General features: G+C 42.9%; 37 protein-coding genes and 1 tRNA gene (1 of these 38 running past the window's edge). 19 read left to right on the top strand and 19 right to left on the bottom strand.

The annotated features are described in order from the left end of the window. Positions 1–130: 130 nt before the first annotated feature. Positions 131–2,548 carry an alpha-ketoacid dehydrogenase subunit alpha/beta gene (locus NZ848_RS14435; RefSeq protein WP_259016073.1) on the bottom strand — a complete coding sequence of 806 codons (2,418 nt, stop codon included), beginning with the start codon at positions 2,546–2,548 and terminating at the stop codon, positions 131–133. A gap of 269 nt (positions 2,549–2,817) precedes the next feature. Between NZ848_RS14435 and NZ848_RS14430 the strand changes: the two genes are divergently transcribed. From NZ848_RS14430 to NZ848_RS14410, 5 genes are all read left to right on the top strand, one after another. Continuing rightward, the gene (locus NZ848_RS14430) at positions 2,818–3,243 is read left to right on the top strand and encodes a DUF1573 domain-containing protein (RefSeq protein WP_101728129.1); all 426 of its coding nucleotides are present in this window, start codon (positions 2,818–2,820) and stop codon (positions 3,241–3,243) included. A 180-nt stretch (positions 3,244–3,423) separates the two neighbouring features. Continuing rightward, entirely contained in the window at positions 3,424–4,629 is a 1,206-nt protein-coding gene (locus NZ848_RS14425) for an ATP-grasp domain-containing protein (RefSeq protein ID WP_259016072.1), read from the top strand. A 1-nt stretch (position 4,630) separates the two neighbouring features. Further along, the gene (locus NZ848_RS14420) at positions 4,631–5,980 is read left to right on the top strand and encodes a glutamine synthetase family protein (RefSeq protein ID WP_259016071.1); all 1,350 of its coding nucleotides are present in this window, start codon (positions 4,631–4,633) and stop codon (positions 5,978–5,980) included. 11 nt (positions 5,981–5,991) lie between these two features. Further along, a complete protein-coding gene (locus NZ848_RS14415; RefSeq protein ID WP_259016070.1) occupies positions 5,992–7,329 on the top strand; it encodes a GntP family permease in 1,338 nt (445 codons plus the stop codon). A 65-nt stretch (positions 7,330–7,394) separates the two neighbouring features. Further along, positions 7,395–8,087, top strand: a complete 693-nt coding sequence (locus tag NZ848_RS14410) for a sulfite oxidase-like oxidoreductase (protein WP_259016068.1) — start codon at positions 7,395–7,397, stop codon at positions 8,085–8,087. A gap of 52 nt (positions 8,088–8,139) precedes the next feature. Here the strand turns inward: NZ848_RS14410 and NZ848_RS14405 are convergent, their stop codons facing one another. Next, entirely contained in the window at positions 8,140–9,021 is an 882-nt protein-coding gene (locus tag NZ848_RS14405; protein WP_259016066.1) for a T9SS type A sorting domain-containing protein, read from the bottom strand. Positions 9,022–9,148: 127 nt separating this feature from the next. Beyond that, the gene (locus tag NZ848_RS14400; protein WP_259016065.1) at positions 9,149–9,865 is read right to left on the bottom strand and encodes a pyridoxine 5'-phosphate synthase; all 717 of its coding nucleotides are present in this window, start codon (positions 9,863–9,865) and stop codon (positions 9,149–9,151) included. Between the two features lie 213 nt (positions 9,866–10,078). Here NZ848_RS14400 and NZ848_RS14395 point away from each other — a divergent pair, with 213 nt between their 5' ends. Then, complete coding sequence (locus NZ848_RS14395) at positions 10,079–10,528, top strand: GatB/YqeY domain-containing protein (protein ID WP_259016064.1); 450 nt, start codon at positions 10,079–10,081, stop codon at positions 10,526–10,528. 130 nt (positions 10,529–10,658) lie between these two features. On the opposite strand, the gene NZ848_RS14390 is transcribed toward NZ848_RS14395, so the two are convergent. The 5 genes from NZ848_RS14390 to NZ848_RS14370 all read right to left on the bottom strand — a co-directional run bounded on the left by NZ848_RS14390 (position 10,659) and on the right by NZ848_RS14370 (position 19,548). Then, positions 10,659–12,317, bottom strand: a complete 1,659-nt coding sequence (locus tag NZ848_RS14390) for a serine hydrolase domain-containing protein (protein WP_259016063.1) — start codon at positions 12,315–12,317, stop codon at positions 10,659–10,661. Between the two features lie 50 nt (positions 12,318–12,367). After that, positions 12,368–13,576 carry a helix-turn-helix domain-containing protein gene (locus NZ848_RS14385; RefSeq protein ID WP_259016062.1) on the bottom strand — a complete coding sequence of 403 codons (1,209 nt, stop codon included), beginning with the start codon at positions 13,574–13,576 and terminating at the stop codon, positions 12,368–12,370. A gap of 194 nt (positions 13,577–13,770) precedes the next feature. Continuing rightward, positions 13,771–17,454, bottom strand: coding sequence for a PVC-type heme-binding CxxCH protein (locus NZ848_RS14380; RefSeq protein WP_259016061.1), 3,684 nt, complete (start codon positions 17,452–17,454; stop codon positions 13,771–13,773). Positions 17,455–17,538: 84 nt separating this feature from the next. Then, positions 17,539–18,663 (bottom strand): Gfo/Idh/MocA family protein, encoded by a 1,125-nt coding sequence (locus NZ848_RS14375; RefSeq protein WP_253529535.1) that lies wholly within the window; start codon positions 18,661–18,663, stop codon positions 17,539–17,541. 69 nt (positions 18,664–18,732) lie between these two features. After that, the gene (locus NZ848_RS14370; protein WP_259016060.1) at positions 18,733–19,548 is read right to left on the bottom strand and encodes a sugar phosphate isomerase/epimerase family protein; all 816 of its coding nucleotides are present in this window, start codon (positions 19,546–19,548) and stop codon (positions 18,733–18,735) included. 153 nt (positions 19,549–19,701) lie between these two features. Here NZ848_RS14370 and NZ848_RS14365 point away from each other — a divergent pair, with 153 nt between their 5' ends. Beyond that, positions 19,702–20,577, top strand: coding sequence for an AraC family transcriptional regulator (locus NZ848_RS14365; RefSeq protein WP_259016059.1), 876 nt, complete (start codon positions 19,702–19,704; stop codon positions 20,575–20,577). A 42-nt stretch (positions 20,578–20,619) separates the two neighbouring features. Here the strand turns inward: NZ848_RS14365 and NZ848_RS14360 are convergent, their stop codons facing one another. Further along, positions 20,620–21,018: a hypothetical protein gene (locus NZ848_RS14360; RefSeq protein WP_259016058.1), complete on the bottom strand. Its 399-nt coding sequence runs from the start codon at positions 21,016–21,018 to the stop codon at positions 20,620–20,622. Positions 21,019–21,157: 139 nt separating this feature from the next. Between NZ848_RS14360 and NZ848_RS14355 the strand changes: the two genes are divergently transcribed. From NZ848_RS14355 to gmk, 4 genes are all read left to right on the top strand, one after another. Continuing rightward, positions 21,158–22,033: a winged helix-turn-helix domain-containing protein gene (locus NZ848_RS14355; RefSeq protein ID WP_259016057.1), complete on the top strand. Its 876-nt coding sequence runs from the start codon at positions 21,158–21,160 to the stop codon at positions 22,031–22,033. A 233-nt stretch (positions 22,034–22,266) separates the two neighbouring features. Next, positions 22,267–22,878, top strand: coding sequence for a sigma-70 family RNA polymerase sigma factor (locus tag NZ848_RS14350; RefSeq protein WP_101728108.1), 612 nt, complete (start codon positions 22,267–22,269; stop codon positions 22,876–22,878). A gap of 135 nt (positions 22,879–23,013) precedes the next feature. Then, positions 23,014–23,310, top strand: coding sequence for a hypothetical protein (locus NZ848_RS14345; RefSeq protein WP_253529520.1), 297 nt, complete (start codon positions 23,014–23,016; stop codon positions 23,308–23,310). A 113-nt stretch (positions 23,311–23,423) separates the two neighbouring features. After that, positions 23,424–24,026, top strand: a complete 603-nt coding sequence (gene gmk, locus NZ848_RS14340) for a guanylate kinase (RefSeq protein WP_253529516.1) — start codon at positions 23,424–23,426, stop codon at positions 24,024–24,026. Positions 24,027–24,094: 68 nt separating this feature from the next. Here gmk and purH read toward each other — a convergent pair whose 3' ends face one another. From purH to NZ848_RS14320, 4 genes are all read right to left on the bottom strand, one after another. After that, positions 24,095–25,615, bottom strand: coding sequence for a bifunctional phosphoribosylaminoimidazolecarboxamide formyltransferase/IMP cyclohydrolase (purH, locus tag NZ848_RS14335; protein WP_259016056.1), 1,521 nt, complete (start codon positions 25,613–25,615; stop codon positions 24,095–24,097). Between the two features lie 253 nt (positions 25,616–25,868). Then, positions 25,869–26,420: a cob(I)yrinic acid a,c-diamide adenosyltransferase gene (locus NZ848_RS14330; RefSeq protein ID WP_259016054.1), complete on the bottom strand. Its 552-nt coding sequence runs from the start codon at positions 26,418–26,420 to the stop codon at positions 25,869–25,871. After that, positions 26,417–28,876 carry a hypothetical protein gene (locus NZ848_RS14325; protein WP_259016053.1) on the bottom strand — a complete coding sequence of 820 codons (2,460 nt, stop codon included), beginning with the start codon at positions 28,874–28,876 and terminating at the stop codon, positions 26,417–26,419. Before NZ848_RS14325 ends, NZ848_RS14330 begins: the two co-directional genes overlap by 4 nt. Then, the gene (locus NZ848_RS14320; RefSeq protein ID WP_259016052.1) at positions 28,830–29,852 is read right to left on the bottom strand and encodes a hypothetical protein; all 1,023 of its coding nucleotides are present in this window, start codon (positions 29,850–29,852) and stop codon (positions 28,830–28,832) included. The genes NZ848_RS14325 and NZ848_RS14320 overlap by 47 nt, the downstream gene beginning before the upstream one ends. 178 nt (positions 29,853–30,030) lie before the next feature. Here NZ848_RS14320 and NZ848_RS14315 point away from each other — a divergent pair, with 178 nt between their 5' ends. From NZ848_RS14315 to nusG, 7 genes are all read left to right on the top strand, one after another. Further along, a complete protein-coding gene (locus NZ848_RS14315; protein ID WP_253529496.1) occupies positions 30,031–30,537 on the top strand; it encodes a hypothetical protein in 507 nt (168 codons plus the stop codon). A 24-nt stretch (positions 30,538–30,561) separates the two neighbouring features. After that, entirely contained in the window at positions 30,562–31,755 is a 1,194-nt protein-coding gene (locus tag NZ848_RS14310; RefSeq protein ID WP_259016051.1) for an S-adenosylmethionine:tRNA ribosyltransferase-isomerase, read from the top strand. Positions 31,756–31,820: 65 nt separating this feature from the next. Beyond that, positions 31,821–32,522: a porin family protein gene (locus NZ848_RS14305; protein ID WP_101728100.1), complete on the top strand. Its 702-nt coding sequence runs from the start codon at positions 31,821–31,823 to the stop codon at positions 32,520–32,522. Between the two features lie 140 nt (positions 32,523–32,662). Further along, entirely contained in the window at positions 32,663–33,982 is a 1,320-nt protein-coding gene (gene tyrS / locus NZ848_RS14300) for a tyrosine--tRNA ligase (RefSeq protein ID WP_259016050.1), read from the top strand. Positions 33,983–34,112: 130 nt separating this feature from the next. Beyond that, positions 34,113–34,183: transfer RNA gene (locus NZ848_RS14295), tRNA-Trp, on the top strand. A gap of 25 nt (positions 34,184–34,208) precedes the next feature. Further along, positions 34,209–34,391, top strand: coding sequence for a preprotein translocase subunit SecE (gene secE, locus NZ848_RS14290; protein ID WP_101728098.1), 183 nt, complete (start codon positions 34,209–34,211; stop codon positions 34,389–34,391). Between the two features lie 21 nt (positions 34,392–34,412). Then, positions 34,413–34,964, top strand: a complete 552-nt coding sequence (gene nusG, locus NZ848_RS14285) for a transcription termination/antitermination protein NusG (protein ID WP_101728097.1) — start codon at positions 34,413–34,415, stop codon at positions 34,962–34,964. Positions 34,965–35,037: 73 nt separating this feature from the next. On the opposite strand, the gene NZ848_RS14280 is transcribed toward nusG, so the two are convergent. From NZ848_RS14280 to NZ848_RS14255, 6 genes are all read right to left on the bottom strand, one after another. Next, positions 35,038–36,264 carry an RNA polymerase sigma factor gene (locus tag NZ848_RS14280; RefSeq protein ID WP_259016049.1) on the bottom strand — a complete coding sequence of 409 codons (1,227 nt, stop codon included), beginning with the start codon at positions 36,262–36,264 and terminating at the stop codon, positions 35,038–35,040. Positions 36,265–36,311: 47 nt separating this feature from the next. After that, on the bottom strand, positions 36,312–36,665 hold the full coding sequence (locus NZ848_RS14275; RefSeq protein ID WP_259016048.1) for a YciI family protein: 354 nt from the start codon (positions 36,663–36,665) through the stop codon (positions 36,312–36,314). Between the two features lie 118 nt (positions 36,666–36,783). Next, positions 36,784–37,482: a hypothetical protein gene (locus NZ848_RS14270; RefSeq protein WP_259016047.1), complete on the bottom strand. Its 699-nt coding sequence runs from the start codon at positions 37,480–37,482 to the stop codon at positions 36,784–36,786. Positions 37,483–37,564: 82 nt separating this feature from the next. Further along, complete coding sequence (locus NZ848_RS14265) at positions 37,565–38,473, bottom strand: alpha/beta hydrolase (RefSeq protein ID WP_259016045.1); 909 nt, start codon at positions 38,471–38,473, stop codon at positions 37,565–37,567. Positions 38,474–38,531: 58 nt separating this feature from the next. Beyond that, positions 38,532–39,701 (bottom strand): glutathionylspermidine synthase family protein, encoded by a 1,170-nt coding sequence (locus NZ848_RS14260; protein WP_259016043.1) that lies wholly within the window; start codon positions 39,699–39,701, stop codon positions 38,532–38,534. A gap of 13 nt (positions 39,702–39,714) precedes the next feature. Then, positions 39,715–40,395: a hypothetical protein gene (locus tag NZ848_RS14255; RefSeq protein WP_259016042.1), complete on the bottom strand. Its 681-nt coding sequence runs from the start codon at positions 40,393–40,395 to the stop codon at positions 39,715–39,717. 190 nt (positions 40,396–40,585) lie between these two features. Here NZ848_RS14255 and NZ848_RS14250 point away from each other — a divergent pair, with 190 nt between their 5' ends. Then, positions 40,586–41,646, top strand: partial view of an ABC transporter ATP-binding protein gene (locus NZ848_RS14250; RefSeq protein WP_253529460.1) — the 5' portion only. It continues 700 nt past the right edge of the window; 1,061 of the gene's 1,761 nt are visible here — the first part of the coding sequence; it begins with the start codon at positions 40,586–40,588; its stop codon lies off the right edge, out of view.

Here is a 41,646-nt window from a genome sequence, read left to right as displayed (position 1 = left end):
ATCAACAATGCCAAGTAAAAATCCGAACTTATAAAAAAAGAATCCAATTGAAAACTCCCAATTGGATTCCGTAAATTAGTTTTTTAAATCTAAATAAGTGTATCGCTTATTTAGGACTAGACAATATCGTTTATTTATATAATTCAGGAAAATCCTTCGGGCGGGCTTCACGCATCAGATCATACACGGCCTCAAATATAGTTTCAGCATTCGGTTTTGAGAAATAATCTCCGTCAGCGGCGTAGGCCGGTCTGTGAGCCTGTGCAGAAATCGCCTTTGGCGCCGAATCCAGGTATTTATAAGCCTGTTGTTCGTCAAGCACCTGTTGCATCATAAACGCCGATGCTCCACCGGGTACGTCTTCATCGGCAAAAATTACACGGTTTGTCTTCTTTATTGAGTCAAGAATTATATGATGCACGTCAAACGGCAATAACGATTGCACATCAATTACTTCTACAAAAATACCTGCCTGTTCTAACTGATAGGCTGCCTCCATTACAATGCGGCACATAGAGCCATAGGTAACAATGGTTAAATCGTGGCCGGCTTTCAGAATTTCAGGCACACCCAGTGGTGTACAGATTTCTGAAAGGTTGGTTGGCATTTTTTCTTTTATACGGTAGCCATTGAGGCATTCAATTATTAAGGCCGGGTCATCACCTTTCAGAATTGTGTTATAGAAACCGGCTGCCTGAACATAATTGCGCGGCACCAGCACATGAACCCCACGTAGGGAGCCCAGCATGGCCGACATAGGAGACCCTGAATGCCAGATGCCCTCCAGACGGTGCCCGCGCGTGCGTACAATTAATGGCGCCAATTGGCCACCGGCTGTGCGGTAACGAAGTGAGGCCAGGTCGTCGGTAAGCGTTGCCAGAGCGTAGTAGATGTAGTCGAAATACTGAATTTCTACGATGGGTCTTAGTCCGCGCATGGCTGCACCAATACCCTGCCCAATAATGGTGGTTTCTCTGATACCCGTATCTGTTATTCTTATTTCACCGTATTTTTCCTGTAAACCGGCAAAGCCCTGGTTTACGTCGCCAATTTTGCCTACGTCTTCTCCAATGGCAAATACGCGGGCATCCCGGCTGAATAACTGGTCAAAATAGGCATTCACTATCTCGCGGCCGTCTACATTAGTACTTCTTTCGTCATACTTCGGAGCTACGCCTTTAACCAGCATTGGCGAAGTAGGAAACTCACTTAGTAAATGGGTGTTGAATCTTTCTTTGTTTTCTGCCATGGCTGTCTTCAGCCAGTCAATCAGGGCTTTTTTAGCAGTATTTTCTTCCGAACGCATCAGAATCACTGCCTTTTTAACCAGACTAATGATTTCTCTGCGCACCGGATTTTCGGTATGCTCCAGTTCTTCTCTCAGTTTGGCTATGGCTGCCGATTGCTTACTTTCTATCATAGCCTTTTTTAGTAAAGCAATTGCTGAATCTAAATCAGGCTTAATAGACTCGCGGTAGGCTGCCCATGCTGCATTGCGCGATTTCTTGGCAACATCTTTCGCTTTTATCTCAATGGCATCAATTTCTTTTTCAGAAGCAAAACCGTTAGACAAAATCCATTCTCTCAGGTGAAAGTTACAATCAAACTCTTTTTCAAAATCGAGCCTGTCTCTTGATTTGTACCTCTCATGCGACCCTGACGTGGAGTGACCCAGTTGCTGCGTTACTTCTATTACATGCACCAGAACGGGTACGTGTTCGTCGCGGGCAAATACGGCTGCCCGCTGGTAGGCCTCAATCAGTTCGGGGTAATTCCAGGCACGGGCAACAATTATTTCAATACCATTGCTGCCGTCTTTGCGTTGAAACCCCGCCAGCGCTTCTGATATACTTGATTTGGTTGTCTGGTATTCTATAGGTACCGAAATGCCGTAGCCATCGTCCCATACCGAAAAAATGATGGGTATCTGCAGTACACCGGCGGCATTAATAGATTCGAAGAACATGCCCTGCGAGGTTGAGGCATCTCCAATGGTGGCAAAGCAAACCTCGTTTCCATTGCGTGAAAACTTGGTAAGATATTTTAAATCAGGATTTTGTCTGTATAATTTTGAGGCATAAGCCAGCCCTACAGCCCGGGGCATTTGCCCGGCAGTAGAAGAAACATCGCTAACAGTATTGTACAACTCTGTCTGGTTAAGCCAGTCGCCGTTTTTATCTATCCAGCGGTTGCCGTAATGGGCGTTCATTGAGCGCCCCGCCGAAAACGGGTCATGGTTGATGTCGGGGTGCGCATATAACTGCGCAAAGAACTGTTGCCAGGTAAGCCCGCCTACAGCAGCCAGAAATGTCTGGTCACGGTAATAACCCGAACGGAAATCTCCTTTTCTGAACACCTTCGCCATGGCTAGCTGCGCAAGTTCTTTCCCATCACCAAACACACCAAAATTGGCCCGGCCCATAAATACATCTTTCCGGCCAATTATACTTACTTCTCGGCTTTCGCAGGCAATGCGGTAATCATTTAATACTTCTTCTTTGGTTAAGAGAACATCTGTTGAGGTTATTAGATCTGATACTTCAGTCATGCTGTGAATTTTGAATGGTTAATATGGGAAACATTCCATACAAAAAAAATTTTATGTCTGACTCAACTGCCAAGGCTGAAATTAGTTGTCATACTAACTAATCATGTTGTAAAGTTAAGATAAAATATTGCATTTTTCAAAAAAAGAGTTTTGTTAATGACTTGTTAAAAATTTGGATTTTCTGATGCGTTTAGTATTTATTTGTAAGACGAAACTAAGCGTTACTAATAACACAAAATTTATTTCTCACTTTTAATCGTTTAAATCGAATGAAAAAATTCTTATCGACAATTGCAGTGGTTATGGCATTTGTAGCTTCTGTGCAGGCACAGGGCGTATTGAAATTCAATAAAGAAGTTCACGACTTCGGTAAAGTTTCAGAGGGCCCACTGGCTACTTACAGCTTTGAAGTAACCAACACAGGTAATGCCCCGGTGGTAATCTCTAACGCGGCGGCGTCTTGCGGTTGTACTACACCTGAGTGGCCAAGAGACCCAATTATGCCAGGTGCAAAAAGCACAATTAAAGTAGGTTATAACACCTCTGGTCGCCCGGGTGCTTTCACAAAAACCATCAATGTTACCAGCAATGCTGAAAACGGAACGGTGATTCTTACCATTAAAGGCGAAGTAACTGCACCGGCATCTCCGGCTGCTGCTCCTGCCTCTTCAGCAAAAGGAAAGAAAAAAGTGTAATTGTTGCGCTTAATACAATTAAAGAAGCCATCTGCCTTTTAAAGCAGATGGCTTCTTTGCATTTACAGGCTCCGGAGTACAAATTTTCAGATTTAGCGTTGCGGGGCTTGTCAAAGTGGAAAAAAATTTCGAATATCGAATTCCATTCAATTACCGAAAATTAAACTGATTGTCTTCCCTATGAATTTTCTTTGCATTTGCACTTACTTTAAGGGTGTAGAGTTTCTGAAGTCATGTAAGGCCGAGGGTAATACCGTTTATCTGCTTACCAACAAAAAGCTGGAAGACAAACCCTGGCCTGGGGAGTCGATAGATGAGGTTTTTTACCTTGATAACATTGACAATACTTTTGATACTTACAGCAAGATTATTCAGGGGCTGGCTTACCTGATGCGAACCAAAAAAATTGACCGCATTGTTGCGCTCGACGACTTTGATGTGGAAAAGGCCGCTCTGGCACGTGAGCATTTCAGGATACCCGGCATGGGGCAAACCACCGCCCGTTACTTCAGAGATAAACTGGCTATGCGCATACAGGCCCTAAATTGTGGTATTAATGTGCCGCCATTCAGTCCGCTTTTTCATGATGTTGATATAACCGAATACCTGCAGGCTACGGCAGCCCCATGGGTTATCAAGCCACGCTCAGAGGCATCGGCCGCCGGTATTAAAAAAGTGCATTCGTTTCAGGAAGCCTGGGACACCATTCATAGCCTGGGTGAAGAAAGACATAATTTTCTGATAGAGCAATTCAAGCCCGGCGACGTATATCATGTAGATGCGCTTTCGGTTGATGGTAAAGTTATTTTCAGCAGGTGCAGCCAGTACCTCAATACTCCCTTTGAGGTAGCACATGGCGGAGGGATTTTTCGCTCGGTAACTGTAACGCATGGTTCTAAAGGCGAGAAGGCCTTAAAGAAAATGAACGAGCAGGTAATGAAAGCCTTTGGTATGAAATTCAGCGCGTCTCATACAGAGGTAATCAAGTGCTTTGAAGATGGCAAATTCTATTTTCTGGAAACGGCCTCAAGGGTAGGAGGCGCCAACCTTGCCGAAATGGTTGAATACTCGTCTGGTATTAACCTGTGGCGCGAGTGGGCCAGAATAGAAACAGCCGTGGCCACCGGAGGTGTTTACGAATTACCGGCCGTTGATGACTATTATTCGGGTATTATTATATCACTTTCGTCGCACCAATGGCCTGATTATTCCCTATTTAATGACCCGGAAGTGGTATGGAAAATGAACGAAGAGTACCATGTAGGATTAATTGTACGCTCTGAAAACCGTGAACGGGTTACAGAACTGATGGATAAATATGCTTTAATGATTCATAACCTGGGCTATCATGCCTCGGCACCCGCACCTGACAAACCTATACACTAATATGACTACACAAGAGATTTTTGATTACGTAAATTCACACCCATCAGGAAAAGTAAAACTGGCTGTTGCCGATATTGATGGCATTTTAAGAGGTAAATACATTAGCAAACAGAAGTTTCTGTCAGTAATTGATGGAGACCTTGGCTTTTGTGATGTAGTGCTGGGCTGGGATATGGCCGATGTTTGTTATGATAATGTTGATTTTACAGGTTGGCATTCAGGCTACCCCGATGCCAAAGTGAAGCTTGATTTATCTACGTTCAGAAAGATTCCCTGGGAAAACGATATTCCGTTTTTTCTTGGAGAGTTTATAGAAGAAGCCGCAGAGATATGTCCGCGGAATTTATTAAAAAAAATAATTTCAGAGACCGAGAAGGAGGGGTTCAAGCCATTTTTTTCTCAGGAGTTTGAATGGTTTAATTTTGAGGAAACACCGGTATCGGCACATGAGAAGGGATTCCAGAATCTGAAGCCTCTCACACCAGGGATGTTCGGATATTCAATTTTAAGAAGCACCCTTAAGAACGATTACATGACGGCTTTGTTTGATAACCTGGCCCGTTTTGATGTGCCTCTTGAGGGGCTGCATACCGAGACCGGCCCAGGGGTTTATGAAGCTGCCATTACTTATTCTGATGTACTGACAGCGGCCGACAGGGCGCTGCTCTTTAAAACGTCTGTAAAAGAAATAGCTTACCAGCAGGGTATTATGGCAACATTCATGGCTAAAATCAATGAAAACCTGCCGGGCTGTAGTGGCCATGTACACCAAAGCCTTTGGGATGCAGAAGCCAAAACCAATCTTTTTTATGATGAGACCTCCCCGAATCGTATCAGCGAATTGATGCAGAGTTATATGGCCGGGCAGTTATATTGCCTGCCACATATATTGCCGATGGTAGCGCCTACCATTAACAGTTATAAGAGGCTGGTAGAGGGCGCATGGGCGCCAACCACCCTTACATGGGCGGTTGATAACCGCACGGTGGCTTTAAGGGCGTTGCCTATCAGTAAGAAATCATGCAGGATAGAAACACGGGTGGTAGGGTCTGATACCAACCCTTATCTGGCGCTGGCGGCTTGTCTGGCTGCCGGGTTGTATGGCATTCGTAACCAAATGAAACTAAACCAGCCCGCTACTTTGGGTAATGGTTATCGCGATACCAGCAACGGTATATTGCCCGGGAATCTGGACGAGGCCACCAAGGCCATGAAGGACTCTGCCATCGCGAAAGAGCTGTTCGGTGAAAAGTTTGTAGCCCATTTTACGCAAACCCGAAACTGGGAGTGGCGGCAATATGCCAAAGTGGTTACAGATTGGGAATTAAAAAGATATTTTGAGATTGTATAACTAGCCACTGCATGATTATACCCGTTGTTTTTCTGGCCATTGTTTTTATTATTCTGTCTTCTACCTGGTTTAAGCTACACCCTCTGGTGGGTCTGTTACTGGCTGCGCTGGGTGTGGGTATATTTGCAGGCTTACCCATTGATAAACTGGCTGATACCATCGGAAAAGGCTTTGGCGAATTGATGTCGAAAATCGGCCTGATGGTTATACTGGGTTGTGTAATAGGTGCCATTCTTGATAAATCGGGGGCAGCCATTAAGGTGGCAGATATTATATTGAAACTATTCGGCGAGAAATACCCCGCATTGGCCATGTCGGTTATCGGGGCTATTGTGGGTATTCCTGTCTTTTGCGATTCCGGCTTCATTATTCTGGCAAAGCTTAACAAAATTGTGGCTAAAAAGACCAACCGGCCGCTGGGCACAATTGCCATTGCGCTATCGGGTGGTCTTTTTGCTACACATACGCTAGTGCCTCCAACACCGGGGCCATTGTCGGCGGCCGGAAATTTAAATTTGTCGCATCATGTAGGGTTGGTTATTATGGTGGGTTTGGTGGTTTCTGTACCAAGTTTATTTTTATCTACCTGGTTTGCAAAGAACTATGCCCGGAATCTGAATATCATTGAAGACAAAGAAGATAATCTGAACGTGGCTAATGTAAGCACACTACCTGCCGGTTGGAAGGCCTTCATGCCAATTATTTTGCCTATTATATTAATCACGGTGGCATCTTTTGGCAAAATTCTTCACCTTAACGATTCATTAACCAAGTGGCTGAATTTCTTCGGAAGTCCCTTGGTTTCTTTTCTGATAGCCATATTTTTTTCTTTCAGCCTGTTTCCTGAAAAACCATTCGAGAAAATTTTTGCATGTTTCAAAAGTGGTATCGAACATTGCGGCACTACACTGGTGCTGGTGGGCGCAGGTGGGGCTTTTGGAGCGGTGCTGAAAGAAACCCCACTCAAAGACATTGTAAGCGATTGGTTAATGGCTAATCAAACCTCGGGCATTGTATTTCTGCTCATTGCCTTTCTGGTGGCAGCCTTTTTTAAAACCGCTCAGGGGTCTACCACTACTGCAATGGTGTTAACGTCTGGCATACTGGCGCCTTTACTTGCTGCAATGGGTTTTTCCGAACCATTTGATTTGACCCTACTGGTAATGGCCATTGGCAGTGGTGCCATGACGGTTTCTCATTCCAACGACGCCTGGTTCTGGGTGGTGTCTCAATTTACAGGTCTTACACAAGCCGATGCTTATAAAACGCATACTATTCTTACGGGTTTGCAGGGTGTGGTAAGTATTATTACCGTTTGTGTTATCTATTTACTGTATCATGCTTTTTAGAAAAATGGCACTGCTTTTAACTAAATGGCACGAAAGTTTGTTGTGTGAAATAAACCCCTTAAATGATGGAAGAGGTAAGCAAACTGGATAAAATTATTGAAGCGAGAATGAAACTGAAAGCTCGCTTTGAAGATAAAATGAAAAGTACACCGTCTGTTGCCGACGACCGCCCTTTAGGGACAGGGAAAATCAACAGGCACGGGATGCCGCTATTACCTGTGGGCCAAACAGTCACTCAAAAATGGCCTGTGCTAGACCTTGGGTATCACCCCAGCATAACACTTGACCGTTGGCGATTAACTATTGATGGTGAAGTTGAAAACCCTGTTGTGCTTACCTGGCAGGACTTTATGGATTTACCACAGGTAGAAGACACCAGCGATTTCCATTGTGTAACCACCTGGTCTAAAATGGATATGGTCTGGAAGGGCGTAAGGCTTATGGATTTGGCGGCACTGGTGCAACCCAAAGAGACCGCCACACATATTATGTGTTATGGATATGATACCTACAGCACTAATGTATCGATGGAAGAAGCGCTGAAACCTGACGTGCTGTTGGCACATACCGTTTATGGTGAGCCTTTGCCGAAAGAGCACGGTGGCCCAGTAAGAATGATTACCCCGCAGTTATATGCCTGGAAGGGCTCTAAATGGATTAAGCGCATTCAGTTTTTGCCTAAAAACAAATTGGGCTTCTGGGAAGAAAGAGGCTATTCTAATACGGCCTATCCGTGGCGGAACGACAGGTATAGTTGATGATAGGTAATAAAAAAGGGCCGTATGGCCCTTTTGCAATTGGAAGTAAATCTTATTCTTTATCGGCAGAAAGGTTCACTCTTTTTACCGTGCCATCCTCTCCCTGAGTAACCATCACGAATACTACTCCTTTATGTTTGCCGATGTTAATCTGGCCTACATACTCGCCGCTGAAATCCCTGACTTCGTCCTTGGCAATTACGTTGCCTTTTAAATCCATCACTTTTATGCTTACATCACCTTTTTGCTGGCTATTGAAACGAAGATTCAGTATTTCTGTTTTCGGATTGTTAGGATAAACGCTCAAACCACGAACGGTTTTGCTTGATGCGCTGCCGTCAAAATCAAAAACATCAGGAAAAGTTTTAAACTCAAATTTCAGATCTTTGCCTAATTGATTAAGATTCTCGTTAAGGCCTTTCATGTCAAGGTCAAAGTGAGTTTCAAAATCTTTATCTCTGTCGTTGCGATACACTCTTGTACGCGGTTTCTCTCTGATTATCGCATCGTCATCATCACCGAATTCAAAGTGATTATCATTCCCGTTGCGGCCACGGCTATAGGCTCTTACACGCGGTTTTTCTGAATCAATATCCAGACGCCTTTCAAAATGGTCGTCATTGTTTGATATTCTCTCTCGTTCATTATCGCTGAAGCTTTCTACCTCAACCTTGGTACCACGCACGTTTTCTTTATTTTTGGCCATTACCGAATCCTGATAATTCTGAATCAGTTCTTCTTTTTGTTTGTCGGTCAGGCCGGTGGCATCAAAGTTTTTTTCGTGTACTTTGGTTTTACCGTTAATGTCCTGTTCGATTCTTACACGAACAGTGCTTTTTTTCTCTTTCTTGTCTTGTGCATAAGACGCAAACGAAGCGATGGCCAATGCAGCCAAAAAACTTGCTTTGATAGAATTCCGGAATGTAGCTTTCATAATTTTTTATTTAGAAACTTTAAGAAAAAGACAATGGCATCAGGCCGAATGTTGCACAAACATAGTGAAGTGGTACTTTTTTTGGTGTTAAAGTTTCTTAAAAATTGTTAATGAAGGCACAGGAATCCTATTGTAACTGTCTGAGATACAGTTGTATAGTGTTTTCAAGGCCGTAATAGAGGGCATCACAAATAAGTGCATGGCCAATAGATACCTCAAGCAGATTCGGAATATTCTTTTTAAAGTACATGAGGTTTTCCAGGCTCAGGTCATGGCCGGCATTTACACCCAGACCTACCTGTTCGGCAACTTTTGCGGCTTTTGCGTAGTCTTTGATAGCTTCTTCCCTGTTGTGCGGATAGACCTCTGCGTAACGCTCTGTGTATAGCTCAATGCGGTCGGTGCCCGTTTCGGCGGCGCCTTCTATCATGCGTTCAATCGGGTCAACAAAAATAGATACCCGTATGCCCTGGCTTTTAAAAGTAGCCACCAGGTCTTTCAGGCGCTCACGATGGGTGATGGTATCCCAACCTGCGTTTGACGTTATGGCATTGAGTGCATCGGGTACCAATGTAACCTGGGTAGGTTTGTTGGCCAGTACCAGTTCTACAAATTTGGTCTCCGTCGGATTCCCCTCAATGTTAAATTCAGTTGTAACAATTTCCTTTAAGTCGTAAACGTCCTGATAACGGATATGGCGTTCGTCTGGCCGGGGGTGTACCGTAATGCCTTGTGCGCCGAATCTTTCGCAGTCAATAGCTGTTTTTACGACGTTCGGCATATTTCCGCCACGAGAATTTCTTAAAGTTGCTATTTTATTGATATTTACTGATAATTTTGTCATGGTGATTATTTTAGGAGAAAATAATTTGAAGAACCGGATAGTTTGCCGCGATATTTTAAATTAAATAACTCATTAGATTTAAGAATGAGTTCCCGAAAGAACCAAAATTAACAAGCTTATTGTTTAAATACGTAAACAGCAACATAACCAATTGCCTGATTGTTCTGCAATAATCAGGTAATTGTATTGAATATACAATAAACTACCAGCAAAATGGCACTAAAAACAGAAATTGACGCACAGATTAAGGCAGCGATGCTTGCTCGTGACCAGGTGAGACTTATGGCATTGAGAGACATTAAAAAAGTTATTTTATTGGAAGAAACCAAAGAGGGAAATACAGGTGAGTTGACACCGGACGAAGAGTTGAAATTATTAACCAAAGCAGCCAAGCAAAGAAAAGATTCGGCAGATATTTACCGTCAGCAAAACCGCCCTGATTTATTAGATAAAGAGTTAGCCGAGCTAGCTATAATTGAAGAATTTTTACCGAAACAATTATCGGAAGACGAGCTGAAAGCCAAATTGCAGGAGATTATCGCCAAAGTTGGTGCTTCCGGCCCATCTGACATGGGTAAAGTGATGGGTGCCGCCACCAAAGAATTGGCAGGACTAGCCGACGGTAAAGCGATATCTGCCACTGTAAAATCGCTTTTGGCGTAATTAAGTTGTGGTACCAGAACACGATAATACCTTGGAGCGCTGCAAGGTATTATCGTTTAAAAATTTTTGCTTCGAAGAGATTATTAATCATAAGTTTGAAGCTAATTATAATTCAACATATTTTAGAAAGTTATCTCACTCTAACGAATCTTACTTTTCTGAGGCGGTCTGAATCAATAAAAAGTTCTTCAACTGTTTTTTGAGGATTTTGTGCGAATTCCAGGCTGTAATTATCGGCTGATAATTTTGTGGGTGATACCAAAAAACCACTCCGGTTGTTTTTTCCAAACGAAAGATTGTACGTTTTATCTTTTTGATGCTTAAGCGTTAATGTTACGCCTGTTTCTGCATTATAGAATATTCCGTTTAGCTTTTCAAAATTGTAACCACCCCAGTTTGCATTTACTCTTTTAAGCGAATAAGGCGCATGTGTGGTGTAGTAAGCGGTAACCTCCATTTCATTTTGTGCATTGGGTTTAAATTCCAGCTTAAAGGCGGGGTCGTTCCATTGATGAAAAACGTTGGCAGATTCCCTCAACAGACGGGTATCGTTTCGGCCTGCTCTTAGTAAAAAAAGCGATGTATCTCGCATCTCAAATCGGAAAGTAAAATGGTTATCTGTCTGGTAAGCTCCCAATACTTCGTCTTGTGTAAGGTGTTTTCCAGTATTTGCCGGTTTTGTCAGATAACTTTGATGGCCTGGGCCAATACCTAATAAAATATCTGCCATTTGCCTGCTTTGCATGGCTGGTATTGCCTTGCCACTATTGGTAAGTGTTACAATTGATAGGTTTTCCTGAGGGAAACGAAGGGTGGTGGCTTTCCAGGCGCCGGTGGTTCCTTCATGAAAACTATAGTCGAAATTTTTGTATTTCCCGAATTCCAGTCCCAAGCCATAGTTACGGATGGCTGACCCCTCAAGGGGTTGCTGGCTCTTTGAAATTAAATCGGCAGCAATATATCCGGTTTGTTTTTCCTGAATGATTTTCTCCCAATGCAACTGGTCTTCAAGTGTCGTAAAGAGATTGCCATCTCCGACAATATCGCAGGTCCAGTCATAGCCTGTCCAGGTGTTAAAATTAAAATAGGGCTTAGCAACTGGCCTCTGAATATTTTTATAATCATCGTTAAAGCCGGTATTGGGCATCTTTAATTTTTGGAACAGGGTGTCGGTATATTTCCTGAAAGACGTTTGGGTTACCCGCCTGATTATTTCGGCCAGCAAAATATAGTTTGAGTTGCTGTACAGATATTGGGTTCCCGGTGCAAAGTTTAACTCTTTCTGATTTTTTATCAGGTCCAAAGCATCTGTGTTACTGAATGTCTGTTTCCACCAAGTGATACCTTTTAAAGACCATAAGTCGTACACATCTCTGATGCCACTGCTATGATTCAGCAGGTTTTCTATGCTAATTTTAAACCCTGCGTCTTTATAGATTTCTGGCAGGTATTTTCTGATATCATCTTTTAGGTTCAACCTTTGCTCTTTGGCAAGGGTATGTATAGCCAATGCAGTAAATTGTTTACCATTGGAGGCAATATTGAAACGTGATTGCGGGCCGATTAAGAGGCTGTCGGCGAGGTTGGCGTAGCCGGCGTATTTGATGTATATAATCTTTCCGTTTTTAATAATGCCGGTTGCGATACCGGGGCCTCCTGGTACTACGTCTTGCAACGCTATGGAGTCGAGCGCTTTCTTTATTGATGCCTGAGAGACCTCCTGTGCCTGTAATTGAATATTTGCAATGGCTACAGAAACAAAAAACGGTAATAAGCGTTTGATTTTCATTGAGTTTTTTTAGCAAAAGTCTGTTAAAACCTGATAGGTATCGCTTCAAATCATGATTTGATACCATTTTGCTGCTTTATTTTTTCAAGATAGGCTTTGGGTGTTAAAGAGGTGTACTTCTTAAAGGCTCTGTTGAAAGTTGACTTTGAATTAAAGCCGCTGTCTAATGCAATACCCAATAAAGTGATGAGGCTGGGTTTATCTGATTGCAAAATTCTGATTACCTCCTGCGTGCGATAATGATTTACAAAGTCATTAAAGTTTAGCCCGAATCCCTGATTAATTATCTGAGAGACCCTCTTACTTTGCATGCCCAGATGATTTGCCAGGTCGGTTAATGTTAATTCAGGATTTTTGAACAGGTGGTCAATTATCATGGCCCGCTCAATTTCAGTTTTTAATAATTCAAATTCTTTAATGTCAACTGCATTTAACTGCGCTTTGGTATCAGGCCCCTCTGTGGCATTTTGCTGTTGGGTATCATCCTGGCCTTCATAAAACAGATTGGAATGGTTTAGCCCTATAACACTTTGGAAATAATTTGAGTAGCCACTAATTGAGATATAATAGAACAGAATAGAAAAGCAAATGTAATACCAGAATTTGTTACCGAAATTATTCCATTCGGGGTTTAAGACAAAAAACAACGCTCTTAAAACCACAAGAATCAGCATGGCCGACAGGAATTGTTTTACCCACGCAAACAGGATTTTATCAGCAAAGCTCACAGTCTGATACGTTAGGCTTTTATAAAGGTTGTATACACTCAGACTTAAAGTCAGATAAAAGAACATAGACAGAAACCCAAGTGCCTGATACCAGCCGGCAAAGTCTTTGTCGCGGCCATCCTGATGGAAATAGTTGTTTTTCAGCATTACTTTATCAACCAGCCAGATAAAAACCGTGTAGGCCACATAAAGCAAGGCAGGTAAAAAATGCAGGTAATCTTTTTTAGAAAAACTAAAGGAGGTGTCTAGCAAAGACTTAGTATAAAAATATAAAACAGGAGGGAGTAAGAATAGTTGCTGAAACGGAAAGTAGAACAAAAATTCGCGGTAAGGGTTACGCCCATACCAGCCGGCGTACCCACACATAAATGGTACAATATACAATGTGCTTAAAAATACCAAAGCGCTTAGCCAAATGTTTGATTTGTTCTCTTTCAATAGGCCTTTCAATAGTAACAAAACTGTGTAGACCAGACCATGAAAGAAAAAGACAAATAATAAAGTGCTTTTGGGGTTGAAGTTAAATACCATTCTGTTTATGTAAAAGGCCTGTATCTGGTCAAATATTGCATCCTAAGATAACATAAAAAAGGCTATTCAGGAAATGCATTATTTAATTTCAATGGTTGCCGATGCCTAAAACAAAACAGCTTCTCAATCGAGAAGCTGTTTGTGAAGGTAATTACAATCTATTGTACGTGTTTCTTTATGTTTAAGTAGTTTTATTACTTCACTACTTTCATTGTTCCGAACATTAATCGCCAGTGGCCGGGGAATGTACACACAAACGGGTAGTTACCTGCTTCAGCCGGAGCTGTAAATTTAAGACGATAGGTTTCGTTCGGATTCACCAATGGTGTTGCAGCAATTACCTGCGGTATGCCGGGTACATAGTTTTTCTCGGCACCGTCTTTCTGGGTAATCATTTTATCGGCTGCGTTTCCAATTATCTCCATACTTTTCTGCTTGCCAATTACAATGTTGTGTTGCATGGCATCAGGGTTTTCAAACACCAGCACCACCGGTTTACCGGCCTTAACGGTAAATTCCTTTTTGTCAAACTTCATTTCTTCTTTTACAGACTTGATGTTGATAACAATGGCTTCTTTGTCGTCGTCGGCATTGGCACTTTTCAGTCCCCATGCTACCATTAGCTTATTCAGCCTTTCTGCATTTGTTTCGGTCAGTTTGCTGTTCAAAGAGGCTATGAATCGGGCATTCTCTGCATTCAGTGTTCCTTTTCTACGAGGGTTCCAGCCGTTCGAAATACCTTTAAGTAAGGCAACGTTTTCGGTAGCGGGTAGTTTATCATAGTATTTCAGCAGGCTTGCCAGGGTGTCTGCGGGCATAACAGAAGCATAACTTCTGGCGGCTCTTTCAAGCGCAAATGTGGCTAATTTCTGAGCCTGTTGCACGGTAATCTTCTTGCTGTAATAATTATTTTTCTCGTTGTTTTCTTCTATTTTGTTTTCATAGTCAACCATGATATTGAAGGTATAATCACCTGGTATATCATTAGAGAAATAGAAGTCGCCAGACCACGGGCCATTCGTGTTTTTAGAAATAGTTACTGTTTCGCCCGGGGCTATTCCGGTGTTATGCACCATGCTCCATACGGTAAATTTCTGTTCCATGCCTGCAATGTCAATCCGAAGTGTTACAACGTTGCCTTTCTTTACTGAGTCTTTTCCGTTATTTTTCACCTCAACAAAGTAACGCATACCTTCACGCACATAAGGAGACGAAGGTTCGGTACGGACATTTGAAATCAGCAAATCAACACCGGCAGAAGGAGCAGGAAGCGCTTTTGGTGCTTCTTTTGGGGCTGAAGTGCCATGGTTCATAGCCGAGTGGTCATGGGTCATAGGCGCTGCAGTTTTGGCTCCTGCCATTTTATTCAGGTGTTTTTTCAATAACGCCGATTTATGGCTTGTTAATGCAACTGCAAAAGCATCAGGCAACCAGCGGTCGGTGCTTTCGGTGGCTTGCTCCATACGGTTAAGCAAAGCTTGTTCAGAGGCAGCCGTAAGCGGCATTTCGCTAAGTGCCAGAATGGCGTTTAATACCACTAAAGGTTCTTTGCTGTTCAGCAGGTCATTTTGTAAGATAACATCAACCGAGCTTTTGGTAATTGGTAAAACCTGAATGGCATTTTTCTGCACTGCCCATGAAGGGTGCTTCAATGCACTGATAACCGCTTGTAGCGCTTGCGGGTTGCTTTCTATTGCACCCAGGCCTTTCAAGGTCCAGATGGCATGGATAGCCGCAGTGTTAAGCCCGATTTCATCTACCGACTGGTCTTTTACCAGGGCAATTAAAGCCGGAACCACATCTGTTTTTCCGCGTTCAACCAATAATCTTTGTGCATGGCTTCTCCAAAACATATTATTGTTTTTCAGCGTTGCCAGCAACTCGTCAGGGCGGTCTTTACTTAAAGCCAAAGGCGTATAAGCAGGGGCGTCTTTCCAGCCTACTCTATATATACGGCCATGTGTGAAATCACGCAGGTTGGTTTCATAGGCGTTACCCGACCCGTTATCAAAGCCTTTAGGGGTTGGGTTATGCTGAATAATGTAGCTATACCAGTCTGCTACCCAAACGGCTCCGTCTGGGCCAACTTCGGCAAATACAGGCGCAAACCATTCGTCGGCACCGGCCATCAGGTTAAACGATTCCTTGTCGTCATAGTTAGTCCCTTTTTTCTCCATCAGATTCTGATGCACCACGTGGCCGGTTGGTTCGGTTACAAAGGCAATCTGGTTCCAGTATTTTTTAGGGTACGCCCTTGCTGTATAAAAATTATGACCTGCCGCCGCGGTGAATCCACCAAAAACATCTACCTGCCTTACTTTTTCAGTAATGGGCTTCATGTCTTTGTGCGTATCTGTTGAGCGGCTTCCGTTGTCTGAGTTGAAACCCGGATTGAGGAAGTTACGATGCGGGATAGCCATATACCAACCATGCGAGTTGTTAGCCGTTGACCCGAAAACGTCTCCGGCTTCATTAAAGCCCATACCCCAGGTATTGTTTGAGGTGCTGGTCATCCATTCAATTTTTGAGCCATCGGGCTTAAATCTGAACAATGCCTGCCAGAATTTTACGCTATCGCTATTGGCAACGGGTTTACCTGCAAAACCAGAATACCCTACGCTACCCCAAATCCAGTTATCAAAACCATAATGCAGGTTAGATGGCCCGGCATGGGTATCGCCGGTTCCAAAACCAGAGAACAATATCTTTTTCTCGTCGGCTTTTCCATCGCCGTCGGTATCTTTCAGAAACAACATGTGTGGCGCCTGAGAAACAATCAGGCCACCATTGGCAAACACCATTCCGGTAGGGATGCTAAGGCCATCGGCAAAACGCGTAAATTTATCGGCCTTTCCATCTTTGTCGGTGTCTTCACAAATCAGAATGTAGTCGCTTCCGCCGCTATCTTTTCTTTCGTTCGGGTAATCTTTGGTAATGAGTACATATAAACGGCCTTTTTCATCCCACGACATCGCAATGGGGTGTTGTACATTGGGTTCTGCGGCAAATAAATCCAGCGTGAAATCGGCCGGCACCTGAATGTGTTTCATTGATTCGCCGGGCGGCAGTGGCAATTGTTGCATTGGCACACCAGGGCGTTTTTCATAGTTTGGAAGATTGGCCTCTCTGTATTCAAACGGTTTCGGGTTCAGAGCCGCATGGGCTGAACGGGCGTTTTCGTCAACTGCCCAAACGATGGCATTATAAAGCAATTGCTGAAAACCCCTGTTGCTCCAGGTGTTGTTATCGTGCCCGTAAGCAGTATAAAACACACGGCCTTTACCATAAGTGCGGGTCCATGTATAAGGCTCAATATTGGTTTCTGGTCTGTCGCTTTTTTGATCGGCCTTTATTTCTCTTACCTGCAATACGTTGTTGTCTGGTTGCAAATGGCTGTGCAGGTAGGTTTCGTCATAAGCCTTGATTGCCGGTAAATCTTTTACAATGAGATGTGTAGGCAAAACTGTCTGCACCTGAATGGTATCCATCTTATGTCTCCAGAATTGCCCGCCTACCATTTTAACGTACTCAGGCGAATTACGAAAACAGAATGAGGCGCAATGGATAGGCAGAATACCCTTGCCGGAAGCCACGTAATCTAACAGGGCTTTTTCGGCAGCGGGGGTTATTTCGTCCCAGTTGGCATAAATCATCAGCGCATCATATTTAGCCAGATTGGCCGGGTTGATGTCTTCCAGATGGTCGGTATAAGTAAAATTAACACCTTTTGCGCCTAATGCGGCCATTAGCGTAGGGAGCCTTTCTATGGGTTTATGATGCCCGTTGTCGCCCAGAAAAAGAATTTCCAGTCGGCGGGCTTTTTGTGCCTGAACGCCTTGCCAAAGCACAAACATCAGGAATATGAGTGTTTTTTTCATAAGTATAAAAATAAAGCAGGGCAATGAATATTGAATAGACCTACAAGTATTCGGGGCAGTATTAGCCTGCCCCGAATGATATAATTAAGCATTGGTGAAGTCTGGCAGGTACATAATTTTACCACCCTGCATGGCAGACTCGTGTGCCAGAATACCTACGCTTGTCCAGTTGGCAGACTGTGCGGCATTCGGGAACGGCTCACGGTCTTCAACCAGCGCCATCACAAACTCATGAGCCAGGTGCGGGTGTGACCCTCCATGACCGGAACCCTGCGTGAACGACAAGTGGTTGTTTTCACCCAAATCATACACACCTTTGGTTGTAAACTGCTGAATGCCTTCAGGCAATAACTCTGCGTAGTCTTTCACCGTTACTTTTTCCGGAATTTCGTGTTCAGGCTTTTTGGCGGTGTGTATTACGTGTTGTTCGTCTTCAATCAGCGCCCACTCAAAAGATTTTTTCGAGCCGTACACCTCAAAGCTTTCGCGATATTGACGGGCAACATCAAATAGTGAACGATACACATACGCGCTCAGGTCGCTGTCTTTGAATTTGATATGTGCTGACTCAACCGCAAAAGGTGAATTATGGATTTGCGCCAGTTCTTCACGAATAGTGCCTGAACCAAAACAAGAAACATATTCAGCTTCCAGTTTCAGCAAACCAGCTACCGGGCCTACGCAGTGAGTAGCGTAGTGCATAGGGGGTAAGCCGGGCCAGTAATCTGGCCAGCCGTCCATATCCTGCTGGTGGCTTGCTTTCAGAAATTGTACCTTACCCAGTTCGCCTTTTTCGTATAATTCTTTTACAAACAAAAACTCGCGGGCATAAACCACGGTTTCCATCATCATATATTTTTTGCCTGTTTCTTTTACTGCTTTCACAATAGCCATGCAGTCTTCTACCGAAGTAGCCATAGGTACCGTACATGCTACGTGCTTGCCTGCATACAAGGCTTTCAGGCTTTGCTCGGCGTGGTTAGGGATAGGCGAATTGATATGTACTGCATCTACATCCGGGTCTTTCAGTAGCTCGTCATAGTCTGAGTAACGCTTTTCAATGCCGAAGGCATCTCCGATCTGATTCAGTTTCTCTACGTTACGTTGGCAGATGGCATACATATTGGTATGCGGATGGCGCTGATAGATTGGGATGAACTCAGCCCCAAAGCCAAGGCCGACGATAGCAATATTGATTTTCTTTGACATGGTTTATTTGTTTTTAGGTTCGGGTTAAATCCATTCTGGGTGTGCATGACACACGCGCTTTACGGGATTTCAGCCAATACTATTTTTTAAAAAACTAAGACTATCTTTCATTAATTGTGTTTCAGAGTCAAACATTTTACGCCAGATATTGGCCACGGCCAGTTTCTGGCTAAAGGCTTCTACCGACAGCCAGCCGTCATACTTGATTTCTTCCACCGCCTTGAAAACCTCTTCCCAGTTCACGTTTCCTTTGCCTACGGTGCTTCGGTCGTTTTCTGAAACCTGTATATGCACCAGGTGCCTGGATAACTTTCTGATGGCATCGCCCAGGTTTTTTTCTTCAATATTGGCATGGAAGGTATCGAACATTATTTTGCAGGCAGGGTGGTCTACGTCTTCAACCAGTTTAATTAGCTCGTCGGTTGATGACACCAGATAACTTTCAAACCTGTTCAGGTACTCAAGGCCTAAGGTAATGCCCAGGCTATCGGCATAATCGGCCAGTTCTTGCAGGTTTTCAACTGCCCAGCGCCATTCCTGCTCGGTTGGTGGCTGGCCGGTAAATTGTCCGAGGGCGGAGTGATAGGGCCCATTAAGCAAATTGGCGCCTAAAACCATGGCACAGTCAACAGCTCTTTTATTACGTTCAAGCGTGGCTTTACGCATGGCAGGGTCGGGGCTTATCTGGTTAAAGTCCGGGCCACAGATGGTTACCGCAATTCTGTCCAGTTCCAGCTCGTCCAGTTTTGCACGCCAGGTGTACCAGTGCGATGGGTCTGTATCAAAAATGGGTACTTCAACGCCATCAAACCCCAAAGCTTTTATTTCTTCCAATACCGGAAAAAGACTCTCGTTTATTTCTGTTCCCCACAAAAGGAGATTCATCCCGAACTTCATGCTGATTTTTTATTTTTTCACATTACAAAACTATCTTAAAAAAGTACAAAATAATGAGCCTAATTTTACTAATAATGACTGTATTTTGACATTAATTATTTTTATTGTTAAATTTAATGCTAAAATTCAGAATAGTTAGAAATGAAGCCAATCCTAAAAAAATCAGTAGACAGTGTTGTTTATTCTTTTACTTTAAAAGAGCTGGTAGAGCCGCATTTTGACCCTAACTGGCATTTTCATCCGCATTATCAGTTGTTTACCGTGCTGGAAGGCAGCGGAACAAGATTTATTGGTGATAATATCCGCCATTTTGAAGCGGGCGATACCGTTTTTTTAGGGCCGAATATTCCGCATCTCTGGCAAAGCGACCGCGTGTATTTTGACCATAATTCGGGTTTACAAACGCATGGTATAGTAATTTATTTTACCGAGGATTTTCTGGGCGACGGTTTCTTTGAAAAAAGCGAAATGCACCCCCTGAAGCAATTGCTTGAAAAAGGAGAACGCGGGCTTGATATTTTTGGGGGTACGCGAGATTACATCAGGCATGAGCTGCTAAACCTGCACCAATATGAGGGCTTTGAGCGGGTGTTGAAGTTTCTGGCTATGCTGCACGAGTTGTCGCAGTCTAACGAGTATAGTTATATTGCCAGTTTTGGGTATGTAAATACGCATAAGGTTTCGGAAACCGAACGCATGCAAAAAGTGCATGAGTATGTAATGAAACACTTTAAGGAAGAAGTAAGATTGAGCGAACTTGCCTCGCTGGTTAGTATGAGCGAATCGGCCTTTTGCAGGTACTTTAAGAGCCGCACCAACAAAACTTTCTTCGATTTTATAGCCGAAATCCGTATCGGCCATGCCTGCAAGTTGCTGCATGAAGGCAGCCTGAATATTACACAGGTGGCTTATGAAAGCGGGTATAATACCATTTCTAACTTTAACCGCCAGTTTAAAGATATTACCGGTAAAACACCTTTTATGTACCAGAAAGAGTACATAAAAGGTATCAGGTAATTCGGCTTAACCAATTTGCGGGTTAAGCAGCTTTGTTATTTTTTATTTCACCAATATTTCATTGTGCGGCAAGGCATATTGTTTGTCTAGTGTCAGCAATACTATCTGGTCGCCTTTTTTGCAGCTTGATAATACTTTCTGCACATCTACTTTCATAAAATCTTCTTTTGAAAACAAGGTGATGGTCCGCGTTTCTTTTTCTTTAATGGCCACTTTAAATGGTATTGGGTTTACTGGTTTACTTTCAGTAGCCGACAGGCTCACGGTATTCACTGTCAGTTCTCCTTTGGCATCAATAGCTATTTCATTTTTATAGCCTGTTTTGGTATACTGGTCTACCACCATTTTATTGCCAAGAAATGCTGCTGAGCAAATCTGCTGGCTAAATGCACTGGCTGCCAGTGCACAACAAAAGAATGCGGTTGCAAAGAGTTTTTTCATAATTGTATTTTTTTTTGAATGTATATTGACCCAAATGTAACTTACTGGCCACAGGCAGAAGTAAAATGAATGTAAAAAAGTGTAAATTGTATGTAATTCTGTTAAATCTGATTCATCTTTACTCTACTTTTGTCTGATTATGAAACCAAAAATATACATCACCTGCCTGGCCATACTGGCGGCTTTAGCGCTTTCGGCAGGCACATGGTCTGTTGACGATTCCGGTGGATTTCTTGAAAAGAGAGCCATACTGGTTGTGCGCGAAATAGGCCACAAGCTTTTGCTGCATGCCGGAGACTCTACCTCAACCATACTGCCTGTAAAAAAGGTAGGCGAAAGAATCTTTCAACTCGAATTTCAGAGCAAATTTTCTTTTGTTCCGGATACACTCGTAAAAATTGTGCATGAACGGCTGGCCAATGCCCAGCTACCGCTTGATTACATGGTTAATGTTTACAGCTGCAATAAGCCTGATGTTATATTCGGATACGAGGTAAGAGCCAAACAAACTGACGTAATGCCCTGCCTTGGACGTAAACAAACAACCGACTGTTACCAGATTCAGATTGAGTTTACGGGCGATTATCAGAAAACTTCCGGCATGAATGTATGGTGGGCTGTAGGGTTTATTTTAACAGGTGGAACACTTTTTTCAATTTTCAGCGCAAGATTATTCCGGTTGGTTAAGAAAAATACAAAAGTGGCCAACAGCCCTTTTGTAATGCTGGGCAGTTTCTACTTTTATCCGGAAAGAGCCTTGCTGGTAAAAGGTAAAGACGAAGTGGAGTTATCAGACAAAGAAGCCAGACTGCTGAGCATTTTTGCGGCTAACCAGAATCAGGTAGTTGAAAGAGAAAAACTTTTAAAAGAAGTTTGGGAAGACGAAGGCGTATATGTAGTGGGCAGAAGCCTGGACGTGTTTGTTTCTAAACTAAGAAAAAAACTGCAGGCAGATGAAAGCATCAGGATAACGAGTATTCACGGAAAGGGCTATAAACTTGAAGTTTCTGCCTGATTTTTCTGGGTATTAAATGTGCCTGAGTGCTAAGCCGGCAGGTAAATTATCATTGTAAATATCCTTTCGTACTGTCAAATCTTCCATCGGCGTAATTTTCGTTTTCATGGAATATTATTATTTTTTTCTTGCTAAAACTCTTAACTTTACCGAAATTATGGAGGAGTATACATTTGAGCTAGTACAATGCCTATAAATAGCTGTTTGTAGGTTTTTTTAAAGCCATTAAGCTTATGGAAGAAGAAATAATTGAAATAGAAAGATATTCAGAAAAAGAAAAGTACGCGGTCTTTGATAAGGAATTTATGCCTCATATTGACTCGATGTACAATTTCGCCTTCAGACTTACCAACGACGAAGACGATGCCAATGACCTGGTACAGGATACCTATCTGAAGGCATTCAGGTTTATCAATTCATTTGAGCGTGGAACTAATGCAAAAGCGTGGTTGTTTAGAATACTGAAAAACAGTTTTATAAACGACTACCGCAAGAAAAGCAAGGAGCCGTCAAAGGTTGATTATCAGGACGTTGAAACTACCTATAATTCGGTAGAAGATGCCGAAATGGATGCCACAACTGACCTGCGGACCGAGACTGTTCAGGATATGATTGGCGACGAGGTGGCTAATGCATTAAACAGCCTGCCCGTTGATTTTCGTACGGTAATTATCCTTTGCGATATTGAAGGGTTTACGTATGAAGAAATGGCAAAAATTTTGGACATACCTATCGGAACGGTTAGGTCAAGATTACACAGAGCAAGGAATTTGTTGAAAGAGAAGCTGAAAAGCTACGCCTCATCTATGGGCTACAAGACCGATGAAATGGCAGAGCAGGATTAAGCAGGCGGTCTTGAATTAGACTTTATTAAGGATTAGAAACTATCGATAATTAGTGTGGATGGCCAAAAGCCTGAAACAATAAAACAAAACATTAATTGAGAGGGCGCAGAGTGGAGTCCCCTAAACATTATACCAATGAAACATAGGTGTGAAAATCATCAGAAGTGTATGCAAATGATACAGGCTGTACTTGATGGATCGGCATCAGAGGCTGAGCTAGAGCATTTTAAGTTACACATGGACGATTGTATGCCCTGCATTGAGGGTTATAAATTGGAGAAGAGTATCAAAGACGCACTTCAATTAAAGATGGAAAAGAAATGCTGCCCGCAGTCGACAGTAGTAGATATAAGAGCAAAAGTAGGACTGGGATTATTGATATTAATGTTTGTGTTTGCCGAAGTAAAACTGTATCATTTGTTGTTTAGTTGATGATTTCGTTATCTTTGCAAAATATTCAGCCATCAGGTTTAAAAGCCTGGTGGCTTTTTTAATAATTCATTTCAGCTACCCACCTTGTTTGGGCAAGGTAAAAAACACTCTCAATGAAAGGTAAAGCCATTATTTTTTGCGCTCCGTCCGGCTCCGGAAAAACTACCATTGTTAAGCACCTGCTTGATAAATACGCAAACCTCGGGTTTTCTATCTCGGCCTGCACAAGAGATAAGCGCGGCAGAAACGAAGAAAACGGAAAAGACTATTATTTTCTGACAATACACGATTTTAAGGAAAAAATTGACAACGAAGCATTTATTGAATGGGAAGAGGTGTATCCGGGTGCGTACTATGGCACCTTGAAGTCGGAGATTGAACGGATGTGGGCAGAAGGTAAAAACGTAATTTTTGATGTTGACGTAAAAGGTGGGTTGAATCTGAAAAAGTATTTTGGCGATAATGCCCTGGCTATTTATGTAAAGGTGCCGTCAATGGAAGAACTGGAGAAGCGTTTAAGAAACAGAGGTACTGATAGTGAAGACAGTATTTCAAGACGCCTGTATAAGATGAAGTTTGAGATGGAGTTTCAGAGCCGCTTTGACGTGATACTTCTGAACGATGATATTGAGACTTCGTGGCAAAAAGCAGAAGAACTTTACGAAAGTTTTGTAAGAAATGAATTGAAGATAGAGCAGAAACCTCTTGAAATATAAAGAAGACTTTAAAATATATTGTGCCACGGTTTTGCTCTGATGAGCCCAGCCGTGGCACAATTGCTTTATTAATGAAGGAAGTGTCTCACCCCGGTTAATACCATTGCCACACCATTTTTATTACAGAAATCAATAGAGTCCTGGTCACGGATAGAGCCTCCCGGCTGAACTACCGCATTTATGCCTGCTTCATGCGCAATCTCCACACAGTCTGGGAACGGGAAGAAGGCCTCAGAAGCCATTGCTGCTCCTGCTAAATCAAATCCAAATGTTTTGGCTTTGTCAATGGCTTGCTTCAGGGCATCAACGCGCGAAGTTTGCCCCACACCACAAGCCAGTAACTGACCGTCTTTTGCCAGCACCACATTGTTTGATTTCAGGTGTTTGCATATTTTCAAAGCAAACTCTAGCGCTTTTACCTCGCTTTCGGTCGGCGCTTTTTCGGTGGCTACCTTAAAGTCTTTACCGGTTTCAATGGCGTTGTCTTTGTCTTGCTCCAACACACCATTCAACAAAGTGCGGAATTGTTTTTTACTTAATTCAACGGGTTTTCTGATAAGCAATCGGCGGTCTTTTTTCTTTTTCAGAATGGCCAGCGCGTCGTCATCGAACGATGGCGCAATTAAAATCTCGAAAAACAGCTTATGCAGCTCTTCTGCTGTGGCCAGGTCAACGTTAGCATTGGTAATAATAACACCACCAAAAGCCGAAACGGGGTCACAAGCCAGTGCATTTACATAGGCCTGATGCGCCGTAGGGGCTGACGCCACACCACAGGCATTGTTATGTTTAATAATTACAAAAGAGGTTTCTTCAAACTCATCAATCAGTCTTACGCAAGCCTCTACGTCCATCAGGTTATTGTATGATAATTCCTTGCCGTGTATCTGGTCAAACATTTTATCCAGATCACCGTAGAATGTAGCCGCCTGATGCGGGTTTTCGCCATAGCGTAGTTCTTTCTTTGGTAATGCTGCAAAACTTTGCAGACTATTGTAAACATCATTAGCAAAGTAAGCATGAATGGCCGTGTCATATTGCGAACTCATGGCAAAACCTTCCATGGCATAACGGCGGCGGTCTTCCAGGTCAGTGCCGCAATCTTTGGCTTGAAGTATATTGAAGACGTCGTCGTACTGGTTACGAGACGAAACAATCAGAACGTCGTTAAAATTTTTGGCAGCGCCGCGTATCAACGATATACCGCCGATATCTATTTTCTCGATAATGTCTTCTTCTCCGGCACCAGAAGCCACCGTTTCCTGAAACGGATATAAATCTACAATCACTAAATCAATTGACGGAATTTCAAATTGAGCCGCTGTCTGAACGTCACCTTCGTTGTCTCTGCGATAAAGAATGCCACCAAAAACTTTTGGATGAAGGGTTTTTACACGCCCACCAAAAATAGAGGGGTAACTGGTGAGGTCTTCTACGGCTGTAACCGGTATGCCCAGGTCTTCAATGAAACTTTGAGTACCGCCCGTTGAGAAAATCTGAACGTTATGTTCGTGCAATAATTTTACTATTTTATCTAAGCCGTCTTTGTAGTAAACCGAAATAAGGGCCGATTGTATTTTCTTAGCCATTTTGGAATGTTTTGCTATTAATGGTATGAAATTCTATGGACAGGTGCGGCCATAGATTATGGTTGTGAAAACGAAAGTGCAAAATTAGTGCTTTTTTGTAATACGTCAGCATTTTTAGGTAAACATTCAAAAAAGCCGGGTATTGAACCCAAAAACATGGTTTCAGAAGATTTTGAGTACTATTGGTCAGTTAATTATTAGTTGGCACATCGCAAAAAAATACAAATTTTATTTAACTGTAATAGTGCCTGTATTAGAGCCGGGGTTTCCAGGTTATTTCTTCGCTGCCTAGTTCCTGTGTCATTTTGCGCGATAACACGAACAGATAATCAGACAGCCGATTCAGGTATTTTACAACCATTGGGTTTACCTCTTCTTCTTCTGCCAAACGAATCACCAGCCGTTCGGCTCTGCGGCACACCGTACGCCCCAGGTGTGCATAAGATACCGACTGATGCCCTCCGGGCAGAACAAAGGCACGCAAAGGGGGTAATTCGGTATCCATTTTATCCATTTCTTTTTCCAGTAGTGTAATGTCTTCATCAAACAGGCTGGGAATTGGTTTTTTTCTTAACTCTTCCGGCTCTGAGGCCAAATCAGCGCCGATAGTAAAAAGCCTGTCCTGAATTTCTTTCAGCACATCCCGTCTTGGTTCGTTCACGGGTTGGTCTCTTATCAGGCCTATCCATGAGTTCAACTCGTCTACCGTGCCGTAAGATTCAATCTTCAGCGCGCCTTTGCTAACCCTGCGGCCTCCTACAAGTGCGGTTGTGCCTTTGTCGCCGGTTTTGGTATATATTTTCATTTGCCTGTTAAAAAGTCTTTATAAGTACTGCACTCGTCTATTAACTGAGAAGCATAGTTGGTGCTTTGATATTTTGTTTTCAGAAGATTGAAATATGTGGCGTATTTTTCTCTTCGTAAATTCTCCAGCGTTTTGTTTATCTCTTTTTCTTTTCTGGTGCGTTCATCGTCAGGTAAAAGATAAAGGCCGTCATACAAGGCAGTATAAACCAACTCGTATCTGATTTTCTGACAGGCTGCGGCCAGATAACAGGCCTTTGCGGCATCTTCAGCCGTTGAGGCGGTTTGCATGGCCTTGTCAAAATACGCCAGCGCTTTTGCTGAGGTGTAATAATCGTCCTGTTCATTTCTCTGTTCTCCTCCGCTCCATCCTCTTCGTTGCAGAATCCAGCTATTCCCAAAATAGCTCATATTATAGCTGCCACAACCCAACAACAACCAGCTTTGGTAGTCGGCAGGGTTTTTACTAACTTTTTCTTGTAATTCGGCCATTCGAAGCGCAAATGAAAGGGGCGTAACTCTTTGTTTGGGGTTGGTATCGCCTTGCCCGTCGAGATGAAAAGGGTTTACATCCAGATACGTCTTGAATGGCTCTGCCTGCCACGTTGCAGGTGAAATATGCTGCCATGCCTCTGCTGCTTTGGTGTATTGATGTTCTGCCAGCGCCCTTCTGCCTAAAACGGTGTAAAGGTAATCATTGGTCAACCCGGTTAGTTTTATTAATCTTTTATCAAAATCATTCTGATTTTTACTGCTGAAATAACTGATAACACCATAAATAGTGGCCGAAGAGGTAGAGTCTTCAATGGCATACTGGTCGGCATTGCTCATAAAATAGGCAGTTAGCGTATTGCCATCGGTTTGTTTGGAATACCCCAGCTGAGAGGAAGTTAGCATTGATAAAAGAAAAGCTTTGGCTGTGCTTTCAGAAGAAGGTATGAACTCTTTGTTTTTTTTGCCGAAACATCCTGAAAGCCACCCGAGCGTTTTGTTTTCTTTAGATTTAGAGACAGCCGCTTCCATTTTCCGGCCAATGGCTTCTGTAAATTCATCGGTTACGGGCTGTCCGCGATATTTAGCTACAAGTATCCGGCAGGCGGCGTTAAAGTTATTAGCTACCCTGAAATTGCGCGAGTTGGAGAAGCGTTCCAGCAGGGGCATCAACTTACTTTCAATTTCGGGTGTTATATGTTCTGTTTCGCTGACAAGTAATGTCAGTTCCTGCATAGCTATCTGGTCTTGCAGGGCTTTATTGGTAGTAGGTATGGCTTTTGCTTTTTGCAATAAGTCGGCTGCTTTTTTGTAGTCTCTGGCAATAAATGTGAGATAAGCAGCTGATGTATACCAGAAAGGTGATGTTTTTAGTGAAGGATTTTCTGCAGATTCTAATGAGAAATTCAATAACTTATTGAAATACCCCGGAGCATCGGTTTTCAGATTAGCTTTTTTAAGCGAATCCAGATTCCAGTACGCATATTTCAGGTCTTCGCGGGTATTAAAAAAGAAGTCCTCATTTTTATTGATTTCACGCGCCATTACAAATTCAAGTAAGGGGCTGTTGGCATTCAGGTCTCTGATTTGCTCCATCATCGGCAGGCCATCCTGAAATGGCAGCACAGCAGTGGCGGCATATATATTGGCTCGTTCGGCATCGGTTTTGCAAAGTTTCAATGCCTCGTCTTTCAGCTTGGGCAGATACGTTCTCAGGCTCAGATACGCCTCTTTGCGGCGAGTTGGGGCATTAACAAAAATCTGAGAGAACTGGTAATATGCCTGTGTTGAGTCGCCGGCATGCACATAAGCCCCGGCCATGCGCGCACAAGCCCAATCGCTGATGAATGTCTTCGTCGGCAAAGATTTTACTAAAGAATTGTAAAAGTCAATGCTTTGTTGGGGCTTACCGGCCATATCGGCCACTTTTACAGCCTGGTAGGCCAGCCGTTCTTTTATAAAGGCATCTGTGCTTTGGTTGTATTCAGACTTTATCAGGTTTAACCAGGCCTCAAAATCGGGTTTAGTGCCAGTTCCGCCTGCTTCTGTAGGGCCGTCAGCAACAGCTATTTTTTTTGAAAACTCCAGATATTGTAGTGCATGCAAATTACCTTTTTCCTTAAGCGCCTGGCTTAGGCCTGTAGTAGTTTTGCTGCCATATCTCGGGTAAAGTTCTTCCGTTACAATACTATCTTCAATGCCAGCGTAATTGGCCCATGCTTTGGTATTGGCAGCTTCTGCAGGGTCTGTTGGTGAGTCAGCATACCAATCAGAATCATCATACAAAAACTGAGGGGTAAAGTTGTAAGGATGGAATGCAGCCTCATTACGGGCGCTTTCAGGCATGAAGAAACTCTTGAACTCGTCGTAGTCGAAGGGTTGAGGCCCACAGGCCATTAATAGTAAAATAATGACAGATTTAGTCCGGTAACCCAAACGAAAGAAAGATCTGGCAGAGCTGCTCATGGCTGTAATGAGATGTAATTTCAGGATCTAAATAATAGAATACAAATGTAAGTTTTTGTGTGGAAATTTGTTTGCTTATTGCCTTCGAACCTTTCAAAAGTTCGTCATACGTTACTTCTTCTGTTCGTATCAGGTCGCCTTTACGTAACGACATTCCAAAGGCATAAGTATCAGTTTCTACATCATATCGGTTGCCGTCTTTTCTTAAAAAAGTTTGCCTGTTCAGCGTGGCTTCGTCCAGCTTATTAACAACTGTCATGAAGCGATTGTTTCGATAAAAAACCGCCCACCTGAATATCGGGAAGGCAACATCCAGCGCCAGCGGATAATTGCTGAGCGTGGCTGTGTACTGCGAAGCCGCGTTGAGGTCAAAAATAGAGTTTTTGATATTGGGGTTTTTCCAGTCAGACATATTGTAAAACATCAGCATACCTCTGTCAACAGGCGGGATACCCGTTTTATGCGCAAACTTGATTTGGTGTAAACGAATAGTAGCCGAGAGGGTTTTATCCGGGTTTTGTTGTTTCAGTAATTCAAGTAAGCGAAAATATTTCTGCCTGGTGCTGATAGTCCAGTCGCAATCAATCTGGATTTCATTAAAATACAGACCCGACCATACCTTCATCAACTGAGTTTGCATGAAGTTTGCCAGGTTCTTTATATCGGCATACGTTAATTGTTTGAGGGTCTGGTTGGTAATAAAAACGGCAGGGACCAGCGTAATGGTTTTAGGAGGCAGCTCATCAAACTGTACAGGGGCTTTTGTGGCAGGCGCATTGGCTTTAAAATCCCAGTCTATATCAAAGGCTTTAATGTAAAGTTTGTTGATATGGCAGGTATCAAGTGTTTTTTTGTCGGCTTCGGTCAATTTAAACGACGATTTCCAGTAATAAAACCCTCTGGTCAGGTCTTTGGGTGGTGTATCTGTTCTGCAGGACTGAATAAGCAGAACAATCAAAAACAGGTGAAATCGCATAAACAGGTGCCCACTTAAAAGTTTGCCAAATATACAAAGGGGTAGAATGAAAAAAGTTTTTTTGAGAAAAATCTAAATCTGTAATGTACCTTTGCCATTAAAATTGGTCGTGCTACCCGATGCATTTGTTTTAGAAAGTGATTTGCAGAGTAGCCTGTAAATCAAAAATTTCCTTCTGATGTCTATATCAAATATATTTTTCAGCTTGTGGCGTAAAGTATCTATGCCATTTTTAGCTATTACTTTAATTGTTTGTTATTTTACTTTTCCTGATGACGTAGCCGTTCATCATACTTCATCGGGCAGGCCTGATGACTTCATCAGTAAGCAAGACTTCTTTTATATCGCTTTTGGTACCATCATCGTATTTAATTTTCTGCTGAACCTGCTCAAAAGCCAGGTACTAAGATTGAATTTTGCACAGCTAAACCAGAAAAGCCTGTGGGCCAAAAATACAGATGCGTTGAGACAGTTGCTAGCCACCTGGTTTGATGTTTTCATAGCGGTTATTAATACCTACATGATTTTCTTTTTGCTGGCGCTGAGCCGTGTGAATCGCTCGGAAGACCAGAAACTGGATATTAATTACGACTGGTTTGTTTTGGCTGGTGCAGTTATTCTGCTTGTGGTTATATTTTATCTGCCCGTTAAATTATTGTACACCAATCCTGAAACAAAGGAATAAGTGTAGCCTATAGATTCGGAAAGTATGATAAACCTTGATTTAGATAAATATACGTATCATCTGCCAGATGAGCGAATCGCCCGGTTTCCGGTTGAACCCCGTGATGTGTCTAAACTACTGGTTTACAAAGACTCTTTAATAAGCGAAGACCGTTTCTATAACCTGGCAGCGCACCTGCCGAAAGAATCTTTTCTGGTTTTCAACAACACAAAAGTGATTCCCGCTAGGCTTTATTTTCAAAAAGAAAGCGGAGCGTTGATTGAGATTTTCCTGCTGAATCCTGTTGCACCTTCCACGGTCATATCGCAGGTAATGGAAACGCGCGATACCTGTACGTGGGCCTGCATGATTGGTAATAAGAAAAGGCTGAAGGGCAGGCTTACGGGTAAATACAGCGTTCATGCTAAAGATGATCTGGAACTGGTAGCAGAACTGGTTGACAACGAAAAAAACTATGTGCAGTTTACCTGGAATAACCCTGAACTGACCTTCGCAGAGATTGTTCGTTTTTTTGGCCAGATTCCGTTGCCACCTTACCTGAAACGAGAAACCGAAGAGAAGGATTACGATACCTACCAGACCGTTTATTCTAAAAACGACGGTGCCGTGGCTGCCCCCACAGCAGGGCTGCATTTTACCGAAAAAGTGTTGTTCGACCTGGTTACTAATGATATTGAATACGATTTCATAACCCTGCACGTAGGGGCAGGGACGTTTCAGCCCATTAAGGTGCAGAATGTGGTAGAACACCAGATGCACTCTGAACAGATTGTGTTTGAAAAAGACTTTATAAAAAAACTGCTTGCGAATAGGGCATTTGTGATACCAGTGGGCACAACCTCTATGAGGTCGCTTGAAAGCCTGTACTGGTTTGGCGTGAAACTGTTGGAAGGGAATGAGACTTTCTTTATTGAAAAGCTGTTTCCGTATCAATGGCAGAACGAAGTCAGCATTGAGGCATCGTTGCAGGCTGTGTTAAACTACATGGACCTGAAAAACATAGAACAACTGATTGGCGAAACCGAGATTTTCATTTTTCCGGGCTATCAGTTCAGAATCTGTAAAGGAATTATTACCAATTTTCATCAGCCCGACTCAACCCTTATTCTGCTTGTAGCAGCCTTGGTAGGCGATAACTGGAGAACAATCTATGATTTTGCGCTTGAAAATAACTTTCGTTTTCTCAGTTATGGTGATTCTTCGCTACTGATTCCGTAATTTTGCCAATCAAATTTCGTTATGGTTTAAAACCGCTATTCTAAAAATATCTTTAATATCCGCTGATGGAACAAATACACAGTCAAAAGCAATCAAAAAATACACTTACAGTAGGTCTCACTTCGCTGCTTCTTATCGTTAGTTTGCTATCATCTGCCCAGATACGGCCATTGAGCCAGTATGGCTTTAAGGTGGGTACGGGTATATCGAAAACAATTATTGTTGATAACCCCAGTAATATTATACCCAAGTTCAGAAATGACTACAATGCGGGTTTGTTCTATCGTCTTAATCTGAAGAAATTCAGTATCCAGCCAGAAGTATATTATCAGGTAAGAGGGGGCAGCTTTAAGGCTTCTACCAATTTTGCCGAAACCGGCAATACCATTTTACGTAATCAGTACCGGTACATTAGCGTACCTGTGTTATTTGGTTATGAGGTAGCCAAAAATATTTCAATTGTGGCAGGGCCAGAGTACGGCTATGCCATAAATGCCGGAACCAGCCGGGGGCCATATAACCAGCATGACCTGAACGTAGTAGGTGGCCTGCGAATTGATATGCTGGATGTGGCTCATTTGTTTAGTATTAATATCCGGTATGTTCATGGTTTATCTAATACAACAAATAAAACTTACACCCCGACTGGCAAGGCCCCGATACCTTTGGAGTTCCAGAACAGAACGCTTCAGATTTCGGCAACTTATAATTTCAGCGATTATTTCAACTGGTGGAGGAAACACGGCGACAAGAAAAAAAAGAAATAAATTTAGTAACGATGATTTGTTAAATCGTTTGTAAGTTTGCAACAGAAATAAGTGCCACGCCCCGCAAAGCGTGGCACGCTTATTAAATATACGTTTTAAATTTCCCGCCGCTTGCGGGCGTGCCGACGAATCGGTTGAGTATGAATTTTATTGAAGAATTACGCTGGCGTGGTATGTTGCAAGACGCCATGCCGGGCACAGAAGACCAGCTGAACAAAGAAATGACCGCCGGGTATATCGGGTTTGACCCAACGGCCAGGTCGTTACATATAGGTAATCTGGCAACTGTTATGTTGCTGAAACATTTTCAGCTGGCAGGCCACAAACCTTATGCACTGGTAGGCGGAGCAACCGGAATGGTGGGTGACCCCTCAGGTAAATCGGCCGAGCGTCAGTTTTTGTCAGAAGAAACACTGAAAGAAAACCAGGATGCCATTCGTGCGCAATTGTCTAAATTTCTGGATTTTGATTGTGGGGTAAACTCGGCCGAGATAGTTAATAACTACGACTGGTTTAAGGAAATAGGCTTTTTGCAGTTTCTGCGCGAAGTAGGCAAGTATCTGACGGTTAATTACATGATGTCTAAAGACTCTGTAAAAAACCGTTTGCAAACCGGTATTTCGTTCACCGAGTTTTCATATCAGTTGTTGCAGGGTTACGATTACTACTGGCTATATAAAAATAAAGGCGTACGTATTCAGATGGGCGGTTCTGACCAGTGGGGTAACATCACAACCGGTACAGAGCTTATCAGAAGGAAAGAATCGGCCATTACCGGCGAAGATAACAGCGAGGATGCGGCAGATTATCAGGCATTTGCACTGACTACCCCATTAGTAACCAAAGCAGACGGAACCAAGTTTGGTAAGTCTGAAGGTGGCAACGTATGGTTAGATGCGGGCATGACCTCGCCTTATGCTTTCTACCAGTTCTGGCTTAACCAGAACGACGCCGATGTGCCGCGTTTATTGCGGGTATTTACTTTATACTCAAAAGCTGAAATTGAAGAGATTGAAAAGCAGCATGCCGAAGCGCCGCATCTGAGATTTGCCCAGAAGGCCTTAGGTAAAGATGTAACCATTCGGGTACACGGTGAAGCGCAATATGAGCTGGCCGTGAAGGCGTCGGAGGTTTTATTTGGAAAAGCTACCCTTGAAACCCTGCAAAGTCTGGACGAAAATACCTTTACCAGTGTTTTTGAAGGTGTGCCTCAAACTGAAATCAGTAAAGAAGAGTGGGATATCTGCACCAACGTGCTTGATTTGATATCGTCAGTAACCCGCAATGAAGTATATGCCTCTAAAGGCGAAGCCCGCAGAGCCATACAGGGTAACGGGGTGAGCATTAACAAAGAGAAAATTACCGACGAGAAACTGGCGTTATCGTCTTTGCAATTACTGCAGGGCAAATATCTGCTGGTAGGTAAGGGCAAGAAGAATCATATTGTGAAAATAAGCTGATACCGGCAGCCGCCGGCTGATGCAGCAAATAAAAATATTACCAAAGATTATTAGTTATTTTATTGATTGATTTGGCAAGAATAAAAAAACTATCTATCTTTGCAACCCCAAAGGATTTTTGGTAATATACACGGGCATAGTATAAGGGTAGTACGAGGGTCTCCAAAACCTTTGGTCTGGGTTCGAATCCTGGTGCCCGTGCAAGTAAAAAGAACATAAAAATTTTATGGTAGAATTTTTCAAAAACTCTTGGGTAGAAGTAACCAAAGAGGTAACCTGGCCAAAGTGGAGTGAGCTGCAATCAAGTGCTACACTTGTATTGGTGGCATCAATTATTTTTGCTTTGGTTGTGGGTGTTATTGATTTTTTGATTGAGAACGGTCTCCGTTTATTTTATCAATCAGTGTAAAACCTTAAATTTTTGCTAACGATGAGCGAAATTAATTGGTATGTTGTAAGAGCAGTTTCGGGGCAGGAGAAGAAGATTAAGTCCTACATCGAGAATGAAGCCATTCGTCGCAAATTAAGTGATCTGGTTCCTACAATTTTAATTCCATCGGAAAAAATAACCGAAGTGCGTAACGGTAAAAAACGTGTACGTGAGAAAAGTTATTTTCCGGGCTATATTCTTGTGAATGCCGACCTGAACAATGGTGAGGTATTGCACATGATTAAAAGTATGCCGGGTGTTATTGGCTTTCTTGGCCGTAACAACGGTACCTCAATGACTCCGGAGCCTCTTCGTCAGTCAGAAATTAACCGTATCTTAGGTGTACAGGAAGAGGTTATAGGTGAGGTGATTTCTCCAACATTAACGTTCACCAAAGGCGAGAATGTAAAAGTTATCGACGGGCCATTCAGTGGTTTCGACGGTACTGTGGAAGAAATAAACGAAGACAAGAAAAAACTAAGCGTAAGCGTAAAGATTTTCGGTCGCAGTACTCCTGTAGAACTTGGTTACGTACAAGTAGAAAAGATGTAATACAAGATATTATTCGCACAAAAGTCCCTTCTGCCCAGGTAGAAGGGACTTTTGTTTTTAGGTTATACCTGGCTCATAAAGCATCTATCTGTCGCTTTATTACCTGTTTGTCAGCCTGTGTTTTGGCTAATTGATACGCCTGCTCAAAGTGATTTCTGGCTTTAGCTGTGTCGGTATCTTTGTATAACTCACCCAAAAGGGTAAAGTAATAGGGGTTATCGGGCAGATTCAATTTCCCGGCTTCGGTAATAGCTTTTGCTTTGCCATGCACCTTAGAGAACGCAAAGGTGCGGTTCAATGCCGCTATGGGCGAATATTCCAGCATCAGAAGCTGGTTATAAAGCTTTAGTATTTGCTCCCATTTCTCAAAAGTATCGGCTTTAAAGGTATGCCAGTAGGCAATGCCTGCTTCCAGATGATATCTGGACACCTGTTGGCCTTTAGAAGCCAGGTGTAGGTAATTCATCCCCTTTTCAATCAATTCTTTGTTCCATAGACTTTCGTCCTGCTCCTGGTATAGAATTATTTCTCCGTTTGCATTTTTACGCGCCTCAAACCTTGAGGCATGAAAACACATCAATGATAGCAAGGCGTTTGCCTCCGGTTTGTTAGTGGTTTCATTCTCAATGAGCATATAGGTAAGTCGCATGGCTTCCAGGCAAAGGTCATTACGGAGAACAGCATCCTGGCTTTCGGAATAATAACCTTCATTAAAGAGCAGATACAGGGTGCGCAGCACAGCATTTAACCGGCTGGGTATCTCAGTTTCAGGCGGAAACTCAATGGCTACTTTTTCGGTTCGCAGTTTCTCCTTTGCTCTGTAAAGCCTTTTATTGATGGTTTCTTTATTAGTCAGAAAAGCCGTGGCTATTTCATCTATCCCAAAACCGCAAAGAATGCGCAATGCCAGCCCTATCTGCGCTTCAATAGCAATAGAGGGGTGGCACACAGCAAAGAGCATCTGTAGCTGGCTGTCTGTCATGTTTTTGTCTGACAGGTCAATTTCTACCTCCTGGCTTGTGGTTGCTTCCGATGAAACCAAAGGGCCCACTTTTTCATTAAAAATCAGATTACGGGCAATGATATTCCTGGCCTTGTTTTTAGCAACCGCATAGAGCCAGGCGGTAGGGTTGGGCGGGATGCCCCGGTAAGGCCATGTTTCAAAGGCCAGCAGAAAGGTATCGCCGGCTATGTCTTCGGCGGTTTCAATATGTGCTATACCCATCAGTTTTGACAACACCACGGTTATCTTCCTGAACTCGGTTCTGAACAAATGTGGTATGAGTTCCTGATGCTGCATAGGGTTTGGGTGAGCCCTTACCATTACGGGAAGGGCTGCGCTGATTTTTAATGAACACCATCACCTTTGGCCACTTTTCTTACTTCTACGGTGTTGCCTTCTCCCTGCAAAACAGGGCATCCTTTAGCAAATTCAACGGCTTCGTCTATCGATTCGGCTTTTACAACAATGTACCCCCCGAGTGTTTCTTTTATATCACCAAACGGGCCATTGGTTACTACGTTGTTATGATGTACTACTCTGGCGTGGTCGTGAGGCAGGCCGTTGCCACCTACAAATTTGTTCTGAGCCGCAATGCCGCCAATCCAGTCCATAGTTTGTTTCATCCAAACCTGCATTTGTTCGGGAGATGCCACCTTGCTGCCATCTTCATGTCTGAAAATCAATAGGTATTCGTCCATTTTTTTAAGCGTTTAACGGTTTTGAAATGTTTTCAGTAACATAACAATTGAGTTGAAGCGGATTGGACAGGGCAATCGAAAATTAACATAAAAATACCAATGCTTGTCATGGAAGCCATTAATCTTTCACAATCCTCAATTTTGAAGCATTCTGCTGGCTGAGTGTTATGTATGTAAGATTGACAGCTGTGAGCCTTAATTCTGTTTGTACACGTGCGAGACAGGTAAGTGCGCTTGATTTATTGATGCGCGCAATAACATGGTTAAAAGAACAACTTGGGTCGAGCACATAATTACAGGCCTTATTGGTTGTGAGTGTAAGATTCTCAATTTCGCAGCTAACAAAGCGGATATAACTGCTCCGGCTATTGACTGTAAGTCTATTAGTGGCAAGGTCTGAGAAGATGGTCTGGGTGGCTTCGCCCCAGTAGGATTGTAAATCGGGCGAATGCAGGTAAATCTGTCTTTGTATGGGCTTTTCTTCGGTTGATTTGGGAGTTTTAAGGGTGTGTATGATCAGGGTATCGCCTTTAAAAGTTAATTCAACATATTTCATGAAATTGCGGTGCATTTCAATATATGATTTCCGGTCGGCCTCCAGATACACTTTCACAGGGCCAAGGTCGCAATTAACCACTACATGTTTAAAGGGTCTCAAAACTATTTTTTTGAAGGGGGGCTGTTGAGCCAGAGAGTCATATTCGGCAAGGCCTTCAACTTCTTTTTTGTTTTTGGGGAGGCTGAAATAATACCAGATACCACTTGCAATAACAACCAATACCATAATACTATTAAACCACCTGCGCTTGCTTACCATTTTTAAATTTTTAACTGAGACCAGAAAAGAATATGGCTTATTAATGCCTGTAAATATGGTTTAAACGAATTTCTAAAATGGCTTAGTATTTCAATTCGGTTTTCAGAAAATCAATAATCTTGTCTTTGATGTAGGCTTCATCAAACATTTCGCCGTAATGCGGCGCATCTTTTACAATAATCAGGTGATTTTTTACATGCGCTAACGTTAGCCATGATCTCAGTAGTTTAGACTGATTCTGTGGAACCGATGGGTCTTTTTCGCCCTGAATAATCAGGAATGGCGCGTCATTTTTATCTATATAAGTAACAGGGCTGGCCTGTTTTGCCAGGTCTGGTCGGTCAATTGGTGAGGCGCCAAGTAGCATACTTACGGCATCAACTGTTCCTTTGGGTTGTTCTGGTTTTAGCATGGCCAGAAAATCAGCAGGCCCGTAAAAATCTACCACAGCAGCAATTCTGAATGAGTTTTTGCTTCCGGCAGCCAAAAACGAAGGCACACCGTTGTTATGCGAAAGCGCCAGCAAAGAAGCCAGATGCCCACCCGCCGAAAAGCCCATCAAGGCTATTTTGTCTTTGTTATAGCCATATTTTCCGGCATTCTGATATAGAAACTCAACTGCCTGATTACAATCTTGTATTTGTGCCGGAAAAACAGCTTGTGTGCTGTGGCGGTAATCAATAGAAGCAAGAGCAAAACCATTATTGAGCAGCGCATGGATGGTCTTCTTCATGTAGCTCATGTCGGCATATTTATCGTTCTGCATCCAGCCACCACCATGCACCCATACTACCAGCGGCATACCGGCTTTGGCATTGGCAGGTAAGTAAATATCCAACAGATGCTTTTGCAGGGTATCTTTAGCGTAAGGTATATTACCATGAAGCCGGGTGCCCGCCGGAAAAAACGAGATAACCTTATTTGCTGGCTGCCCGAATGCAAAAGAGGAAATTAAAATGCATAAAAGCAGCGAAGTAACCGGGCTTTTCATGATTTAACTATTGGTTTAAATTATAAATATAAACAAAATGCCCGATTGGGCAACAAAGTTAGTCAATTACATGCCCACAAAACTGAGCGGTGTTGTCAATAATTTTACCTCCTTTTCTAAAACCCAGGCCACAGGCTTCGCCTGCAAAAAATACTCCTGCCTGATAATATTTACCGGCATTATCTTTCAGAAATTCGGTGTATTCCTGAAAAACAGTGTTCTGTTCAAAGTATTCACCGTCTTTATGTTCAAGAGATGCACCGTCGGCTGTCAGGATTCTCACGTTAGCTCCTTCACGGCCAAACAACACTTTTTCTACGCTGGCTTTGCCAGCAAGCGCTTGAGATTCCGTCTGTAATAAAAGCGGGTGGTCTGGGTTTAGCTCCCATAAAACTTTCAGAATACCCTTCGACTGAAACAGCAGGGTATAGGCCGGGTTTAGTACCACCGCTTTTTGGTTAATAACTATTTCGGTCAGTATATCTGCCAGTTCCGGTTCGTCCCAGCCAATATATTCCCACGGAATCAGCTTAAACCAATAGTCATATCTGGTAAAGCTGCCATCTTTAGGGTTTTGTTTGTAGATACCTTCAATGGCAGAAAACTCCACCTCGTCTATATATTCAAAAGCTACTTCAAATCCTGCTTCTCTGGCGGCCTCCCCCAATACCTGCATATTGGTGTCGTCTTCCGGGAAATCTCTCATGGTAGAGATTAACAGAGAAGGCTCAAAGCCGGGATTCTCAATCTGCACTTGCCTGAAGTTCTCTACCAGACTTTCGTAAAGCGTATTAAACTGACGGCTTTCATCCAGATTATTGGCTTTCAACGATGCCCACTGAATAATGGCGGTTTCTGGTATGCAGGTGGCGGTATCTGCATTAAATTCTATCAGCTTTATGGGCTGTCCATCCAATCCGCCGCTCAGGTCAAATCTGCCATATAAATGCCAGTGTTTGTCGGCGTCCCATGAGTATCTTACCAGTCTGTGCAGATTTTCAGGTATGCCCAGTTCTTCCAGCCGGTTGTTATCCAGCACGTGTTGAGCGGCTTCAATGTACAGTTCGTATAGCTCGTTGGCTGCTTCATAATATGCTTCAGCTTCCTGCTCAGTAACTATTGCGGCATCATCTGTAATATACGGCAATGTATCTTCACCCAACATCCAGTCCCAACCGGCATTTCGTAATGAGGTTTGAGGTGGTATCAGTAATTTTCTAAATTTCATGTATCAGATATATTTATGAATGATGGCTGTCGTGGCTTGAACTGCGGAAAAACCCGGTTTTGCCACCCGCGGGCCTGGCCATAGTGGTTCTTGAATGGTTAATGCTCTGGTGGATTTCGCCTGAGCGCTGAAAGGCAGCCGTGGTAGCATAGTACCTCATCATACCGCCGCCATAATATCCATGTCTGCGATGAGAAGAAGAATCTCTTCTTGAACCTGAGCTTTGGCTGAAACCGTTAGAGGTGTTGATGTCTGGCCTGTATTGGGCATAATTGGGGCTCATGGTTTTGGCCAGCAGGTAGCCCATACCTCCATATAGCAAGGCATTAGATAGATTGTTGTTCTGCCCTATGTGGCTGGCATTTGTACGTACCTCATTATCAATCAAAGCCTTTACTGCTCTGGGCGAAAGTGTATCCTTTTTGCCATCCAGATAAGTTACAATGGCTTTTGAGCTATCGGCCGGCACTTCAATCTCGTCGGTAATTTTAAACTCACCTTTAGCCGTTTCAGTTATATAAGTTCTTACCCCTTTTGTAAAAACCTCTACTTCTTCATATTCATAGTCACTGTCAGAGTCGTTGTTGCAACTCTGCACGGTAAAGCTGCTTCCTAAAACAGCCAGTGCCAATGTACTGCTGATGGTAATATCCTTTACTTTCCTGATGAAAGCACGGGTACTAATGGGTGTCATAATTCGGTTTAGTTTTGAGTAACAAAGGTTTCCTAAAAGTAAAGATAAACAAAGCAGGATTGGAAGAACGGTTATTTCTACTAAAAATGTGGGTAAAAATTGATGTAGCAAGTCTGAAAACGTTTGGAATTATTTAGAGAAGCAGTTTGTTGATGCTTTATAACCTACGACATTTCCAAAGAAAAATCTGATGAAACTTCTTTTACATTATTTAAGCCGCTACCGTTGGCAGGTGGTGCTGGCATTGTTTCTGGCGGCTGTTAACCAGACTTTCTCTTTACTGGATCCATATATTTTTGGGAAACTGATTGATAAATACGCCAATCGGGCCAAAGATTTTGCCGAACCTGACTTTATGAAAGGGGTACTGCTGATGCTCCTGGCGATTATCGGTGTGGCTATGGTAAGCCGTATTGCCAAAACGTTGCAAGACTACGTTGTAAACATGGTAATTCAGAAACTGGGCGCCAGTGTGTTTACTGATGGCCTCAGGCACACCCTTAAATTGCCTTATCAGCAATTTGAAGACCAGCGAAGCGGAGAAACACTATCTGTTTTGCAGAAAGTGCGTACCGATTCTGAGAAGTTTATTACCTCTTTTATTAATGTGGCGTTTACGTCTCTGGTGGGTATTGTTTTCCTGACTATCTATTCGTTAAGTGTTAATTCATGGCTGATAGCTATATACTTTACAGGTGCCTTTTCACTGGCAGCCCTTACGAGGGTACTGAGCAGGAAAATAAAGGAGATTCAGGGTGTTATTGTAAAAGAAACAACGGCACTGGCTGGTACCACAACTGAATCATTACGGAATATAGAGTTAATTAAAAGCCTTGGACTAACAGCGCAGGAGATTAAACGATTAAACCAAAATACGTTCAAGATTCTTCAACTGGAGCTTAAAAAAGTACGAGGCGTGCGCAGTATCAGTTTCATACAGGGTACGTTTGTTAATTTTTTGCGCCAGTGCATCCTGTTTATTTTATTGTTCCTGATATTCAGAGACCAAATGACGGTAGGGCAGTTATTGAGTTTACAGTTCTATTCGTTTTTTGTGTTTGGCCCTATGCAGGAAATTGGCAATGTGATTATTGCGTATCGGGAAGCTGAGGCCTCATTAAATAACTTTGACAAATTGCTGAAAAAGCCGATTGAAGTAACGCCTGAGTTTCCGACACATCTGGGTGTGGTAAGACATCTGAAATTTGACAATGTGAGTTTTAAGCATTTAACTGCAAACGCTAATGCATT

The organism is Emticicia fluvialis (assembly GCF_024793945.1).
GTDB lineage: Bacteria > Bacteroidota > Bacteroidia > Cytophagales > Spirosomataceae > Emticicia > Emticicia fluvialis.
This window is presented reverse-complemented; position numbering and strand designations above follow the sequence as displayed.

Bases quoted from the DNA above. Each gene is read 5' to 3' on its own strand.
- nusG (WP_101728097.1), top strand. From the start codon at position 34,413: ATGAGCGAAATTAATTGGTATGTTGTAAGAGCAGTTTCGGGGCAGGAG.
- NZ848_RS14325 (WP_259016053.1), bottom strand. From the start codon at position 28,876: ATGAGCAGCTCTGCCAGATCTTTCTTTCGTTTGGGTTACCGGACTAAA.
- NZ848_RS14360 (WP_259016058.1), bottom strand. From the start codon at position 21,018: ATGAAAAAACTCTTTGCAACCGCATTCTTTTGTTGTGCACTGGCAGCC.
- NZ848_RS14400 (WP_259016065.1), bottom strand. From the start codon at position 9,865: ATGACAAAATTATCAGTAAATATCAATAAAATAGCAACTTTAAGAAAT.
- NZ848_RS14330 (WP_259016054.1), bottom strand. From the start codon at position 26,420: ATGAAAATATATACCAAAACCGGCGACAAAGGCACAACCGCACTTGTA.
- NZ848_RS14355 (WP_259016057.1), top strand. From the start codon at position 21,158: ATGAAACCAAAAATATACATCACCTGCCTGGCCATACTGGCGGCTTTA.
- tyrS (WP_259016050.1), top strand. From the start codon at position 32,663: ATGAATTTTATTGAAGAATTACGCTGGCGTGGTATGTTGCAAGACGCC.
- NZ848_RS14350 (WP_101728108.1), top strand. From the start codon at position 22,267: ATGGAAGAAGAAATAATTGAAATAGAAAGATATTCAGAAAAAGAAAAG.
- NZ848_RS14275 (WP_259016048.1), bottom strand. From the start codon at position 36,665: ATGGACGAATACCTATTGATTTTCAGACATGAAGATGGCAGCAAGGTG.
- NZ848_RS14420 (WP_259016071.1), top strand. From the start codon at position 4,631: ATGACTACACAAGAGATTTTTGATTACGTAAATTCACACCCATCAGGA.
- purH (WP_259016056.1), bottom strand. From the start codon at position 25,615: ATGGCTAAGAAAATACAATCGGCCCTTATTTCGGTTTACTACAAAGAC.
- NZ848_RS14305 (WP_101728100.1), top strand. From the start codon at position 31,821: ATGGAACAAATACACAGTCAAAAGCAATCAAAAAATACACTTACAGTA.
- NZ848_RS14365 (WP_259016059.1), top strand. From the start codon at position 19,702: ATGAAGCCAATCCTAAAAAAATCAGTAGACAGTGTTGTTTATTCTTTT.
- NZ848_RS14315 (WP_253529496.1), top strand. From the start codon at position 30,031: ATGTCTATATCAAATATATTTTTCAGCTTGTGGCGTAAAGTATCTATG.
- NZ848_RS14310 (WP_259016051.1), top strand. From the start codon at position 30,562: ATGATAAACCTTGATTTAGATAAATATACGTATCATCTGCCAGATGAG.
- NZ848_RS14345 (WP_253529520.1), top strand. From the start codon at position 23,014: ATGAAACATAGGTGTGAAAATCATCAGAAGTGTATGCAAATGATACAG.
- NZ848_RS14385 (WP_259016062.1), bottom strand. From the start codon at position 13,576: ATGGTATTTAACTTCAACCCCAAAAGCACTTTATTATTTGTCTTTTTC.
- NZ848_RS14260 (WP_259016043.1), bottom strand. From the start codon at position 39,701: ATGAAATTTAGAAAATTACTGATACCACCTCAAACCTCATTACGAAAT.
- NZ848_RS14425 (WP_259016072.1), top strand. From the start codon at position 3,424: ATGAATTTTCTTTGCATTTGCACTTACTTTAAGGGTGTAGAGTTTCTG.
- NZ848_RS14280 (WP_259016049.1), bottom strand. From the start codon at position 36,264: ATGCAGCATCAGGAACTCATACCACATTTGTTCAGAACCGAGTTCAGG.
- NZ848_RS14395 (WP_259016064.1), top strand. From the start codon at position 10,079: ATGGCACTAAAAACAGAAATTGACGCACAGATTAAGGCAGCGATGCTT.
- NZ848_RS14390 (WP_259016063.1), bottom strand. From the start codon at position 12,317: ATGAAAATCAAACGCTTATTACCGTTTTTTGTTTCTGTAGCCATTGCA.
- NZ848_RS14405 (WP_259016066.1), bottom strand. From the start codon at position 9,021: ATGAAAGCTACATTCCGGAATTCTATCAAAGCAAGTTTTTTGGCTGCA.
- gmk (WP_253529516.1), top strand. From the start codon at position 23,424: ATGAAAGGTAAAGCCATTATTTTTTGCGCTCCGTCCGGCTCCGGAAAA.
- NZ848_RS14415 (WP_259016070.1), top strand. From the start codon at position 5,992: ATGATTATACCCGTTGTTTTTCTGGCCATTGTTTTTATTATTCTGTCT.
- NZ848_RS14430 (WP_101728129.1), top strand. From the start codon at position 2,818: ATGAAAAAATTCTTATCGACAATTGCAGTGGTTATGGCATTTGTAGCT.
- NZ848_RS14255 (WP_259016042.1), bottom strand. From the start codon at position 40,395: ATGACACCCATTAGTACCCGTGCTTTCATCAGGAAAGTAAAGGATATT.
- NZ848_RS14270 (WP_259016047.1), bottom strand. From the start codon at position 37,482: ATGGTAAGCAAGCGCAGGTGGTTTAATAGTATTATGGTATTGGTTGTT.
- NZ848_RS14410 (WP_259016068.1), top strand. From the start codon at position 7,395: ATGGAAGAGGTAAGCAAACTGGATAAAATTATTGAAGCGAGAATGAAA.
- NZ848_RS14435 (WP_259016073.1), bottom strand. From the start codon at position 2,548: ATGACTGAAGTATCAGATCTAATAACCTCAACAGATGTTCTCTTAACC.
- NZ848_RS14265 (WP_259016045.1), bottom strand. From the start codon at position 38,473: ATGAAAAGCCCGGTTACTTCGCTGCTTTTATGCATTTTAATTTCCTCT.
- NZ848_RS14380 (WP_259016061.1), bottom strand. From the start codon at position 17,454: ATGAAAAAAACACTCATATTCCTGATGTTTGTGCTTTGGCAAGGCGTT.
- NZ848_RS14370 (WP_259016060.1), bottom strand. From the start codon at position 19,548: ATGAATCTCCTTTTGTGGGGAACAGAAATAAACGAGAGTCTTTTTCCG.
- NZ848_RS14320 (WP_259016052.1), bottom strand. From the start codon at position 29,852: ATGCGATTTCACCTGTTTTTGATTGTTCTGCTTATTCAGTCCTGCAGA.
- NZ848_RS14375 (WP_253529535.1), bottom strand. From the start codon at position 18,663: ATGTCAAAGAAAATCAATATTGCTATCGTCGGCCTTGGCTTTGGGGCT.
- secE (WP_101728098.1), top strand. From the start codon at position 34,209: ATGGTAGAATTTTTCAAAAACTCTTGGGTAGAAGTAACCAAAGAGGTA.